The organism is Streptomyces sp. NPDC003635, assembly GCF_053587635.1.
In genome coordinates this window covers 57,146-113,168 of record NZ_JBSFOK010000021.1, presented here as the reverse complement: position 1 = coordinate 113,168, position 56,023 = coordinate 57,146, and the positions used below count along the sequence as shown (strand labels likewise).

The window sequence follows — 56,023 nt, the reverse complement described above, 5'->3', positions numbered from 1 at the left end:
GGGGTCCTTCCGAGGGCTCGGACTCACTACGCGCGTACCGGCCCCTCTCCCACACACAGGGACACAAATCCCAGGTCAGGGATGGTCTGGTCGTCTGTGCTCGGGCGAGGGCATGCCCCTGGTGACGGGCAGGGGACAGCTAACAGGCAGCGCAAAGGGTCAGTGTAGCCACTTGGCACACTGATGTCCAGTGCGGGTATTTCTCAACCCTCTTAGCGACCCTCGTCGTCCTCAACGCCCTCGGCATTCCCGCCCTCGATGCACGTTGATACTGCCCTCTTCGTCGTCGATCCATGCCTCGGATTCGGACCGTTGTGACGACGCGTCCTGAGAATTGCGCGCTGCGTGCGGTTCGTCAAGGCCCCCCTTGGCAGAACCGGGGCGGCCGGAGACACGACGAAGATCACCATACCCCTCGTGACCTGAGGCGCAAGGCAACCGCGGCCCTGCCCCCGGGAACGCCGAAGAGCGACCACCCAGATGGATGATCGCTCTTCGGTGCGCTCGCGTTACAGCCCTACGGGGCCGCAATCAGCTCGCTCGGGTCCGCGGCGGACCGTGAGGTCTTACTTGACCTCGACGGAGGCGCCGGCGCCCTTGAGGGACTCGGCGGCCTTCTCGGCGGCGTCCTTGGCGACCTTCTCGAGGACGGGCTTCGGGGCGCCGTCCACCAGGTCCTTGGCCTCCTTCAGGCCGAGGGAGGTCAGCTCACGCACGACCTTGATGACCTGGATCTTCTTGTCGCCCGCACCGGTGAGGATGACGTCGAACTCGTCCTTCTCCTCCTCGGCGGCGGCGGCCGGGGCACCCGGGGCACCGGCGGCGGCAACGGCGACCGGGGCGGCAGCGGTGACGTCGAACTTCTCCTCGAACGCCGAGACGAACTCGGCGAGCTGGATGAGGGTCATGTTCTCGAACTCGGCGAGCAGTTCTTCCTGGGTGAGAGCCATGATGGCTTTCCTTCCACTAATTCGGCTGGTGCCGGATGTACATGACTGGCGGGCGTACGTTCGGCCCGCTACGACCACCGCGTCAGGCGGCGGTCATGATGCGAGCCGAATTACTCGGCACCGCCCTGCTCGGCCTGCTTGGCGCGAAGCGCGTCCACGGTGCGGACGAGCTTCGACGGGAGCGCCTGGAAGAGCGCGGCAGCCTGGGACTGCTTGCCCTTCATGGCACCCGCCAGCTTGGCGAGCAGAACCTCGCGGGACTCGAGGTCCGCAAGCTTCTTGATCTCATCGGCGGACAGCGCCTTGCCGTCAAGGACACCGCCCTTGATGATGAGGTTCGGGTTGTCCTTGGCGAAGTCACGAAGACCCTTCGCCGACTCCACCGGGTCTCCGGTGACGAAGGCGACGGCCGTCGGACCAGCGAAGAGCTGGTCGTCCAGCGTGATCCCGGCCTCGTTGGCCGCAATCTTGGTCAGCGTGTTCTTCACCACGGCGTACTGGGCGTTCTCACCGAGCGAACGACGCAGCGTCTTGAGCTGCGCCACGGTGAGACCGCGGTACTCGGTCAGCACGGCGGCGTTGGAGCTGCGGAACTTGTCCGTCAGCTCGGCAACCGCGGCAGCCTTGTCGGGCCTCGCCATAGAGCCTCGGCCTCCTTCCGGGTGATTCGGACCGCGCGGACCCGAAGGAGGACTGGGGAAAACGAAACGCCCCGGCGCAGGCGCACGGGGCGTAGCTCAACCGGAGCAATTCCGCGAGAACGGAACCGGACCAGGAGCACTTCCACAGTCACCTGCGCGGGTCGTCCGCAGTTCAGCGGATCCTTCGGCCACCGGACCCTCTTCCGAGAGCACGGCAACGACCAGCGGTCTTTGGCTTCTGCAAGAGAGTACGTGACCGGATCGCCCCGGGGCAAATCCGGTCCTACGACCCTCAGCTCTCGCCGAGTTCCGCCATCATCTCCGCCAGGTCCACGGTGTCCCTGGCGGGCGGAGCCTTGACCGTCACCGGCTTGTTGATGTCGAGGAAGGTGATGGTGATGTCCAGCGGGCCCTTGTCGGCGTCGCCCCGCATCCGGAACTGCTTGGTGTGGTCCTCGCCGTCGACCCACATGTCCATCGTGAGCTTGTCGACGCCCATCTCCTCGTACTGCTGGACGCTCTTCTCACGCTTCTCGCGCGTCTTCTTGTCCTCGTCCTTGAAGGAGGCGCGGAGCTCGTCGAGCGTGAGGGTGCCCTGGTAGTGGGTCGTCTCGACGCCCTCGACCTTCTCCGTGCCGACCTTCTCGACATCCTCGGCACCGGTCAGGAAGGTGGACTCGGCCGCCGGGTTCTGCTCGGCCTGGCCGGCGCCCCCGGCCGGGCTCCCGCCGAGCGCGTCGCCCATCGCGGACAGGTCGAACTTCATCCAGCTCTTGCCGTCCATCTCCTTGGCCAGCTCGGGGTTGCCGCCCATGTACATGGCCTTGTCGACGAGGCGGATCTCCATGGTGCCGTCCGCGCCCTCGTCGAGCGCCGTCATCTTCATGGACATCGCGATCTCGGGCTCCATCCGCATGGAGGCCTCGGCCTTGACCCGGCCGGTCTCCGGGACCTTGCCCGTCATGCGGTAGCGCAGGGACGTGATGTCGTCCGAGTTCTTCGCCGCTGCCGCCACGGCCGCCGCGGGCGTCATCTTCGGCGAGTCGCCCCCGGCCTCCCCCTTGCCCTTGGAGTCGCCCCCGGAGCAGCTCACCGCACCCGCGGCGAGGGCCACGGCGGCGAGCCCGGCGCCGATCGTCCGAGTGCGCGCGGAACGTCGTACGGAAAGCCCCATCGATTCCCCCCAAGGAACACATGGCCGATACACAAACAGGGTGGCGAGCCTAGCTGATCGACGCGGAACCGGTCGCGCCAATTCCGAGCGGCACGGCGGCAGTTCCCTGGGGCACAGCCGCGGTTCCCCTGGGGCAAAGGGAAACGGGCCCCGCACCTCGAAGGTGCGGGGCCCGTTCGCCGACTTCAGCGAGCCGTCAGGCTCAGACCGCGGCCGGGTCCTCCTCGACGAGGAGGTTGCGGGTGCGGTTCGGGTCGAGCTGGATGCCGGGGCCCATCGTGGTGCTGATGGCGGCCTTCTTGATGTAGCGACCCTTGGCGGCGGACGGCTTCAGACGGAGGATCTCCTCCAGGGCCGCGCCGTAGTTCTCCACCAGCTTGGTGTCGTCGAACGACGTCTTGCCGATGATGAAGTGCAGGTTCGAGTGCTTGTCGACGCGGAACTCGATCTTGCCGCCCTTGATGTCGTTGACAGCCTTGGCGACGTCCGGCGTCACGGTGCCGGTCTTCGGGTTCGGCATCAGACCACGCGGACCGAGCACGCGGCCGAGGCGGCCGACCTTGCCCATGAGGTCCGGGGTGGCGACGACGGCGTCGAAGTCCAGACGGCCCTTCGACACCTCGTCGATGAGCTCGTCGGCGCCGACGATGTCGGCGCCCGCGGCACGAGCGGCCTCGGCACGGTCACCGGTCGCGAAGACCAGGACCCGGGCGGTCTTACCGGTGCCGTGCGGGAGGTTCACGGTGCCACGGACCATCTGGTCGGCCTTGCGCGGGTCGACACCCAGACGGAAGGCGACCTCGACGGTGCCGTCGAACTTGGTCGTGGAGGTCTCCTTGGCGAGACGGACGGCCTCGAGCGGGGCGTAGAGCTTCTCCCGGTCGATCTTGGCGTCCGCAGCGCGGAGAGACTTGCTGCGCTTGCTCACTACTGCTCCTGGGGTTCTCTTAGGAGTCGTGGTCCGGGCCGAGCAGGCCCTGCCACTACTGCAGGGGGTTTGGGGATCAGCCCTCGACCGTGATGCCCATGGAACGGGCGGTGCCGGCGATGATCTTGGACGCGGCGTCCAGGTCATTGGCGTTGAGGTCGGGCATCTTGGTGGTGGCGATCTCGCGGACCTGCGCCTCGGTGATCTTGGCGACCTTGGTCTTGTGCGGCTCGCCGGAGCCCTTCTCGACACCAGCGGCCTTGAGGATCATCTTCGCGGCCGGCGGGGTCTTGGTGATGAAGGTGAAGGAGCGGTCCTCGTAGACCGTGATCTCCACCGGGATGACCCAACCGCGCTGCGACTCGGTCGCGGCGTTGTAGGCCTTGCAGAACTCCATGATGTTCACGCCGTGCTGACCCAGCGCGGGGCCGACCGGCGGGGCCGGGTTGGCGGCACCGGCCTGGATCTGGAGCTTGATGAGCCCCGTGACCTTCTTCTTCTTGGGAGGCATAGCTCTCCGGGTCCTTTCAATCGGGTCCATGCCCGCGCGACGGGACCAACCGAACGCAGGCATACCGCACAACGATAACGGGTATAGATGCGCGGCCAAAAACCGAGCAGGTCAGGCGGGCTGATACAGCCTGCCTGACCTGGTCGGAAGCTCTTCCGGGAAGAACCTCAGTTCTTCTGAATCTGGTCGAACGACAGCTCGACCGGGGTCTCGCGACCGAAGATCTCCACCAGACCCTTGACCTTCTTGGAGTCGGGGTTGATCTCGTTGATCGTGGCCTGGAGCGTGGCGAACGGACCGTCGGTGACGGTGACCGAGTCGCCGACCTCGAAGTCCAGCACCTGGACCTCGACCTTGCGCTGCGGCGCCGGCTTGCCCTCGGCCTCGGCGGCCTCACGGGCGGCCTTCTCCTCGGCCTCCGGGGCGAGCATCTTGACGATCTCGTCCAGGGTCAGCGGGTACGGGTCGTAGGCGTTGCCCACGAAGCCGGTGACGCCGGGGGTGTTGCGGACGACGCCCCAGGACTCGTTCGTCAGGTCCATGCGCACCAGGACGTAGCCGGGAAGCTTGTTCTGGCGGATCGTCTTGCGGTCGCCGTTCTTGATCTGGACGACCTCTTCCTGCGGCACCTCGGCCTGGAAGATGTAGTCCTCGACGTTCAGCGAGACGGCGCGCTGCTCCAGGTTGGTCTTCACGCGGTTCTCGTAGCCGGCGTAGGTGTGGATGACGTACCACTCGCCGGGCAGGGTGCGCAGCTCCTCGCGCAGGGCGGCGACGGGGTCGACCGGCTCGGCGGGCTCTTCCTCGGCCTCTTCGGCTTCGGCGTCCTCGGCCTCGTCCTCGACGTGCAGGGCGGCTTCCTCGGCGGGCTCGCCGGCCTCCTCGTCGGCAGCCTCGACCTCGTCCAGGTCCTCGTCCGCGCCCTCGACGATGTCGAGCTCGTCTTCGACAGTCTCGTCGGGCTCGATGGCGTCGTTCAGGTTCTGGTCAGACACGGTGGCTGCTTCTTCCTGGATACATAGGGGTGGAACATGCGAAAAGGGGCGCCGGTAACCGCGGCGCCCTTCGCTCTTGGCTCAGCCGAAGACGTACTTGGCGGCGTGGTCGAGCCCATAGTCAATCACGGTCACCAGGCCGATCATGATGACCACGAAGACGATCACCACGGTCGTGTACGTCGTCAGCTGGCTGCGCGACGGCCAGACGACCTTGCGAAGCTCGGCGACGATCTGCCGGTAGAAGAGGGCCAGACGCTTCAGCGGACCCTTCTTGGCGCGCTTACCGCCCTTGCGGGTCTTCTTCTTGGAATCCGGCGCCTCGTCCTCGGCATCAGGCATGTCGATGGAGCCCACGGCGTCCGTCACTCGTCCTCACCTGATTCCGGGTCGTGGCCGTGCCGCGCCCGGTCTGAGCCGCACGGCGGTGCATTGCTGTACGTACATGCGCACACATCCTGGCGAAGGTGTGTGTAGCAGGGCCGGAGGGACTTGAACCCCCAACCGCTGGTTTTGGAGACCAGTGCTCTACCAATTGAGCTACGACCCTTTGTGTGTCCCCCAACGTACCGCATCCGGACGGGTGCTCGGTGTGCACCGTGCGAGTGCGGGCTGCTGAAGGCCAACGAGGTGAGAGTGTACGTGGTCTCGGGCCCCTCGTCGAACAGAAAGTGCCCGTAGGAGCCTTGGAGATGAAAGATCACCCAGCTCGAGGGGTGGATCCGGACGGTTGTTCAGCCGTTGTTCAGTCTGTGAAACCCGCGTGCCGGGGGAGTTTCCGGTCTGAAACGATGGACCCATGAGCGCTGCAACCCCTCCCACCGAGCGCCGGGTCTCCGCCCGAGTCGGCGCGATCTCCGAGTCCGCCACCCTCGCCGTGGACGCCAAGGCCAAGGCCCTCAAGGCCGCCGGGCGTCCGGTGATCGGCTTCGGCGCCGGTGAGCCCGACTTCCCGACCCCGGACTACATCGTCGAGGCCGCCATCGAGGCCTGCAAGAACCCGAAGTACCACCGCTACACGCCGGCCGGCGGTCTGCCCGAGCTGAAGGCCGCGATCGCCGCGAAGACGCTGCGCGACTCCGGCTACGAGCCCGACGTCTCCCAGATCCTCGTCACCAACGGCGGCAAGCAGGCGATCTACGAGGCCTTCGCCGCGATCCTCGACCCGGGCGACGAGGTCATCGTCCCGGCGCCGTACTGGACGACGTACCCGGAGTCGATCCGCCTCGCGGGCGGTGTCCCGGTCGAGGTCGTCGCCGACGAGACGACCGGTTACCGGGTCTCGGTCGAGCAGCTGGAGGCGGCGCGCACGGAGAAGACGAAGGTCGTCCTCTTCGTCTCCCCCTCGAACCCGACCGGCGCGGTCTACAGCGAGCGGGACACCGAGGCCATCGGCCGCTGGGCCGTGGAGCACGGCCTGTGGGTGATGACGGACGAGATCTACGAGCACCTCGTCTACGGCGACGCCTCCGCGGTCTCCCTGCCGGGGCTGCTGCCCGAGCTGCGCGACAAGTGCGTCGTGGTCAACGGCGTGGCGAAGACCTACGCCATGACGGGCTGGCGGGTCGGCTGGATCATCGGCCCGAAGGACGTGGTGAAGGCCGCGACCAACCTCCAGTCGCACGCGACGTCCAACGTCTCGAACGTGGCGCAGGTGGCCGCCCTCGCCGCCGTCTCCGGTGACCTGGACGCCGTCGCGAAGATGCGCGAGGCCTTCGACCGGCGCCGCAAGACGATCGTGCGGATGCTCAACGAGATCGACGGCGTGGTCTGCCCGGAGCCCGAGGGCGCCTTCTACGCGTACCCGTCGGTGAAGGCCGTGCTCGGCAAGGAGATCCGCGGCAAGCGCCCGCAGAGCAGCGTGGAGCTGGCCGAGCTGATCCTGGAGGAGGCCGAGGTCGCGGTCGTCCCGGGCGAGGCCTTCGGCACCCCGGGCTATCTGCGGCTGTCGTACGCGCTCGGTGACGAGGACCTCGTCGAGGGCGTCTCGCGCATCCAGAAGCTGCTGGCGGAGGCCAAGTAGCCGGTAAGCCGTCCCAGGGCGCCCACGACCTGTCGTGGGCGCCCTGTTTCTTTGTGCGAGCAAGACCACGAACGGGGAAAGCGGTACCGGCACGGCGGTTGCGTACGGCAGGATCCTGGGATGGAGCGTGTACGTGATGTCTCTGAGCTGCCGAAGGCCCATCTGCACCTGCACTTCACCGGGTCGATGCGGTCCGGCACCGTCCTGGAACTGGCCGACAAGTACGGCGTGCGCCTGCCCGAGGCGCTCACGGAAGCCCTGACGAGCGGGGAGCCGCCGAGGCTGCGGGCGACGGACGAGCGGGGCTGGTTCCGCTTCCAGCGGCTGTACGACGCGGCCCGCTCGTGCGTGCGGGAGCCCGAGGACATCCAGCGCCTGGTGCGCGAGGCCGCCGAGGAGGACGTGAAGGACGGCTCGGGCTGGCTGGAGATCCAGGTGGACCCGACGTCGTACGCGCCCCGGCTCGGCGGGCTCATCCCCGCTCTGGAGATCATCCTGGACGCGGTGGAGACGACCTCCCGGGAGACCGGTCTGGGCATGCGGATCCTGGTCGCCGCGAACCGGATGAAGCACCCGCTGGACGCCCGCACGCTGGCCCGGCTCGCGGTGCGGTACGCGGACCGGGGCGTGGTCGGCTTCGGGCTCTCCAACGACGAGCGGCGGGGCATGGCCCGGGACTTCGACCGCGCCTTTCACATCGCCCGGGACGGCGGGCTGCTGTCGGCCCCCCACGGGGGCGAGCTGACCGGTCCCGCCTCGGTCCGCGACTGCCTGGACGACCTGCACGCGAACCGGATCGGCCACGGGGTGCGCGCGGCGGAGGACCCGCGGCTGCTGAAGCGCCTGGCCGACCGGGGCGTGACGTGCGAGGTGTGCCCGGCGTCCAACGTGGCCCTGGGCGTCTACGAGAAACCGTCGGACGTCCCGCTGCGCAAGCTGTTCGAGGCCGGTGTCCCACTGGCCCTGGGCGCCGACGACCCCCTGCTCTTCGGATCCCGTCTCGCGGCCCAGTACGAGATCGCGCGCACCCACCACGCCTTCACGGACGCCGAACTGGCGGAACTGGCCCGGCAGTCGGTACGGGCGTCCGCGGCGCCGGAGGAGGTCAAGGCGCGGCTGCTGGCCGGCGTGGACGAATGGCTGACTGCCCCGGTGGCCTGAAATGGGCGTACGGCGGATAGGGCTTGAAGCAGATCAGCACCTCGACGGGGTGCCCGCCGCCGGGCGGCTGGACCAGTTGCAGTGAGGTCATCAGCACCGAGTGCCCGTCGGCGACGCGCTTCTGAAGCGGCCCGAAGCCCGCCGCGCGGGCGAAGCCGAGGGCGGCGTCGGCGAACACCTCCCGGCTGCCGAACAGGAAGAACGTCCGCGCGTGGGTGGCGTGCCGCAGGTCGTCGCGGTCCCGTCGCGCCTGCCAGGTCCTCGCGTCCCGGGCGGTCCGCGCCTCGTCGGTGCGGACGGTCAGCGGCCTGCCCGCGCGCAGGGCGCCGCGGATGCCGGGCCACCGGCTGGGGCGCAGGCCGAGCGAGTGATGGGCGAGCACGAGGTCGACCCGTTCGCCCCAGCCCTCGTCGGGCGGGACCGAGTCGCGCAGCGGGACGTGGACGATCGTGTGCCGCGAGCAGGCAGCGAAGGAGAACAGTCCGGCCAGCCGGTTCAGGCCGTCGTGGTCACCGAGCAGCAGACCGATGGGCTCGGGGGCGGTCAGCGAGGTGTGGCGCAGCGGCGTGCGCGGCTGGACCACACGGTGTTCGTACGGCCCGGTCCGGAGCCGGAACTCGGTCATCCTCAGCCGCACAGGGGTTCCCTCATGCGTTCAGGGTTCCGTCCGGCCGTCGTGCCGCGCAACGGGGATTCCGCCCTGGCGGGCCCTACAGGCTGACGCCGACCGTCACCGGCTCGTTGACCAGCGTCACGCCGAAGGCCTCGCGGACCCCGGCGACGACCTCGCGGGCGAGCGCCAGCAGGTCCTCCGTGGTCGCCGCGCCGCGGTTGGTGAGCGCGAGGGTGTGCTTGGTGGAGATGCGGGCGGGGCCGTCGCCGTAGCCCTTGGCGAAGCCCGCCTTGTCGATGAGCCAGGCGGCCGAGGTCTTGGTGCGGCCCTCCCCCGCCGGGTAGGCAGGCGGCTCCACACCGTCGCCGAGCCGTTCCCGCACGCGCGCGTGGAAGGCCGCGAACTGCTCGTCGGTGAGGATCGGGTTGGTGAAGAAGGATCCGGCGGACCAGGTGTCGTGGTCCTCGGGGTCGAGGACCATCCCCTTGCCCGCGCGGAGCTTCAGCACGGTCTCCCGCGCGGCGGCCAGCGGTACCCGGTCGCCGGCCTCCACGCCGAGGGCGCGGGCGGTCTCCGCGTACTTGATCGGCGCCGACAGCCCGTCCGCGTCCTCCAGCTCGAATCGGACCCGCAGGACGACGTAGCGCTCGGGGTCGGCCTTGAAGCGGCTGTGGCGGTAGGAGAAGTCGCACTCGGCGTTGGTGAGGGTGACGGTCTCGCCCGCGCGGCGGTCGTACGCGATCACCTCGGTGATCGTGGCGGAGACCTCCTGGCCGTACGCCCCGACGTTCTGGATCGGGGTCGCGCCCGCCGAGCCGGGGATACCGGCCAGGCATTCGATCCCGGCGAGCCCGGCCTCGACGGTACGGGCGACGGAGTCCGTCCAGACCTCGCCCGCGGCCAGTTCCAGCCGGGTGCCGACGAGCTCGAAGCCCTTCGTGGCGATGACGAGCGCGGTGCCGTCGAAGCCCTTGTCGCCGATGACCAGGTTCGATCCGCCGCCGATGAGCAGCAGGGGGGTACCGGCGGCGTCGGCCTCCCGGACGGCGGCGATCACCTCGGCGTCGGTGGTGGCGGTGACCAGCCGGGTGGCCGGTCCGCCCAGCCGGAAGGTGGTCAGCGGGGCGAGCGGGGCGTCGTGGAGTTCCTGCACGCGCTCAAGAGTACGAGAACGGCCCCGCCGGTCTGGGCGGGGCCGTTGTGTCGTACTTCATCGGGACTCGGGGTCGTGGTCGTACGACGTCCAAGGGCTCAGGTCAGTCGGCGGGCGGCCTCCGCCCAGTCGACCGGGAGTTCCTCGCTCTTCGCGGTCCAGATGACGAACTTCGCGTCCCGCATCAAAGGGGCCAGGCCCCGGGAGGTCGGGGCGTGGGTGCCGGAGCGGGCGAAGGTCTTGAGGGCTTCGGGCGACTCCCAGGCGGACAGGGTCCAGAAGGTCCGCCGCAGGGGCTGTGCCTTGAGGGCGGCCCCGTAGGCGCCCGGCGCCCGGCTGACCTGCCGCCACACGCCCGGGGTGCGGGCGAAGAACCTCAGGGCGCCCCAGAGGCTGCGGGTCTCGAACCGGGAGGCGAAGACATGCACCTCGGTGCCGTGCGGAGGGGTGTTCGGAACGGTCCAGGGGAGAGTGGGCATGGCGTGCTCCTCAGCGTCCTGCGGCGGGGTCGGCTTCCTGCGGTTTCCTCACCGTCCTGCGGTTTCCAGCACGGGCGCCTGCGTCGCCTCGGGGCTCTCCATACGCTCGGTCGCCCGTCGGCCCGGGATGCACAGAGCCGCGATTCCGGCCACGGCCACCAGCGCGGCGCCGGTCACCAGGGCGGGCTTCAGCCCGTCGACGAAGGTCTGTCCCGTCTCGTAGCCGCCCTGGGCCGCGAAGATCGACGACATGATCGCGATGCCGAGCGCGCCACCGACCTCGCGCAGGGCGTTGTTGGCGCCGGAGGCGATGCCCTGCTCCGAGGCCCGGACGCTGGACATCACCAGGGCCGAGGCCGGCGCGAAGAACAGGGCCATGCCGACGCCGCTGATGACCAGACCGGGCAGCTGGACGCCGTAGGAGGCGTCCGCGGTGATGACCGAGGCCAGGTAGCCGAGGCCCGCGGCCTGGAGGAAGAGACCGGTGGCGACGACCGGGCGGCCACCGATCCGGTCGGAGAGGATCCCGGCGATCGGCGCGACCAGCATCGGCATACCGGTCCACGGCAGCATCCGCAGGCCCGCCTCGGTGGGCGAGTAGCCGAGCACGCCCTGCATGTACTGGCTGAGCAGGAAGATCGAGCCGAACATGCCGAGGAACATCAGCATGCTGGCGGCGTTGATCCCGGAGAAGGCGCGGGAGCGGAACAGCCGCATCGGGAGCATCGGGTTCTTGGCGCGGGTGCTGTAGAGGACGAACGCGGCGAGCAGCGCGCCACCGGCGAACAGGCCGGTCAGGACCAGGGGGGCGGTCCAGCCGTCGGCCGGGCCGCGGACCAGGCCGTAGACGATGCCGAAGAGGCCGCCGCTGGCGAGGAGGGTGCCGGGGAGGTCGAGCCGGGTGCTGGTGCCGAAGGACTCGGCGAGGCGGACGCGGGCGAGCGGGAGCAGGATCAGGCCCAGCGGAACGTTCAGCCAGAAGATCCACTGCCAGGAGATGTGTTCGGTGAGGCTGCCGCCGATGAGCGGCCCGGAGGCCACGGCGAGGCCGTTGACCGCGCCCCAGATCCCGAACGCCATCCCGCGCTTGGCGGCCGGCACGGCGGCCGTCAGCAGGGTCAGCGTCAGCGGCATCATGATCGCCGCGCCCACGCCCTGCACCGCGCGGGCGGCGATCAGGGAGTCGATGCCGGGCGCCATGGCCGCGGCGGCGGACGCGCCGGTGAAGATCGTGATCCCCACGAGGAAGAGCCGTCGACGGCCGAACCGGTCGCCGAGCGCCGCGCCGAACATCAGCAGGACGGCGAAGGTGAGCGTGTAGGCGCTCACCGTCCACTCCAGGTCGTGCAGCCCTCCGCCCAGGTCCTCCCGGATGGAGGGCAGCGCGGTGGTGACGACGAGGTTGTCGAGGGCCGCCATGAATCCGGCGACGCTGGTGATGACGAGGGCCCAGACGGGTCCTCCGCGAGGTGCGGTCTGCTGTGACATCTCTCCCCCAGAGGGTGATCACGCGGTTTGGTTAGTTATTGATGACTAAGTTTCAGGGTCATGAAGAGGCGCGGGTACGCCCTTCGGCCTGTCAGTGTTCCGACTCGCTCAGTGCTCGAGCCGACCCTTCGCGCGGGCGGAGGGGTAGAGCCCCTCCCACACCCGGTGCTCGGGCGGGAATCCCATGGCCACCAGGCAGTTGACGAGCATCCCGTACGCCATGAAGGTCGTCGTCTCGTTGATGTCGGCCCCGAGCGGCAGGTGGACGCTGTCCCACAGCTCCATCCAGTTCTCGCGCACGGCGGCACCGAACTCGTGATCGCCCTCCTCCTCGGCGGCGGCCACGGCGACGTACAGCTGCATCTGCATCAGCAGCCGCTCGGGGTGTTCGGCGATGACCTTGGTGTACGCGTTCGCCATGGCGTGCAGGGCCTCTTCGCCCTCCAGTCCGGCGGAGGCCTCCCGGAAGGTGCGGATGGTGTCCTCGACACAGCGCCGCGCCGCGGCCTGGAAGATCGCCTTCTTGCCCGGGAAGAGGCGGAAGAGATACGGCTGCGAGACCCCGACCCGCTTGGCGATCGCCTCGGTCGACGTGCCGTGGTAGCCACCGCGGGCGAACTCGGCGGTCGCCGCGCGGATGACGCTCTCGCGCCGCTCTTCTGCGCTCATCCTGACCATGCGACTAAGTTAGTACTCAATCACTAACTACGTCAAGGGAGTGCCGGTCGGCCCTCGGTCTCCCCGGCCGGTGAGGCTTCGCGGGCCGCCGAAGCCTCGTGCGGGGCCGGCTCTGCGGGGGTGCCTGAGAAGGCGGGGCCGCGGCCCGCCGGCTTCCTGCCTGCGGGGTCGGGGGGGTGGAGGCAGCAGTAAGGGGCGCTCCCCCAAGGAGAACGCCCCTTACTTCGCCCTACGGTGCCGCACGCGCGCGTGGCGTCACGCCAGTCGTACGACCGCCCGCGACATCCCGAGCACCTTCTGGCTGGCGCTGGTCGCCGTCAGGTCCACCCGGACCGTGTTGTCGTCGAGCTTGGCCGCCACCTTGCCGCTGACCTCGATGGTGGCGCCCTCGTCGTCGTTCGGGACGACGACGGGCTTGGTGAAGCGGACGCCGTACTCGACGACCGCGCCCGGGTCGCCGGTCCAGTCGGTCACCACGCGGATCGCCTCGGCCATGGTGAACATGCCGTGCGCGATGACGTCCGGCAGGCCCACCTCCTTGGCGAACTTCTCGTTCCAGTGGATCGGGTTGAAGTCACCCGAGGCGCCCGCGTACTGCACGAGCGTGGCCCGGGTCACAGGGAACGTCCGCGCGGGCAGCTCGGTGCCGACCTCGACGTCGCCGTACGAAATCTTCGCCGTCATGGGGTTGTTCACGCCTCCTCTGCCGCGCGGGAGACCAGCTTCGTCCAGGCGGTCACGACGTGCTCCCCCGCCTCGTCGTGGACCTCGCCGCGGATGTCCAGGATGTCGTTGCCCGCGAGGGACTTGATCGCCTCGATGGTCGAGGTGACCGTGAGCCGGTCCCCGGCGCGAACCGGGCGGGTGTAGGCGAACTTCTGGTCGCCGTGCACCACGCGGCTGTAGTCGAGGCCGAGCTGGGGGTCGGCGATGACCTGTCCGGCCGCCTTGAAGGTGATCGCGAAGACGAAGGTCGGCGGGGCGATCACATCGGCGTGGCCGAGCGCCTTGGCGGCCTCCGCGTCCGTGTACGCCGGGTTGGCGTCTCCCACCGCCTCCGCGAACTCACGGATCTTCTCGCGGCCGACCTCGTAGGGGTCGGTGGGCGGATAGGTCCGCCCGACGAAGGACTGGTCGAGCGCCATGGGCTCGGCACCTCCTGGTGTCTGCTGTGGTTTCCCGGAGTCGGCCCGAGGGTTACCGCTCGGTTCCGGCCGACGAAACGACGCGAGGCCGCCCCCTGTGACGGGGACGGCCTCGCGTACGAGCCTGATTTATCGCGTCTCGCGGTGCGCGGTGTGCGCGTTGCAACGCGGGCAGTGCTTCTTCATCTCAAGACGGTCCGGGTTGTTACGCCGGTTCTTCTTGGTGATGTAGTTCCGCTCCTTGCACTCCACGCAGGCCAGCGTGATCTTCGGGCGGACGTCGGTGGCAGCCACGTGAGTGCTCCTTGACGAACGGATAGGACATTTAACGCAAGAAAGAGTAGCCGATCGAAGGACCGACCCCGCAATCGGCTACTGTCAGTAGCGGTGACCGGACTTGAACCGGTGACACAGCGATTATGAGCCGCTTGCTCTACCGACTGAGCTACACCGCTGTGATGCGATCGGATCCCGCCTCGCGACGGGAACCTCACACACCAGAGCCCCAAAACGGAATCGAACCGTTGACCTTCTCCTTACCATGGAGACGCTCTGCCGACTGAGCTATTGGGGCGAGCGATGAAGACATTACACGGTCCGCCGCCGTTCACCCAAATCCGTTTCGCGGCCCCCGCGGCGCCCCGATCCGGCGGGCTTCCCGGGCGCCTCACAGGTCACCGCCGCGGCCCCTCCGCACGGCTGCCGCACGACGGACCACACCGGTACGACTATTGCGCTCCTCCCGGCCGCGAGCTGATCACCGCCCTAGGCTCGACTCACTCTGCGTGATCTTGCGTCCCCGCGCGGTTCCGCGCGGTCCTTCGCTGTCCTTCGCGCAGTTCCGAGCACCGAGCACCTGGAGCGCGATGCCCGACAGCCAGCCCCAGCCGCCCCACTCGTCCTCGTCCCACGAGTCGTCGGTGCCGTCCGATCCGGCCGCGCTGCTGTTGTGCGGGGCCCGCCTCACCGACGGCCGCGCCGTGGACGTCCGGCTGGGCGGCGGGCGCATCGAGGCGGTGGGCACGGCGGGGAGCCTGGCGGCGGGCGGCACGCGCGCGGGTGGCGCGCGCGTGGACCTCACCGGCTATCTCCTCCTCCCGGCCCCCGCCGAACCGCACGCCCACGCCGACACCGCGCTCTCGGCCGACGCCGACGGCCCGGTCTCGTACGACCCCCAGGACGTCCAGCGCCGGGCGACGGAGGCCGCCCTGCTCCAGCTCGGCCACGGGGCGACCGCGCTGCGGGCACACGTACGCGTGGGCGACGTCCAGGGCCTCGGCGCCCTCGCCGCCGTCCTGCGGGCCCGGCGCTCACTGCGCGGGCTCACCGAGCTGACCGCGGTGGCGATGCCCCGCCTGCTGACGGGGGTGGCCGGGGCGGACGGGCTGGCGATACTGCGGGACGCCCTGAAGATGGGCGCCTCGGTGGTGGGTGGCTGTCCCGACCTGGACCCCGACCCCACGGGGTACGTGGAGGCGGTCCTGGAACTGGCCTCCGAGCACGGCTGCCCCGTCGACCTGCACACCGACGCCGACGACCCGGCCCGGCTGTCCCGGCTCGCGACGATGGCGGGCGGACTGCGCCCCGGCGTGACACTCGGCCCCTGCGGCGGACTCGGCCGCCTGCCGGCCGACGCGGCGGCCCGCACGGCGGACCAACTCGCCGCGGCCGGCGTGACGGTGGTGTGTCTGCCGCAGGGCGGCTGCGGGGGCGTGGACCGCCGGGGCACGGCACCGGTACGACTGCTGCGCGCGGCCGGAGTTCGCGTGGCGGCCGGGAGCGGGGCACTGCGGGACGTGTCCAACCCGGTGGGGCGCGGCGACCCGTTGGAGGCGGCGTACCTGCTGGCTTCCCAGTACGGGCTGAGCCCCGACGCCGCCTACGGCACGGTGAGTTCGGCGGCGCGGACGGTCCTGGGCCTGCCCGAGGTCCGCGTCGAGGCGGGCTTCCCCGCCGACCTGCTGGCGGTGCGCGGGGAGCGGCTGGCGGGGGCGCTGTCGCTGGCGTACAGCCGGATCGTGGTGCACCGGGGGCGCGTGGTGGCCCGGACGAGCGCGGTGCGGGAGTACTGCAACTCCGCCGCGGCCGTGGAGTTGGGGCTGCCTCGGCAGGGGCGGGGGGAGGTCTCCTGAGGGCGGGGGTGGGGCGGTGACGGGCGGGCCGAGGGGACGGACGCAAGTCGTGTCGTCGGGGTTCGGGCGCGTGTCGGAGCGCGTCCGCCGGGCCTGTCGACGAGGCGTCCTGGGTCGCGGCGCGGACCGTGGGAACTCGTGCGGCGGATGCGGCCGTCCGGGCGTACGGTCGAAGACATGCGCATTGTCATCGCTGGTGGTCATGGTCAGATCGCGCTGCGGCTGGAGCGGCTGCTCTCCGCGCGCGGGGACGAGGTCGCGGGCATCATCCGCCGCGCCGAACAGGGCGACGATCTGCGGGAGGCGGGCGCCGAACCGGTGCTGCTGAACCTGGAGTCGGCGACGGTGGAAGAGGTCGCGGCGCATCTTCAGGGCGCGGACGCGGCGGTCTTCGCGGCGGGCGCGGGGCCGGGCAGCGGGGCGGCCCGCAAGGAGACGGTGGACAAGGACGCGGCGATCCTGTTCGCGGACGCGGCCGTGCGGGCGGGCGTACGCCGGTACGTGGTCGTGTCGTCGATGGGCGCGAACGCCAAACAGGAGGGCAGCGAGGTCTTCGACGTCTATCTGCGGGCGAAGGGCGAGGCGGACGAGCACATCCGCGGCCTGGACGCCCTGGACTGGACGATCCTGCGCCCCGGCATGCTGACGGACGACGCGGGCACCGGCCTGGTCCGCCTGGAGGCCCACACGGGCCGCGGCCCGATCCCCCGCGACGACGTGGCCGCCGTACTGGCGGAGCTGATCGACACCCCTGCCACGGCCGGCCTGACCCTGGAACTGATCAGCGGCTCCGCACCGGTGACGGTGGCGGTGAAGTCGGTGGCGGGCAACTGAGCAGACGCCTTCAGAACGGCGGCGACCGACGGGGAAGCCGGCGCCGTCAGAACAGCAGCAACTGACCGAAAAGCCGCCGTCTCGGAACAGTGGCAAGTGTCCGAAAAACCCGACACCTCAGAACAGCGGCAACTGACCGGGGAACTCGGGCACGACATACCCGTCCAACGACGGCTGCGCGGCCCCCAGTTCAGCCGTCCGTCGCGACCCGGGACACGACACGAGTTCCCCACTCCCCCGCGCACCGGGCGGATCGTGCCGCGCGAACCGCCCGGCCACCACGGCGATCTCACGACGACACTCGGGGCAACTCCTGCGGCGGGTGGTCATGGCCTCAGTGTGCCCGCCCCCTCTGACATCCCCGAGGTCACCGCACACGAAGAGACCCCCTGCGTACTGTGTCTCCACAGTCCGCAGGGGGTCTTCCCCAAAGTGGCGGCGCCAGGATTCGAACCTGGGAAGGCGAAGCCGGCAGATTTACAGTCTGCTCCCTTTGGCCGCTCGGGCACACCGCCGGGGTTTGCTGCCATTCGAACAACCTTTCGGCTGCGCTCCCTGGCAACGACGTAAACAATACCCGATGCGGAGGGGTGCTTCGCCACCTGATTGTTCGCGGCCCCGGGGACCGGGGATGGCTAGGCTTATCCGGATGCGGCCCGGGACCTTTGCCGGGCTCGGCGGTCGCCCCCACGTACGCCGACACGCACCAGACACGCACCCCGATACAAGGAGCCACAGGACATGGCCGACTCCAGTTTCGACATCGTCTCGAAGGTCGAGCGGCAGGAGGTCGACAACGCCCTCAACCAGGCCGCCAAGGAGATCTCGCAGCGCTACGACTTCAAGGGCGTCGGCGCCTCGATCTCGTGGTCCGGCGAGAAGATCCTCATGGAGGCGAACTCCGAGGACCGGGTGAACGCAGTCCTCGACGTCTTCCAGTCCAAGCTGATCAAGCGCGGCATCTCGCTGAAGGCGCTGGACGCGGGCGAGCCGCAGCTCTCCGGCAAGGAGTACAAGATCTTCGCGTCGATCGAGGAGGGCATCTCCCAGGAGAACGCCAAGAAGGTCGCGAAGATCATCCGTGACGAGGGCCCCAAGGGCGTGAAGGCCCAGGTGCAGGGCGACGAGCTCCGCGTCAGCTCCAAGAGCCGCGACGACCTCCAGGCCGTCATCGCCCTCCTGAAGGGCAAGGACTTCGACTTCGCGCTCCAGTTCGTCAACTACCGCTGACCACGTGAGCGGAAGCGCGGCGCGCCCGAGACAGGGCGGGCACCTGGCTGGTGCCCGCCCTTCCCGCCTGCTGGCTGCGGTCCGGGGAGATGGTCAGTCGCGCGAGTTGCCGAACAGGATGCGGTAGGCGACCAGGAGAACCAGCGAGCCGCCTATCGCGGCCGCCCAGGTGGCGCCGTCGTAGAAGTCCTTGCTGATGGGGTGGTCCAGCCAACGGGCCGAGATCCAGCCGCCGATGAAGGCGCCGGTGACGCCGATGACGGTCGTACCGATGAGGCCGCCCGGGTCACGGCCCGGCAGCAGGAACTTGGCGATGGCGCCGGCCAGCAGCCCCAGGATGATCCAGCTGATGATGCCCATGCCGTGAACCTGCCCTTCCGTGCTGTGCTCGCACTGGCCGGACACTGTGATCTTCGTCCGGTTCGGAGGGTGCGCGTCCGTCGTGCGCCGACCGCGCTCGCGTGTTCCCGCCTTCGCGCTCTGTTCGCCGTGTGTTGATGACCAGGACGCCGGCACCGCACTCCACGGTTGCGGCGATCAGTAGGGTTCTGGCCATGACACAGTCCGCCGCCGGGCTACGGCGCACCCTCGGTGTAGGCGACGCCGTGGTCATCGGGCTCGGCTCGATGATCGGGGCCGGAATCTTCGCCGCCCTGGCGCCCGCGGCCCGCGCCGCCGGCTCCGGGCTGCTGATCGGCCTCGCTGTCGCCGCCGTGGTCGCGTACTGCAACGCCACGTCCTCGGCCCGGCTGGCCGCCCTCTATCCGGCCTCCGGCGGCACCTATGTGTACGGCCGCGAGCGGCTCGGGGAGTTCTGGGGATACCTCGCGGGCTGGGCGTTCGTGATCGGGAAGACGGCCTCCTGTGCGGCGATGGCGCTCACCGTGGGCGCGTACGTCTGGCCGGACCAGGCGCACGCGGTGGCGGTCGCCGCCGTGGTGGCGCTGACCGCGGTGAACTACGGCGGCGTCCAGAAGTCCGCCTGGCTGACGCGGGTGATCGTGGCGGTGGTGCTGGCGGTCCTCGCTTCCGTCGTGGTCGTGTGTCTGACGTCCGGTGACGCCGATGCCGGGCGGCTGGACATCGGCGCCTCCGGCGGTCTGGACGGGGTGCTCCAGGCGGCCGGCCTGCTGTTCTTCGCGTTCGCCGGATACGCGCGCATCGCGACCCTCGGCGAGGAGGTACGGGATCCGGCCCGCACCATCCCCCGTGCCATCCCGATCGCCCTCGGTATCGCGCTGGTGGTGTACGCGTGCGTGGCGGTGGCGGTGCTGTCCGTGCTGGGGGCCGGTGGTCTCGCGAACGCGGAGGCGCCACTGGCCGACGCGGTCCGGGCGGCAGGCGTGCCGGGTCTGGTTCCGGTCGTCCGGATCGGCGCCGCGGTGGCCGCGCTGGGTTCGCTGCTCGCCCTGATCCTGGGCGTCTCGCGGACGACACTCGCCATGGCGCGGGACCGCCATCTGCCCGGCGCGCTGGCGGCCGTGCACCCGCGTTTCCAGGTGCCGCACCGGGCGGAGCTCGCCGTGGGCGCGGTGGTGGCGGTGCTGGCCGCGACCGTGGATGTGCGCGGCGCCATCGGTTTCTCCTCCTTCGGTGTGCTGGCGTACTACGCGGTGGCGAACGCCTCGGCCTGGACGCTCGGTTCCAGCCTGTCGGCGCGCGCGGTGCCGGCGGTGGGTCTCCTCGGGTGCCTGGTGCTGGCGTTCGCGCTGCCCTGGGTCTCGGTGGCCGTGGGCGCGGGGGTGCTGGCGGTGGGGGTCGTCGCGTACGGCGTACGGCGGTGGCGGGCGGCTCGGTAGCCGGTGCGGCCCGCCCGCATCCGTCCCCGAGGGCTCAGGAAGCCCGCGCCGTGCGGATGCGGAAGTCGGTCCATGGGGCCATGTCCATGCCGTCGTTCGTCTCCTCGTACCAGCCCGTGCCCTCCACCCACGTGCGCAGCCAGTGTTCGAGGCTGGGCGCGTCCACGTACCAGGCCTGATCGCTGATGTCGGCGTTCGGCTCGAAGAGCAGGACCGGTGCCTCCGGGGCGAGACAGTCCACGCAGGCGTACATCGCGCAGCCCCAGTGGGATATCGGCAGGACTCCCTCGGGCCAGGGCCAGTCGGGGTCCTTGCGGCCGCTCTCACGGTTGGCGAGGTACTGCACGACGGCGGCGGGCTCGCCGGACGGAGGGCTGTCGAGCAGGGGCAACAGGCCGTACTCCGGACCGAATCCGCCATCGCCTATGCGCAGGTACAGCTCGGCGAGCAGCGGTGGCAGGGGAAAGCCGAGCGCGGCCTCGGCCCGGGCCGGGGCGGCCTCGTCCACAGGCGCGGGGAGGGAAGTCCAGCCCCACGGGCGGGTGTTGCGGGCCTTGTCCGCCACCCGCGCCAGCAACTGCTCGATCTCGGTCATGCGTTCATGATGCAAGCCGCCACTGACAATCGAGCCGAGCCTGTGGACAACCGACGGCTTGTGGAAAACCTCTGCGACCAGACCCCCGCGACGGCTACCAGCTCGTCGAGGCGAACGCCTGGTCCGTGCGCACGATTTCGCGGCCCAGCGGCAGCAGCGACACCGGGATGAGCTTGAAGTTGGCGATGCCGAGCGGAATGCCGATGATCGTGACGCACAGGACGAGACCGGTGGCGATATGGCCGAGGGCCAGCCACCAGCCCGCCAGGACCAGCCACAGGACGTTGCCGACACAGGAGGGCGCTCCCGCGTCACGGCGCTCGACCGTGGTGTACCCGAAGGGCCACAGGGCGTAGACGCCGATTCTGAAGGCGGCGACCCCGAACGGGATCGCCTCCGTACGTTCCCGATCACGCTACAAACGCTCTCCGCTTCCGCTTGCAGGCGTGACCTGCCGATACTGGTGGTAGCAGGAAAACACCGAAGGACCCACCTGGAGAGGTGTCGATCATGAAGCTGTTCAACCTGCTGCTGAACATCATCTGGCTCGTCTTCTGCGGCATCTGGATGGCGATCGGCTACCTCATCGCAGCGCTGATCTGCTTCGTCTTGATCATCACCATCCCGTTTGGCATCGCGTCCCTACGTATTGCTGGCTTCGTCCTCTGGCCGTTCGGTCGCACCACAGAGGAGCGGCCAAGCGCCGGAGCCGGCTCGCTCGTCGGAAACGTGATCTGGGTGATCTTCGCGGGATGGTGGCTGGCACTCGCTCACCTAGCCACGAGCATCCCGCTATTCCTGTCCATCATTGGCATCCCGTTCGGCTGGGCCAACCTGAAACTCATCCCGATTTCCCTGATGCCGCTGGGTCGCGAAGTCGTTCCAACAGATCAGGAATTTGGCGGGCGTCGCGGGTACTAACAGATCTCGATATAGCGAGGATCACCCTGGGATGTGCCCCTGAAGAAATGAAAGGTCTACATTCCCGTCTCCGCCGACGAAGATTTGCCCTCCACGCCCCCTTCGCCGCCTTGCCAAAAAGAACCCCTCCCATGGCTCCGACTGGCCCGCTATACGTGACTCCAGGGTTGCAAGCAAGCAATACATCAACTCGAAATCCTGCGCGAGGCTTTCATACGTCTCCGAACTTGCCCTCCTCGTCAAAGATGACGCACGGGGTGCTCCACCAACCCTCTGGCGAGGCCACGAGATGGATAGACGCGAACGCATTGTTCGGCCCCTCAGTTCCTGTCCGGTCACGATCGACGAAACCGAGTCGGCCAAGCTTCTGCAAATCTGAGCCGCAGAAAGGCACAGCCATCGACTGCAAAGTCTTTCCATGTCATGGATGTTGGGCTTCACAGGAGCGACTGCCGACTGCGAATAGCTCACAGCAACAGCGTACTCAAGCGCCTGAATGACTGCGCCGAGTTCGGTTCGCAGGGAAGCCGTCAGGGCAGCCGTCGCAGACGATGCCTCATCGTAGGCAAATGATCGAATTGCCTGACCTAATGATTCCGCAGCGGCGCGAACAGAGCTGAGATCAACTGCTTCGACGTGATCCCATGCTGCCACAAGATTTGCCCTGGCCTTTGATTTCGCATCACATAGTGCTGCCAAGCGTTCGCGTGTCAGCAATAGAGCAACCTCAAGTCCTGCATCCTCAAGTACATGTTGTCCGGCAGCGGATCCCGAAAAGATTGTAGCGCGAGCATCAGCGTCAAGCTGCGCGTGAAGGATGGCTGGATCCGGGTTGAATTCCGATACCGGGTAGAAAGACACAACGCCCGTTGTCAGGCTCTTCACCGTAACTACGCCCACACCAATGAAGTTGAGTTTGGCCGCTAGCTCAGCATTTCGTATCTGATCGACGTCAAGCAGATCGTAGCTCCATTGATCACTATAAGTCCGCTCCACCCATTCACAAAAGGCTTGGGCTTCAGCGGGACGGACTCCCATTACTGGACTTGATTCGGCTCCGCTAGGATAAACACGGTCGGTCCAATGATCGGGGATTGACGATTCCAGGCGCCCACTTTCGTCAATATAGAGTTGATACTCCAGGCAAGTAATTGGGGTGACGCTAACATACTCGTCCTCCGCAAAGCGTAGAAAACCCCTACTACGCTGAAATAGCCGAACCGCCCCTGCTGCCTTCCTCCTATTTGGCTCCATTCGCACTTCGCCTGCAACAAATTCGCTAAGGGCACGTCGGGCACTAAGGCTAACCTCACGTCCCTCTTCGCTGCACTGAACCGCCAGACTCAGAGATGCCAAATCATCTGCTTCCCGAAGGCATGCTTCGACAATTTCTGTGGCATCGCTCTGGGATGCATAAAGCAGGGTGGTTTCTCTCCACCAGGAGTCACGCAGGTTGGCAACCAAAATCCCTTCCATTCGTTCTTCACGAATATAGTTTGCCGCCAAGAACTCCTGAAAGGTCAAGTGCGCGAAGGCGTACGCATCACGCTCCTGTTCAAGTAGCAGTCCACTCGATTGCTCAACGTGCTTCAAAAATTCAGTGGGAGGGACGTCAGGAGCCACCCGTGATAGGGGTTCCGAAATAAGTGAGCATGCCTCATATCGCCCAATGTCTCTGACTCGATGCTCCATCATTCTGAAAGCCAGAAACTGCAACACGCTTTGCTTTTGAAGCGCGGAAATCTCCAGATCTGTCTCGACGCCACGCGCCTGATGCCGCTTACCAAGTAGAACTTCACAAATTTCTTTATAGAGTTCGATCCTTGTACCAGGAAGCGCACCTCGGTAGTGGTGAACGGTGGCTATCATCGTGAGAAGAAGCGGATTCACAGTGAGGCTGAGCAAAGCAGAAGATTCATACAGACGGTCAAGTAGCTCACGACTAGAGCTTTGCGCATATAGCTCGGCGGCCCCTCTATCACCCGCATAACTTCGCATAGCTGTAGAGCTATACCAACGCTCGATGAAATCGCCTACCTGACGCTCCGTAAAAGGCTGCACCTGCACAACGGTGGCCGAATTCAAGGGAGCACTTTGGTACCCGAATGGCCGACTCGTTACGATGAAGTCGACATCAGGGTATGTCACCCTCTGCCGCTCAACCCAGTCTGAGACGTTCAGTCTCACTTCCCCGGTCGCCACCTCGTCGAGGCCGTCGAGCATAACAATCATTCGACCCTTTTCAAGCTGAGCCTCAATCCAGTTGGGCGGCTCTCTGCGCTGCAGATCGCCTATTGATGATCGAATTATGTCGGGCAGCAAAGGCGCCCAATCCCTGTCGGCAAATTTATCCTTGTGATGCCGCAGCTCAATCAAGACAGGAATCTTTTGCGACCCAATCGCACTTCTTGCGGCCCGCTTCCAAATCGCCATCGTAATGGCGACATGCTTCAACAGGGTTGTCTTCCCGCTACCTGGAGGCCCGACAATGACGAGCACGCTATTTGAATTCCTAGACGTCCTCAACCATCCCCAAATACTCTTGGGGGCATAGAAAGAAACGTCGCTACCATCAAGAAAAGCAAGCGTGGCTTGATTTACGGCCCCTTTTCGCCAACCGCGTGGGGACTTTATCAACCTGCCAGTCACACGGCCCGCCAATTGAAAAGTGTAGGATAGGGCGCCAAGTGGTGTTAGCGATGCTGCCCTTTCATCCATAATGGACTGCCAAAATTGCGGACCATCGCCCCCATAGTCGACAATATTCGAGCTGAGACTATGCAAGGAATTGGGGTCGAGAGAAAGGGGGACAAACACTTCATTGACAGAAAGGGCATAGTCACCGCGAGTTGTCAAGCCCTTTAGGTCCATATGTGCATGCGCATTACGGACAAAACGAAGATAGAGCCTTCGATGTCTCGATGTGGCCTGCTGTAGCCTGATGTCCAGAAATGCGACTATTCGAGCCAGCCATATGTCTAGAAGCTTACTCCAGATTTTCCCAGTTATACCTACCAGGGCGGCAATTAAATAATAGGCGAGAAGGATAAAGGCGGCCGCCACAGGATGTTCTTGCAGGAATCCTGTGGCCACAGCGACATATGGGCCCGCGGCAGCAACTACGGCGCCAATCATCACCTTGCGGAAAGTGCTCAAATTTGAACTCATCTTGTCACTTCCGATGCGTTTTGATCATCCGTTGGCGCTTACGCAGGCAACCTCACTCATAGCTTAAAGGTCGGACGTTGTTACCGCTCGCGTAACGTTGAACCACTAGTTGCCAGCTATCCGTCCAACCCTCTCCGGCACGCGAGCGCTGCCTCGAACGCATACTCTAGACTCGACTCAAAAGGGCAGAGCAGGCCTGGCAGAGCGTCGCTTGATTGCCGTGACCTGCTCGTGGAAGTCGCGTGTTGCCGTTTCACGGGGGTACCGAGCACGCAGTTCCTTGTCCAACTCATCTGCGACTAACAGCAAGGACGGCAGGGACTTGCGGTCGGCTCGTAGAGCCGTGGTACCCATGCCGATTGCTTCTTCTATCTCGCCCATGCGGGCAGCGGCAACCCCGAGCGTGAGCCTGGCTTCTGCCGCGCGCATGGGTGAGATCTCGGTTCCGCCTTGGCCCGCGCTAATGCTGATTACAGAGCGGGCATGGGTGGCGGCGCGTTCGTCGTCGCCGAGGAGACGGTAGGCGTCCATCTCGTAGAAGTCCCACTTGTCGGGGTCGATGATGAAGTGGTGTTCGGGGTGGTCGGGCCGTGGGAGTCGGTCCAGGCGGGCTCGGCCGGCGTCGAGGGAGTCTCGGACGAGGCGGCCGTCGCCCATGCGGGCTGCGGCGCGGGCCTTGTGGGCGTAGAGCTGGACGCCGACGGAGTGTGTCTGGTCGGCCATGTGTCCGGCCTCGACGGCGGCGAGCATGTCTTGCCAGCGGCGCTGGGTGAGGGCGAACCAGGCCTCGATCTCCCATGCCCAGGCCTTGATCTCGCCGTGTCCGGCTTCCTCGCCGATGCGGAGTGCGGCGGCTTTGCTGAGGTTGGCGGCCTCGCGCTGGCCTCGGTCGTACTGGACGCACGCGTTGAGCAGGAAGAGCCATCCGGCGTCCACGAGTAGTTCGCGGTGCTGGCGGAGGGTCATTCGGCCTTCGAGCTGCTTGGTGACGTATTGCAGGCCGTTGCGGGTGCGGTCGTGGAGATAGTCGGCGTCGGCGTACGGGTAGGCGCGCGCCAGTTGGTCAATGCCCTGCTCGATCGACTCCAGGGCAGCGCTGTTGATGCTGGACATCTCAGTGCGCCGGAGCATCTCAGCGACGTCCCAGAGTCCGGCCCCGCCCTGGGCGATCAGGGTGCTCGGGTCGTCGGGCGTGGATGTGGCCGCGGGTCGACTCTGTTCCCATGGGCGTGGCGCGAGTCCCGCGAGGTGACCCGGGATCCGTAGGCCGTCCACCACTTCGAGGATCTTGGCGTACTGGGTGATCCGGGGTCGTACGCCCTTGCCCTCGGATTCAGGGCGGGCCATCTTCCCGATGTGCTCGCGCTTGTAGTTGACCGCTTCGGCGATCTTGGCGTAGCTGATGTGCCCGTGGATCTTTGCGAGTCGGAAGACCTCGCCGAAGTCGTGGCTGGCGATTGCGGATCGCACGTCTGCGCGCTCCAGCACGTGCGGCGGTAGGGCTGCCGGTGTGGGTGCAGCTTCGGCCATCTCACGTCCCCATTGTGATTGACCTGCGTGTTTTGTTTTCGACCGTGCCTTGTGCCTCTCGCGAGTGTACCCACGAGGGGGGTCCCCAAGAGGGGGGAGCGACGGGCGGGACACTGCGTGCACTCTCGGGTCACCCTGCCGGGAGGGGCTCGGCAGGCGTGACCAGAGACGGTGATCCGTGTCATGAACGCGAGAGAAGCGCGACGACATGAACGGGTGATGAGTGACTTAGATGCGTTCACTCACTGGTTCGCAGCGTCGGATCCGACGGCGGGTGGGCGCTGCGCCACCCTGACGCTCTACGCGGAGCTTCCGGATACCGCGCACATTGCCCGTGACATGACGGTTCAGCTCCTCCGGGACTCAGGTGCGGCGGAGATCGTCGACGACGCTGAGCTGGCCGTGTCCGAACTGGTGGGCAACGTGGTGAACCACGCTGTGCCGGAACCGTGCCTGAGTCGTCCCGGCGGCAGTCGGCGCATCCATGTGACGTTCAAGATCTGGCCGAAGTGGGTGTTCATCGGCGTCACGGATGAGGACTCGACTCCTCCCGTGCTACCCCTCGGCGACACCTTCTCACCTGGCCTCATGGGCGAGTTGGCGGAGGCAGTTGTACCCGACAGCGGCCGTGGGCTGTTCATCGTCCAGCGGGTTGCTGCGGCGGTCTGGTGCACGCCGGAAGACCAGGGCGGCAAGACCGTGTGGTGCCGCTTCGACCTCGACAGCAGTGGTGGGGACGCTAGGCCCTGATGATCTTCGGGCTGTCGCCTCCTCGTTGCTCTCTGGGGAGCGGGTGACAGGCCGGGGCCGGAGGTTGAGTCCTCTGGTGATCGGGGCGTGGCTCCCCGGGGCTGCCCGTCGGGCTCCCCACCCGGCCCCCTTGGGGGCCATGCTTCACAACCTCATACCGAGACCGGACCACCCCCGCGCCTGGCAGCAACCGGGGTGGTCCGGCAGGGGACACTGCGATCCCCGGTGCCTGATGGTACCGGGGTCGTTGTGCTGTGCATTCGCCCTGGGCCAAAGAGAGTTGACGATCTGTTACCTCGATGGGAGCGGCAAGGTGACTGGCGCGGGTGCGGAGTGGCACGGCGACGGGCTGGACGTCACGGGCGCGGATTCCGGCCTGTGGGTGAGCGGCGTCGATTATGTGGCTGGCTGGCGTGAGGCTCGGGAGGCTGCTGATCACGTGAACCTGGCCTTCCTCGGAGCGGAGTTCGAGCCCTCCGAGTTACGGGCCGTGGCTGCGACGGCCGACGACGGGCGGGGGCTTGTCCGTTTGGTCGGCACGCCCGGCGCGGTGATGCGGCTCGCCGGGCTCCTGGAGGAGCACCCGCCGTATGGCGGCGATGCAGCGTGAGCGGCTTCGCTGGTGAGCGGTGCGCGTGGGCACGTCGCCGGCCGGAGGGACTTTGGGCGGGAGCTGCCATGGGGCGAGTGAACAGGGGGCCCTACGCTGGCCCGGCGAATCGGGCAGGCACTGGTGCTGCCCGCGTATGTGCCCGATGGGCCCCCTGTTCTTCGAGGCTCGCCCCATGGCGGCTGCCTAAAGTCCCGGAGGCCGTCGACCCCCAGCCCCGCGGGCCCCTGCTCCCGGCGGCCGGTCGATGCTTCGACTCCTCGGGTGTGCTGCGGGCGCCGGGCGACCGGACGGGACCGGCGTCCACGCCGCACGCCCGGCCGGGGCGGCCGGGCGACCCGGCGCGCCGCAGGCGCGCCCTTGAGGAAGTGGAGACTGTTTCGACCGATGCCCGCTCGGGGTCAGGTGCGGGTGCGCCGTGCGGGCTGCTTGTCGGCGGTGATCCGGTAGGCGAGTTCGGCACGGTCGGCGCCGATGCGGAGCTCTTCGAGAACCAGCGGGCTGTCGTCGGCGCCGTGCGCGACGCGGGACACGTGCAGGACCGGGGTCGCGTCCGGCAGGCGGAGGGTGGTGCGCTCGTCCGGCAATGGCAGGTGCGCGCGAACCGTCTCCGTCCAGGACAACTTGTGCCCGGCCTCGGTGAGCAGTCCGTAGAGAGCTGTCGGGTGCTCGGACGGCTCCTCGGCAAGGCCGGGGACGGCCTCGGCTACCTCGAAGGGGATCAGCGTGCGGTGCATGGCGCGCGTGCCGGTGCCAGGGTCGATGAGCAGGCGGTCACAGCCGAACAGTGCCTCTTCCTCCCTGAGTTGGAGGCTTCGGCCGGTGTCCTTGGTGGTGTGTGTGCGGTAGGTGGTCGGCTCCTCGACCTCTTGCCAGACGTCGCCGCCCGGCATGACGAACGTGCCCCCGGTGGTACGGCTGATGCGGCGCTCAACGGTGAGCACGGGGTGTCCGCTGGCGCGTACGAAGCTGCCCTTGCCGTGACGGACGTCGATCAGGCCTTCCGCGCGCAGTGCCGCGACTGCGTGGCGGACGGTGGGGCGGGAGACGCCGTAGCGGGCCATGAGCTGCGCTTCGGATGGCAACAGGGCGTCGGGTGCGAACTCGCCGGTGAGGATGGCCTCGCGAATGGCGGCGGCCACCTGCTGGTAGAGGGCTCCGGGGCGCTGGATCTCTGACATCTCGGCATCTCCGGGTGAGGTCGTAGGCACGTCGCACGCGCGACATCACTCGTCAGCATAAGTAGTTGCAACGTCGCCGTACAGGACTTCATAGTCGTAACTCGTAAGGACAAGTGACGTCGGCATATGAGTCGGCGTCCTGACTGGCCAGGGAGGCCAACGAAATGCAGTCCATTCCCGTGGACACGGCGCGGCTCGGCGTATTGCGGTGCGCCATCGCGCCCGAAGTGAAGATCAGTAACCACGAGACACAGGAGGTGAAGAAGGACCGCGACGGCAACGCCGTCTACACCGTGGCCGTGACCGTGCGGCAGGACGGGCGGCGGATCTCCGTGATCGAGATCGCCGTGAGCGGTGAACCCAAGGGCATCCAAGAGGGCCAGATCGTCAAGGTCACCGGCCTGACCGCGTTCGCCTGGTCGCTGGGCGACCGGCACGGGCTCAGCTTCCGCGCGGACGCGATCACGCCCGTGCATGGAACGCCCTTACAGGGCAAGGGCGGTGAGTCGTAATGGGTCCGATCCTCCTCGCGCTCGTCCTCGCCGCTCTGGCCTGGGTGCTCGTCGTCGGTGACCTCGTGCGCCGGCACCGTCCTGCCTGGCACTGGTACCTCGTCGGCTACCCCGTCGCCGCGTGCCGGGTGGTGTTCACCTGGCGCAAGGTGGCCATCCTCAACGACCTGTCGGTGTCCCGGCGTCCGCCCCGCGGGCTCCTCGGGGACCTGATGGTCAAGGGTGATCCGCTGCGGCCGGTGGCTCCCCGGATCTCCTTCCCGCGCGCCACGCGGATGGGGCTGACCGTGACGGCGCGCCTGCATGCGGGGCAGACTCCGGCGGCGTACATGCAGGCGGCCGATGCGCTGGTGCACGCGTGGAAGGTCCACGCCGTGCGCGTCACCTCCCCGGAACGCGGGTTGGTGCTGCTGACCGCGACCGCTACCGACCCGTTGGAGCGGCCCGGCTTAGCCACGGCCCCGGCGGAACTCCTCTGCGCGCTGATCGGCGTGCTGGAGTCGGGCGGTGCCTGGGTCATGAACCTGCGCCTGGTGCCGCACTGGCTCATCGCCGGGGCCACCCGCTCAGGCAAGTCCACACTCCTTGCCCGGCTGATCACCCAGCTCTCGACACAGCCCGTCGCCCTGGTCGGCATCGACTGCAAGGGCGGCATGGAACTGGGCCTGTTCGCCGGTCGGCTGAGCGCGCTGGCCACGTGCAGGCGTGAGGCGGTTGCCGTGCTGTCCGCGCTGGTCGTCGACATGCAGGGCCGGATGAGTACGTGCCGGTCGGCAGGGGTGCGCTCGATCTGGGAGCTCCCGGAGAAGCTGCGGCCGGTGCCGGTCGTCGTGATCGTCGACGAGATCGCGGAGCTGTATCTGTCCGACGGTACGAGGGAGGGCAAGGCGGAGGCCGAGCAGTGCTCCACGCTCCTACTCCGCCTCGCGCAGCTCGGGGCCGCGCTCGGGCTGCACCTGGTGGTGGCCGGACAGCGGGTCGGCTCCGACCTCGGCCCCGGCGTCACCGCACTACGCGCCCAGCTCGGCGGCCGGATCTGCCACCGCATCAACGACCCTGCCACCGCCGAAATGACCCTCGGCGACCTCAACAAGGACGCCGTGGCCGTCGCCCAGTCGATCACCGCGCAGGAACGGGGCGTGGCCGTATGCACTGGCCCGGACGGCGGCTGGAGCCGTGCCCGCTCCCACCTCACCCCCACCGAGGAAGCGGTGTCTACGGCGCGGAAATACGCCGCGATGGCACCCGACCTGCCCGCCATTGACCGCGCCCTCGCGGTGCTGGAAGGAGACGTCAAGTGATCAGCACCGGCAGCGCGGTCTCACTGGTCGTGATCTTCGGGATCATCACCGCCCTCCTCGTCCGCTCCCACAGCGTCCGCGCCTGGGAAGCCATCTGCATCGCCCTGTTCGGCATATACCTGGGCCAGACCCCGGCCAGCCTCACGGTCGACGGCTTCGTGACCTGGTTCCTCACCGGCTTCAGCAACTTCTGACCAGGAAGGGCCACCACTCATGCCCATGCCTCGCGTGAGGTGCCCGCACTGCAAGGGAGACGGGGCCCGCAGGACCTGGACCGGACGGCGTCGGCGCTGCCGCGTCTGCCGGGGCACCGGCACCATCCGCTGAACCCACCCCGCCCGACCACACAACGGAGTGATCCACATGGCCAACAGCGCACCACCCACTACTCACCCCGCCGCTTCGGCGGCCCACCCCGGAAGGGCACCACCATCACCCCGGAGTTCACCCCGGCTGACAGGCGCGCCGTTCTCGACCGCGCGGCGCGCCTGCGGCAACTTCCCGAAGCAGACCGCGATGCGATACGCCTCGCCCAGGACCCTCAGTTCCCGCGCTGGCTGGAGCAGATCACCGCCACAGGCGGCTGCTCCCACCCCATCCACCTCTCTGGCTCCACCACCACCCTGGACGGCACAACCGGCGAGATCCTCCACCACTACGACACCCGCACCGAACCCGGCGAACGCCTCCTCGTCCGCTGCCGCAACCGACGCGCCACCATCTGCCCGCCCTGCTCCCGCCTCCACGCCGGAGACACCTACCACCTCGTCCGCGCAGGCCTGATCGGCGGCAAGAACGTCCCGACGTCGGTACGCAACCGGCCCCGCCTCTTCGTCACCCTCACCGCCCCCTCGTTCGGCCCGGTCCACCGCGCCGGGGACGTGTGCCATCCCCGCCGCGACGGCGGCACCTGCGAGCACGGCCGCCCCCTCGGCTGCGGCACCGTCCACGCACCCGACGCTCCGGCCGTCGGCCAACCACTCTGCCCCGACTGCTACGACTACACCGCCCACGTGCTCTGGCACGCCCACGCCTCCAAGCTCTGGGACCGGTTCGTCATCGACGTACGGCGCCGCCTCGCCACCTCCGCCGGACTCGTACAATCCCACTTCGCCCAGCACGCCCGGCTCTCCTTCGCCCGCGTTGCCGAGTATCAGAAGCGGGCGGCCGTCCACGTGCACGCCGTAGTCCGTCTCGACGGCCCGGCAGGGTCTGGCGACGAACCCCCGCCCTGGGCCACCACTGACAGGCTCACCAACGCCGTACGAGTCTCCGCCAGCCGGGTCCTCGTCCGCACCCCGTACACCCCCGCCGTGGGGGAACTCGACCTCCGTTGGGGTGCACAGCTCGACGCCCGGCCCCTGCTCGCCAATGGCGACGGCCCCGACGATGACGCCGTAGCCGCGTATGTCGCTAAGTACGTCACCAAGGGAGCAAGTGAGGCGGGCGCCGGCACTGACTACCCGCTCACCAACTGGTCAGACATCGAGTCGGCGACCGCCAGCGAACACGTCCGCGCCCTGATACGCACCTGCTGGCGCCTTGGCGGCATCCCCGCATACGCGCCCCTCCGCCTACGCGCCTGGGCCCACACCCTGGGCTACCGCGGCCACATACTCACCAAATCCCGGGCCTACTCAACTACGTACGCAGCACTCCGCGCCGAACGCGCTGACCACATGGGGCATTCCGAAACGCCTGACGCGCTCGCTGAGAGGGACTGGCGCTACATCGGCTCCGGCCACACCCCCGGCGCCGCACTCATCGCGGCCGGAATCGCCGATGACCTGACATTGAACCGCGAGATGAGTCGAGAGGCATTAGCTCACCCGGATGGAGGTGGGCGTAGTGGCTGACACCAAGGTCATCTGGACGTCCGACAAAACGCTCTCCCCCGCCGAACGTCTGCTTCTTCTGCGGATCCTGTTCGGTCCCCAGGCGCGACTCCGACGGTTCGCCGATTCACCCGACGAGGTGTCATATCGGGGGGCTACCTTGGAGGTTAAGACCAACGCCCCGGCAGCGGCTGGCACCGCCCCGGGGCTGGCCGACTGATTGGGAGTCGACGTGTCCAATGAAAGCACAGCCCTGCCCTCAGCCATCGAGACTGCTGCTCAGGTAGTCGGCACAAGCACACTGCGTGCAGTCGACTACCTACGCGTCTCGACCGAGGAACAGAAGAAGGGCTACGGCGTAGCCCGACAGAGCCGCAAGACCACTCGGCACATCGCGCTCAAGAAATGGGCGCACGTCGGTACCTACAAGGACGAGGGGGTCTCAGGCTCCCTGGAAGCTGCTGATCGTGGCGACCTGAAGCGCCTCATGAATGATGCTCAGCAGACTCCGCGCCCCTTCGACATCGTGGTCGTGCCGGACGGCCGTGTGATCGGCCGTAAGGGCCGCGCCTTCTGGCGTTGGGTCTGGGCCCTCGAAGACATCGGGGTATTCGTCGCCGTCGTGGCAGATGACTACGACAACACCACGACCGAGGGGCGCAAGAAGATGCGCCGCGATGCCGACTACGCCGAGACCGAGTGGGAGACGATCCGGGACCGCACTCAGGGCCGGTTACAGGAGAAGGCAGAGCTGACGCCATCCGCGCACATCGGCGGCCGCCCTCCCTACGGCTACCGCATCGCCAACAAGGGGACGCCGGGCTCGTACTTGGTGATCGACGAGGACGAAGCCAAGGTCATCCGGCACGTGTACGACCTGGTCGTGGGCGAGGGTCTCAACCTGCGTAAGGCCACGATCCACCTCAACGCCGAGGGGATTACGGCACGTTCAGGCAAGGCCTGGACTCGTGACAATCTCCGTGACCGTGTGATGTCGACGCCCGTCCTCGATGCTGTGCTCGTCTTTCGTGGCAAGCACGCGAAGCTCGGCGAGAACGGCAACCCTATCTGGGGCGATTCCATCAGGATCGGCCTTCCTCGGATTCTGACCGAGGAGCAGAGCACTGAGCTACGGCGCAAGGTCGCTGAGACCGCGAAGCACAGCAGTGGGCAACGTTCGTTCTATCCGCTGAGTGGCCGGGTTGTGAGTCTCTGCGGCAAGAAGTACTCCGGAATCAGCTTCGCATCGGAACGGGAATGCGCCCGGTTCTACCGGTGCGCCGGTAACACGCCCAGGAACCCTGGCCAGAAGTCTTGCGGCTGCTCCCGCATCGATGCTGACGCGCTTGAGAAGCACGTCTGGACACACGTCACCGAGATCGCAAGCGACAGCGAGAAGCTTCAGGTGCTGGCTGCCGAGTGGATCGGCATGGCGGAAGGAGACACCACCGCCCTCGTTGATCGGATCGCTGACCTTGACCAGCAGATCGAGGGAATGAACTCCTCGATCGCCGCCGTCATCGTGGCCACTGCCAAGCAAAGCAAGTCGGCAGACGCCATCGAGACGGCCACAGCTCTCCTGAACGACGAACTCCAACAGCTTCAAAACCTGCGCGACCAGGCCGCTGAATGGCTGGCAGAAATGCAGGAGTCTGACCAGCGCGCCCGTGATCTCATCGCGCTGGCGGCCATGGCGAAGAAGTCGTTCCCGGACATGCCCCCGGAGCAGCAAGCCGCCATCTTGTCCATGCTGGAACTGAAGGTCACGATCACCGGCCCTGTGCCCGACGATCGACGCGGAGGGGTTCCGTGCACCGTGCGAGCCTGGTACGCCGCTGCTGGTCTCGGCGTCCCCGCTGGCGTGCTCTCCGACGAGGAGTGGGCCAGGGTCGCTCCCCTACTGCCCAAGGGGCGCAAGGGCACCGTCCGCAGGTCTGTGGACGCCATCTTCTACAAGGCTCGCACTGGAAAGTCGTGGCCCGAGGTCATCAGCGAGACTGGCGCCACGATCCAAGCCTCGAAACACTTCAATGCGTGGTCGTCCGACGACACCTGGAGCCGCGTGAACGCTGCCCTGGAGGGCGTGGAACAGGTGCCCCTGCCGAAGCTTCAACTACTGCCCTCGATGGTCATCGAAGGGCGAGTCGACCCGAGCGCGATGCTGAACGCAGAAGGACGACCCCGAACGGGATGCCGATGATGGTGATGCAGAGCAGCACGCCCGCGACCAGGTAGGCGAGGAACAGCCAGAAGCCGCTGAGGACGAGCCAGATGACGTTCAGGATTGTCTTCACTGGTGGGGACCTGCCATCTTCTCGAGCCGTGCGATCCGCTCGGCCATCGGCGGGTGTGTGGAGAACATCTTCGACAGCCCCTGTCCCGGACGGAAAGGGTTCGCGATCATCATGTGGCTCGCCGTCTCGATACGGGGCTCAGGGGGCAGCGGCAGCTGCTTGGTGCCCGTCTCCAGCTTGCGCAGGGCGCTGGCGAGGGCCAGCGGGTCACCGGTGAGCTGGGCCCCGGAGGCATCCGCCTCGTACTCCCTGGAACGGCTGATGGCGAGCTGGATGAGGCTGGCGGCGAGCGGGCCCAGGATCATGATCAGCAGCATGCCGAGGATGCCGGGACCGTCGTCGTCGTCCGAGCGGCCGATCGGGATCAGCCAGGCGAAGTTGACCAGGAACATGATCACGGAGGCGAGGGCGCCGGCGACCGACGAGATCAATATGTCCCGGTTGTAGACATGACTGAGCTCGTGGCCGATGACGCCCCGCAGTTCGCGCTCGTCCAGCAGACGCAGGATGCCCTCGGTGCAGCACACCGCGGCGTTGCGCGGGTTGCGGCCGGTCGCGAAGGCGTTCGGGGCCTCCGTCGGCGAGATGTACAGGCGCGGCATGGGCTGACGGGCCTGGGTGGAGAGCTCGCGGACCATGCGGTACAGCGCCGGGGCCTCGAACTCGCTGACCGGCCGGGCACGCATCGCGCGGAGGGCGAGTTTGTCGCTGTTCCAGTACGCGTACGCGTTCGTCCCCAGCGCGATCACGAGGGCGACGATGAGCCCCATGCGGCCGAAGAAGCTGCCGATGACGATGATGAGCGCCGACAGCCCCCCGAGGAGAACTGCGGTCCTGAGCCCGTTGTGCCGGCGGTGCACGGTACGCCCTCCAAGTGGTGCGGCAGGGGAACCCTTTGCTGGTCGATCTCCTGTGCCACTGGTGTCGTGGTGACACGTCCAGTGGACCCTCCCGTACTGGTCAACGCCAGGCGAGGGTCTGGGGTTCCCTGGTGCGCGCGGCCCCGTGCGTGGGCCGGACGAGTGACGCGGCCGGCGCCTCGGACGAGGACCCGCCGCCTCAGAAGAGGCCGGTGTCGGCGAAGCGCAGGACCAGCTGGGGTGCTCCGGACAGGGCGACGCCGAGGACGGCGGTGACGGCGATGGCCGCGGTGACGGGGGCGGGGCCGATGTGCCGGACGGGCTCGCCCTCGGGGGCGCGGAACAGCAGGGCCGTCCACTGGAGGTAGTAGAAGAGCGCGATCACCACGTTGACCGCCATGACCACGGCCAGCCAGCCCAGGCCCGCGTCGACGGCCGCCGAGAAGACGGTGACCTTCGCGAACAGGCCGATGATGCCCGGCGGCAGTCCGGCGAGGCAGAGCAGGAAGAAGGCCAGGACCAGGGCGGAGAGGGGGTTCTTCGCGTACAGGCCCCGGTAGTCGCTGAGCCGGTTCAGGGAGTGCGTACGGCCCACCAGGGCGGCCACGGCGAACGCGCCGAGGTTCACGGCGCCGTACATGAGGGCGTACGCGAGCGTGGAGCCGATGGAGCGCTCGGCGTCGTCGGAGTACGCGGCGGCGGCGATCGGTACGAGGAGGTAGCCGGCCTGGCCGACCGAGGACCAGGCGAGCAGGCGTACCGCGCTGTACGCGCGCGTGGCCTGCTGGCGCAGGGCGCCGACGTTGCCGATGGTCATGGTGAGGGCGGCCAATGCGGCGAGGGCGGGGCCCCAGACGTCGGCGTACGACGGGAGGGCGATGACCGTGACCAGGATCAGGCCGGAGAAGCCGACGGCCTTGCCGACGACCGACAGGTACGCGGCCACGGGAAGCGGGGCTCCCACATAGGTGTCCGGAACCCAGAAGTGGAACGGGACGGCGGCCGTCTTGAAGGCGAAGCCGACGAGGGTGAGGACGACGCCGGTCTGGGCGAGGGTGTCGAACTGGCCGTCGACGTTCTGGATCCGGTCGGCGATCTGGGTGAGGTAGAGGGTGCCGGTGGAGGCGTAGACGAAGCTGATGCCCATCAGGCTGACCGCGGTCGCCGTGACCGAGGACAGGAAGAACTTCAGGGCGGCCTCGGAGGACTTGCGGTCGCCGTGCCGCAGCCCGACGAGGGCGAAGGCGGGCAGCGAGGCGACCTCCAGGGCGACGATGAGCGTCGCGAGGTCGCGGGAGGCGGGCAGGAGGGCGGCGCCAGCGGCGGAGGAGAGCAGCAGGAACCAGAACTCCCCTTCGGGGAGCCTCTTGTTGTCGTCCTTGAGGGCGGTGACCGACAGCAGGGCGGCCAGGAGCGCTCCGCCGAGGACGAGGAGCTGGAGGACGAGCGTGAAGCGGTCCGCGGTGTAGCTGCACGTGTCGGGGGCGCCGGTCAGGCAGAAGGTGGACCGGTCGCCGTCCAGGAGCGGCAGCAGCATGGCCGTGGAGGCGGCGAGGCCGGCGACCGACGTCCAGCCGAGCAGCGCCTTCCTGTCCTCCCCGACGAAGAGGTCGGCGACGAGGACCACGAGTCCGACGACCGCCGCGATGGTGGGCGGCGCGATAGCGAGCCAGTCGACGTCCTGGACGACGGACGCGGCCAGCGGCTGGGCCAGGGAGCTCATCGGGTGCCTCCTGCGAGAAGCTGCTGCACGGCCGGGTCGGTCAGGCCGAGGAGGGTCTTCGGCCAGAGTCCGGCGACGACGGTGAGGGCGACGAGCGGGGTCCAGGCCGCAAATTCGTACATCTGTACGTCGGCGAGCTTCGGCGCCTGCTGCGGTACGGCGCCCATGCAGACCCGGCGGACCACGATCAGCAGGTAGGCGGCGGTGAGCAGGGTGCCGAACGCGCCGATCGTCATGAAGGTGAGGAACGCCGGGCGGCTCAGCCCCTCGGCGGGGTCGAACGCGCCGAACAGGGCGAGCATCTCGCCCCAGAACCCGGCGAGGCCGGGCAGCCCGAGCGAGGCGACCGCGGCGAAGGCGAGCAGGCCGCCGAGGCGCGGGGCCTTGCCGTAGAGGGCGGCGCCGGTCTGCTCGGCCAGGGCGTCGAGGTCGGTCGTGCCCGTGCGGTCCTTCAGGGCGCCGACCAGGAAGAAGAGCAGGCCGGTGATGAGACCGTGGGCGATGTTGGCGAACAGGGCGCCGTTCACGCCGGTCGGGGTCATCGTCGCGATGCCGAGCAGGACGAAGCCCATGTGGCCGACGGAGGAGTAGGCGATGAGGCGCTTGAGGTCGCCCTTCGCGCCCTGCTTGGCGAGGGCCAGGCATGCCAGGGATCCGTAGATGATCCCGACCACGGCGAATGCCGCGAGATAGGGCGCGAAGTCGGCGAAGCCGTCGGGGGTGATCGGGAGAAGAATCCGGACGAACCCGTATGTACCCATCTTCAGCAGGACACCGGCCAGCAGCACCGAACCGACGGTCGGGGCGGCGGTGTGGGCGTCGGGCAGCCAGCTGTGCAGCGGCCACATCGGGGTCTTGACCGCGAGCCCGAGACCGATCGCCAGAACGGCGATGACCTGCACGGACGCGGTCAGCGACCGGCCGTTGTCAGTGGCGAGTGCCACCATGTCGAATGTGCCCGCCTCGATCCCGATCAGGAGCAGGCCGAGCAGCATGACGACCGAACCGAGCAGCGTGTAGAGGATGAACTTCCAGGCGGCCTGGGTCCGCCCCTCGCCGCCCCAGCGGGCGATGAGGAAGTACATCGGGATCAGGACCATCTCGAAGGCGAGGAAGAACAGCAGCAGGTCGAGGACGGCGAAGGTGGCGAGGGTGCCGGACTCCAGGACGAGCAGCAGGGCGACGAACGCCTTCGGGGTCGGGCCCGCGGGCATCTTGAAGTACGAGTAGAGCGCGCACAGGAAGGTCAGCAGCGCCGTCAGGACCAGAAGGGGGAGGGAGATGCCGTCGATGCCGAGATGGATACGCACATCGAGTGCGGGGATCCAGCTGATGTCGGTCGTGGCCTGCATCTTCGACGGCTGGTCGTGGTCGAAGCCGAGCGCGAGGACGATCGCGGCCACCAGGATCACGCCGGTGACCGTCACGCCGTGCCGCAGCACCGCCTGCTCGGGCGACTTCCCCTTCAGCCCGGGCGGGGCCGGCAGAAGCGCGGCGGCCGCGCCGAGGAGCGGGCCGACGACGACCAACGCCAGAAGAACCTGCATCACGGACTCGTTGATATCGATCACGCCTGCTCACGCTCCCGTGGCGACGAGGACGGCGGCGACCGCCAGGACGACGGTTCCGGCGAGCAGCGCGCTCACATAGGTCTGCACATTGCCGGTCTGGGCACGCCGTACGGCGATGCCGAGCCAGCGGGGCAGCGCGCCCGCGCCACGTACGTAGGTGTCGACGACCTCGCGGTCGAGGAACCGGACGAGACTCGCGCCGGCCTGGACCGGGCGGACGAAGAGGGCCGCGTACACGGCGTCCAGGTGGAAGCCGACGGCCGCGTGGCGGTGCAGCGGACCGAGCAGGAGGCGGCCCGGGTCCGCCGGGTCGGGTGCCGACGCCACGTCTCCGTAGGCGGGCGCGTGACTCGCGATGGCCTCGGCCTCCACCAGTCCGGCGTCGCCCTCGGGATGGGCCGCGACCGCACCCAGCGGGACACGGGCCGCGAGGGCGGTGGTGTGGCGCCAGGCCGCGTAGGTGACGATGCCGCCGACCAGGGCCACGCCGGTGCCGAGGACCGAGGTGGTCAGGGTCGGGGCGAGGTCGTGGCCGTCGAACCAGTCGGGCAGCGTGCCGTAGGCGAACCCGCCGAAGGCGAGCGAGGGCACGGCCAGCACCCACAGCACCACGGTCATGGTGAGGGGCTGCCGTCCGTGGTCCGGGGCCTCGGCTCCGCGTCCGCGGAAGGCCAGCAGCCACAGGCGGGTCGCGTAGGCCGCGGTGAGCAGCGCCGTGAACAGGGCGGCGACGAGGACGACCCAGCCCGCTGCGCCGGGAGCGTGCTCGGTGTGGCCGGTGGAGACGTGCTCGGCGGCACCGAGGACGGACTCCTTGGAGAAGAAGCCGCTGAAGGGCGGGATCGCGGCGAGCGCGAGGAGCGCCACGCTCATCGTCCAGTAGGCGTCGGGGACCCGGGCGCGCAGGTTCTTCATCCGGGACATGGCGGCCAGCGAATTGGTGCCCGCGGCGTGAATGATGACGCCGGCCGCGAGGAACAGCAGCGCCTTGAAGGCGCCGTGCGACAGGAGGTGGAAGACGGCGGCACCGCGGTCGGCCACGGCGAGAGCGCCGGTCATGTAGCCGAGCTGGCCGATCGTCGAGTAGGCGAGGACCCGCTTGATGTCGTCCTGGGCCAGGGCGGCGAGACCGGATCCGACCATCGTGACCGCGGCCATCACGGCGAGGACGACCATCGCGGCCTGGGAGGCCTCGAAGACCGGAAGGAGACGGGCGACGAAGTAGACACCGGCGGCGACCATCGTCGCGGCGTGGATCAGCGCGGAGACGGGGGTCGGGCCCGCCATCGCGTCGGGGAGCCAGGTGTGCAGCGGGAACTGCGCCGACTTGCCGGCCACGCCCGCGAGGAGCAGCAGGGCGATCAGCGTGGGGTGGTCGAGGCCGCCGCTCGCGACGGTGCCGAGGATCTTCGTGATGCTGAAGGACCCGGCGTCCGTGGCCAGGGCGAACAGACCGATCAGGAAGGGGACGTCACCGAGCTTGGTCACCAGGAAGGCCTTGAGGGAGGCGGCGCGGGCCTCGGGGGTCTCCCAGTAGTGGCCGACCAGGAAGTACGAGCAGATGCCCATGATCTCCCAGCCCACCAGCAGCACCATCAGGTCGCCGGAGTAGACGACGAGCAGCATGGCGGAGGTGAACAGGGACACGAGCGCGGCGTACGACGCGTAGCGCGGGTCGTCGCGCAGATAGCCCGTGGAGTAGATCTGCACGCAGGAGGCGACGAGGCCGACCAGTACGGCCACGAGGGCGGCGAAGCCGTCGATGTACAGGGCGAGTTCGATCGGGACCGAGCCGGTGGGGGTGAGCTCGGTGGCGGCGTTCACCGCCTCGTGGCCGCCCTGGTCGACGGCCACCAGTACGGCGAGGACCAGGGAGGTGAGCGTCGGCAGGACGGCCAGCGGGCGGACGTAGCCGGGTGCCGTCCGGCCCAGGAGCAGTCCGGCGGCCGCGCCGAGGAACGGAAGGAGGGGGACGAGGACGGCGAGGGTGGTCGTGGTCACGCGGTGGCCTCAGCCTTCTCCTCGGCGGATGCCTGGACGTCCAGGGCCTCGCTCTCGTGGCCCTCGGCGGTGTCGCGGAGCTTGTCGATGTCCGAGGTGCCGCGGTTGCGGTGGACGGCGAGGACGATCGCCAGACCGATGCCGATCTCGGCGGCTGCGATGGCGATGGTGAACAGGGTGAGGGCCTGGCCGGAGTGCAGGGTCTCCTCCGCGGCCCGGCTGAGCCAGACGTCGAAGGCGACCAGGTTGAGGTTGACGGCGTTGAGCATCAGCTCGACCGACATCAGGACCAGGATCGCGTTGCGGCGGGCGAGGACGCCGTAGAGGCCCGTGCAGAACAGGAGGGCGGAGAGCACGGCGGGATAGGCGAGGTGCATCAGCGGGCGCCTTCCTTGTCGGCCTTGGCGGCTCCCCCGCCGTCCGTCCCGGCGGTTCCGCCGCCGGTCGGGGCGGCGGTTCCCCCGCCGGCCGCGGGCGTCGTGTCGGCCTTCGCCTTGCGGGACAGGACGATCGCGCCGACCAGGGCGGCGAGGAGGAGGACGGAGAGGGCCTCGAAGGGGAGGACCCAGTTCTGGAAGAGGGCCTTGCCGGTGACGTCGGTGGAGCCGGCCGGGGCGCCGTCGAGGTCGATCCAGGTGGTGCGGAAGGCGTCGACGACCACCCAGATCAGGGCGGCCGCGGCGGCGACGGCCACCGCCAGGGCGACCCAGCGGTTGCCGGAGTCGGCATCCGGGGAGCGGCCGATCGGGGCCCGCGTGAGCATCAGGCCGAACAGGAGGAGGACGACGACGGAACCGACGTAGATGAGGACCTGCACCCAGGCGATGAACTCGGCGGTGAGCAGGAGGTACTCGACGGCGAGGCCGCCGAGGGCGACCACCAGCCACAGGGCGGCGTGCACCAGCTGGCGGGTGGTGACGGTGATCAGGGCCGCGCCGAGGGTGACCAGGCCGACGAGGAGGAAGGTGATCTCGACGCCGGTCGGGGAGAGGAAGCCATGGCTGTCCGCGGCGAACGTCACGACTCTCCCTCCTCGGGCTCGGCCTGGGCGGCGGCGAGCTTCTCCGCCGTCTTGCGGGCCGCGGCGAGCTCCTTGGGCTCCTCCGCGCCGGGGTCGAGGGCGGGCGGCTCGGGGACCGTCCACATCCACTCGCGGAGCTTGTCCCGCTCGTGGGTGAGTTCCCGGATGTCGGTCTCGGCGTACTCGAACTCCGGGGACCAGAACAGGGCGTCGAAAGGACAGACCTCGATGCAGATACCGCAGTACATGCACAGGGAGAAGTCGATGGCGAAGCGGTCGAGGACGTTGCGGCTGCGCTCACGGCCACCGGGGGCCGCCGCCGGGACGGTCTCCTTGTGGGAGTCGATGTAGATGCACCAGTCGGGGCACTCACGGGCGCACAGCATGCAGACCGTGCAGTTCTCCTCGAACAGGCCGATCACACCGCGGGTGCGGGGCGGGAGGTGGGGCTGGGCGTCCGGGTACTGCGCGGTGACGGACTTCCTCGTCATCGTGCGAAGGGTGACGGCCAGGCCCTTGGCGAGGCCGGAGCCGGGGATGGGGGCCATTACTCGATCACCACCTTGACGATGCCGGTGAGGGCGATCTGGGCGAGGGCGAGGGGGACGAGGAGCGTCCACGAGAGCTTCTGGAGCTGGTCCTCGCGCAACCGGGGATAGGTCACGCGCAGCCAGATCACGACGAAGGCGAGCAGGGCGGTCTTGAGCAGCGTCCAGACCCAGCCGAGGCCGTCGGCGCCCCAGGGGCCGTGCCAGCCGCCCAGGAAGAGCACGGTGGTCAGGCCGCACAGGACGACGATTCCGGCGTACTCGGCGAGGAGGAAGAGTGCGAAACGCAGGCCCGTGTACTCGGTGTACGCGCCGAAGATGATCTCCGAGTCGGCGACCGGCATGTCGAAGGGTGGGCGCTGCAGTTCGGCGAGCCCGGCCACGAAGAACACGATTGCGCCGACGATCTGCCAGGGCAGCCACCACCACTCGAAGGCGTCGAGGATGCCGGGCAGGGAGACCGTGCCGGCCGCCATCGCGACGGAGGCGGCGGCGAGGAGCATCGGGAGTTCGTAGGCCAGGAGCTGGGCGGCGGTGCGCAGGCCGCCGAGCAGGGAGAACTTGTTGGCGGAGGCCCAGCCGGCCATGAGCGCGCCGAGGACGCCGACGCCCATGACGGCCAGGACGAAGAAGACGCCCGCGTCGATGACCTCGCCGACGGCACCCTCACCGGGGCCGATCGGGATGGCGAGGAGTACGAGGAGGTACGGGAGCAGGGCCACGGCGGGGGCGAGCTGGAAGATACGGCGGTCCGCGCCGGCCGGGACCACGTCCTCCTTCTGCGCGAACTTCACCCCGTCGGCGACGAGCTGGGCCCAGCCGTGGAAGCCGCCCGCGTACATGGGGCCGAGGCGGCCCTGCATGTGGGCCATCACCTTGTGCTCGGTCTGACCGATCAGCAGGGGGAACGTGAGGAAGACGACGAAGACGACGAGGAGTCGCAGGGTGACGTCGAGCGCGTCGTTCACTGCGGGCCTCCTGGGGGGTTCGGACGGTCTTCGGCGGGGTCTTCGTTCGGGGCTTCGGCGGGGGCGGGGGGCTTGGGCGCCTGCTCCTGCTCCGGCTCCGTTTCTTGCTCGGGCTCCTGCTTCCGCTCCGGCTCCGTCTCTTGCTCGGGCTCCTGCTTCCGCTCCGGCTGCGCCTCCTGCTTTCGCTCCGCCTCCGGCTCCTGCCGGGGCTCCTGCGTCGGCTCCTTCGAAGTTGGTTCCTCGAAGGCCGGACGGGCGTGGTGCCAGGGGGCGTCCGTGCTGCGGGGCGTCCTGGGCGCCGTGGGCGGGGTGCCCTCGGGCGCCGTGGGCTCGGTGCGCTGGGAGGCGGAGCCCTCGCTCACGCTGCGGGAGCGGCGCGGGGCGGCAGCGGCTCCCGTACCGGTGCCGGTGCCGGTGCCGCTCGCAGCCGCCGTACCCGCCTGCTGACTCGCGGAGCCCTCGCTCGCACTGCGCGCACGGCGGGGCGGAGCCGCCGCGGGGGCGCCCTCCGCCGGAGGCGTCGCCGCGTCTGCCGCCCCGGCCGCCGGCGCCGCGGCCTGGCTCGCCGAGCCCTCCGAAACGGACCGGCTCCGGCGTGCGGGACGTTCCCCCGCCGCCGCGGCACGGGCCGGACGCTCCCCCGCCGCTCGGCCCGCACCCCGCGCCGGACGTGCCGGGGCAGCGGGGAGCTGGCCCTTGAGCGGGCCCCACTCGTTGGGGTCGGGGACGCCGGGCGGAAGCATCTGGCGGCGCTTGGGGCCACCGTGTTCGGACTCGCCCGGTTCCTTCGCGCCCGGCCAGGCCTTGGCGACGCGGGCGGCCAGGACGAAGTCCTTGCGCAGGGGGTGGCCCTCGAAGGTCTCCGGGAGCAGGAGGTGGTCCAGCGCCGGGTGGCCTTCGAAGGAGACTCCGAACATCTCGTGCGTCTCGCGTTCGTGCCAGGCCGCGCCCGCGTAGACCGTGATCGCGGACTCCAGCACGGGAGCCTCGTGCGGGACCGTCGTGCGCAGCAGCAGGCGGCGCACCGGGGCCAGGGCGGCCACGTGGGCGGCGACGCGGAAGCCCGTGCCCGGTTCGTCGACCGCGCTCAGCCAGTCGAAGTACGTGCAGCCCAACTCGTCGCGTGCCGTGCGCAGCGCCGAGGTCCAGGAGGTGGGCGGGACGTCGACGGTGAGGACCTCGTAGGACTCCTCGCCGGTGGCCTCGGAACCGAAGAGCTCCTCGACGGGTGCGGGCAGCCAGCCGACCGTGCTCATCGCTCCTCCCCCGAGTCGGAAGCCGAACGGGAATCCGCCGCCGACCGGGAACTCCCGCCCGCGGCCGATCCGTTCACCGATGGAGAGCCCGCCGAAGAGCCGGAACCCGACTCGGACTCCGCACCCGATGCGGACTGCGGACCCGACCCGGACCGCGGATCGGCGGCGGCCTGCGAACCCGACTCGCCAGAACCCGATCCAGAATCCCCCGCCGACCGGGAACTCGACCCCCCAGCCGATCCGTTGAGCGAGTCAGAAGCCGTCACCGGACCCGAACCAGGGACAGAAGAATCAGGGGAACCCGAACCAGCTCCACCCCCCGCCCCGTTCGCCGCAGCAGCCGACCCCGGCCCGGACCCGACGTCCGGCCCCTTGACCAACCCACTCTGCAAAGCCGCGGCAGAAGGACGGGCCACCCCGTACCGCTCCCCCAGCGATTCCCGGGCGATCTTCTCCTGGAGTTTCAGGATGCCCTGGAGCAGCGCCTCCGGGCGGGGCGGACAGCCCGGTACGTAGACGTCCACCGGGATGATCTGGTCGACACCCTTGGTCACCGAGTACGAGTCCCAGTAGGGACCGCCGCAGTTGGAGCACGCCCCGAAGGAGATGACGTACTTCGGCTCGGGCATCTGCTCGTACAGCCGCTTCACGGCGGGAGCCATCTTGTCGGTGACCGTGCCGGAGACGACCATCAGGTCGGCCTGGCGCGGGCCCGGTGCGAAAGGGATCACCCCGAGGCGGATGAAGTCGTGGCGGGCCATGGACGCCGCGATGAACTCGATCGCGCAGCAGGCGAGGCCGAAGTTGAAGACCCAGAGCGAGTAGCGGCGGCCCCAGTTCAGGACCACCTTCATCGGCTCGGGCGCGAGGCGGGCGAGCGCGCCCAGCCGCTTCGGCTCCGGCAGCAGCACGGGCTCGGAAGGGGAGGGAGTCACGTCCATTCCAGGACGCCCTTCTTGTAGGCGTACAGCAGACCGACGGCCAGGAAGCCGAGGAAGATGAACATCTCGACGAGGGTGGTGGCACCGTAGCCGGGGGCGGCGAAGACCGTCGCCCAGGGGAACAGGAAGATCGAGTCCACAGCGAAGATCACGTAAAGGAAGGCATAGACGTAATACCGGACCTGGGTGTGCGCCCAGCCCTCGCCGACGGGGTCGACGCCGCACTCGTACGTCAGAAGTTTCTCGGGCGTCGGGACCACGGGCCGCAGCAGGCGCCCGGCCCCGAAGGCGACCGCGACGAACAGCACGCCGACCACGGCGAGCAGTCCGACGACCGAGTAGGACTGGAAGTAATCCGCCGAGACGACGACACCCTTGTCCGCCGCGACGACGACGGTCGTTTCCGGCACGTCCGTCCCTCGCTCCCTGACCTCACTGAACACAGCCGTTCGACATGAAATTCGACATCTAGTTCGACGATGCAGATCGACGATCTATACGCACGGGAGTCTAGGCCCTGCTAAAGCGAGCGTAAGCGGCCTGTCATGGCTTGTGGGGCGCAGGTGGGGTTTTCCCCAGGGGAGCGCGGCGGTCCGCCTCATGGCGCGAGCGCCGCTCGACCGGCACGCTAGCCCATATGACCGAACGCCATCCGTCCCCCCAGCGCGCCCCGAGGGCCGACCGAGTCGGCCGAGCCGACCGCAGCGACCGGAGCGACTGGAATGAGCCGCTGCCGCCGGCTCGTTTCGCCTACGACCGGCACACCTGGAAGGAGATCGCGCACCTTCTGGCGAACCTTCCGATGTCGTTGTTCGGCTTCGTCTACGTGGTGACGATGCTGTTCGTGGGAGCCGGGCTGACGGTCACCGTGGTCGGCTTCCCGATGCTGGCGGCCGGGCTGATGGGTGCGAGGCAGCTGGGCAAGCTGGAGCGGAAGCGGGCGCGGGCGCTGCTCGGGGTGCGGGTGGACGAGCCGAGCCCGTTGCGGCTGCGCGGGGGGCGGAACGGCTTCTTCGCGCAACTGTGGCAGCTGCTGAAGGACCCGGTGGGCTGGCGGACGGTGCTGTACGACTTCATCCGGCTGCCGTGGGGCATCCTCACCTTCACCATCACGCTGACCTCGCTGTTCGTGCTGTGGCCGGTGCTGCCGTTCATCGCGCGGGGCCTGGCCAACGCGGACCGGGCGATGGTGCGCGGGCTGCTGTCGCCCTCGGACGAGCTGGAGCGTCGTATCGCCGAACTGGAGTCCGACCGGGGGGTGGTGGTCGACACGGCCGCCGCCGATCTGCGGCGGATCGAGCGGGATCTGCACGACGGCGCGCAGGCGCGGCTGGTGAATCTCGCGATGGGGCTCGGCCTGGCGAAGGAGAAGCTCCTGGAGGATCCCGACTACGCCGCCGCGATGGTCGAGGAGGCGCACGGCGAGGTGAAGCTCGCGCTTCAGGAGCTGCGGGACCTGGCCCGCGGGATCCATCCGGCCGTCCTGACCGACCGCGGCCTCGACGCGGCGCTGTCGTCGGTCGCCTCGCGGTGCACGGTGCCGGTGAAGGTGACGGTGGATCTGGGTTCGCGGCCGGCCGCGGCCATCGAGGGGATCGCCTACTTCACGGTCTCGGAGCTGCTGCAGAACATCAGCAAGCACAGCGGGGCGCGGTCGGCGTCCGTGGAGGTGTGGCGGGCGGAGGACCGGCTGCTGCTGCAGGTGTGGGACGACGGTCGCGGGGGTGCGCGGCTGGACGGCGGTACGGGGATGCGAGGGCTGGCCGACCGGCTCGGCGCCGTGGACGGACTGTTCGTGATCGACTCCCCGCAGGGCGGCCCGACCACGGTGACGGCGGAACTGCCGTGGCGCGACCGGGTCCCGGAGCAGGGGTAGGGAAAACCCCCCGTTCAAGACGCCGACGGACTCCATGGCTCGCGGACCTGCGGCGGAGGAGGGTGGAGGTACGGCACACACCCAGAGGCACGAGCAGAAACGGACGACGCCGATGGCCATGGAGTACGGGCAGGGATACGGACTCGACGTCCCGGAGAGGCACCGGCTGCCGGCCGGGCTGCGGGCACCGTTCGAGGCGCGGCACTGGCGGGAGCTGGGCTATGTCCTGCTGAGCCTGCCGATCAGCGTCCTGTTCTTCACCTACGCGATCACCATGGTGTCGCTCGGCTTCGGACTGCTGGTCACCTTCCTCGGCATCCCGGTGCTGGCGGCGGGCCTGGCCGGCTGCCGCGGTCTCGGGGCGATGGAGCGGGCCCGAGCGCGGGGGCTACTGGACCTCGAGGTCGCGGAGCCGGAGCCGCTGCGGATGCGCAGGCAGGGGTTCCTGGCGTGGATGGGCGCCGTGCTGAAGAGCGGCACCTCCTGGCGCTCACTGCTGTACGCGGTGCTCCAGTTGCCGTGGGCGACCTTCTCCTTCGTCGTCGCGGTGAACTTCTGGGCCATCGGCTGGAGCCTGCTGACCTACCCGCTGTGGTTCTGGCTCTTCCCGCTGTACGGCGGCCAGGGCGGTATCCAGCTCTACGGCGACGAGACGCACCAGGTCTACCTCGACAACGCGTTCGAGATCACCGTGACCGCGCTGGTGGGACTGCTCTTCACGCTGGCGACGCCGTGGATCGTGCGGGCGCTGACGATGGTGGACCGGCTGATGGTGCACGGGCTGCTCGGCCCGTCGCGGCTGGCCACGCGCGTGGTGGAGCTGGAGTCGGACCGCGGCATCGTGGTCGACACCGCCGCCGCCGATCTGCGCCGCATCGAGCGCGACCTGCACGACGGCGCGCAGGCCCGTCTGGTGGCGCTGGCCATGGATCTGGGCCTGGCGAAGGAGAAGCTGGCGGAGGATCCGCAGGCCGCGGCGCGCATGGTGGACGAGGCGCACGGCGAGGTGAAGACGGCCCTGCAGGAGCTGCGCGACCTGGCCCGCGGGATCCATCCGGCCGTGCTGACCGACCGCGGTCTGGACGCCGCGCTCTCCTCGGTCGCCTCGCGCTGCACGGTCCCGGTCGAGGTGCAGGTCGACCTGACCGCGCGGCCGGTCCCGGCGATCGAGGGCATCGCCTACTTCACCGTCTCGGAACTGCTGCAGAACATCAGCAAGCACGCGCGGGCCACCTGGGCGGGCGTGGACGTCTGGCGGGTGGAGAACCGGCTGATGCTCCAGGTCGTCGACAACGGCGTCGGCGGCGCCGACACCACCGCCGGGTCGGGCCTGGCCGGGCTCGCCGAACGCCTGGACGCCGTGGACGGGATCCTGGTCGTGGACTCGCCGGTGGGTGGTCCGACGCGGATCACGGCGGAGCTTCCCTGGCGTGCCGTGTAGGGACCCGCGCGACCGCTTTTCAGGTCCGCCTCCTCTGCCGGAGGCGGACCTCGCACGTGCGGCGCGGCCGGAATCCGCCCCCCTGCCCGCCCGCGCAGCCCCCGCGGCGGGCCAGGTTATCCACAGGCCCGGTGCGAACCGGCCGATCGCGCGATACTGAGGAGCCGTGGGACCGGGCCGGAAGACAGCCGGCCGGACGCAACACAGGCTCGGGGGGCCGGAAGTCGTGGAGGACAGGGTGCGGGTGGTCATCGCCGAGGATTCAGTGCTGCTCAGGGAGGGCCTGACCCGGTTGCTGACCGACCGCGGGCACGAGGTCGTCGCCGGCGTGGGCGACGGAGAAGCACTGATCAAGACCATCACGGAGCTCGACGCGCAGGGCACGCTGCCGGACGTCGTGGTCGCGGACGTACGGATGCCGCCGACCCATACCGACGAGGGTGTGCGGGCCGCCGTACAGCTGCGCAAGGCGCATCCGGGACTCGGTGTGCTGGTGCTGTCACAGTATGTGGAGGAGCGCTACGCCACCGAACTGCTGGCCGGTTCCAGTCGCGGGGTCGGGTACCTGCTGAAGGACCGGGTGGCGGAAGTGCGGGAGTTCGTGGACGCGGTGGTGCGGGTGGCCGAGGGGGGCACGGCCCTGGACCCGGAGGTGGTCGCGCAGCTGCTCGGGCGCAGCCGTAAGCAGGACGTGCTGGCGGGGCTCACCCCGCGGGAGCGGGAGGTCCTGGGGCTGATGGCCGAGGGGCGGACCAACTCCGCCATCGCCCGGCAGCTCGTGGTGAGCGACGGGGCCGTGGAGAAGCACGTCAGCAACATCTTCCTGAAGCTGGGGCTGTCCCAGAGTGACGGGGATCACCGGCGCGTTCTCGCGGTCCTGACCTACCTGAACTCCTGACGAACTGACACTGTGTCAGCCAAGCCCGGGCGCGGCGACGCCGGCCTGAAGAAACACAGAGGGGGGACTCAGAACCACACAGCGAGCGGGGAGCGTCTTCGGAGGAAGCGCCCGGGGGGCGGGAAAATCATGACAAGTCAGGGTGGCGAAGCGTCTCAAAACCGTGTCCATCATGCGAATGGCCCGGGGAAGGCGACCTTTGCGGACGTAGGGTTGATCCTGTGGGAGGGCCTGCGGGAAGGCCGCTCCCCGACAGCCGCCTCGAAGGAGGTCCAGTTCAGTGACCAGCCAGGTCAGTAGCCCAGCGGAGCAGGCCGACGAAGCACTAGTGGGAGAGCAGCGCAAACCGGCGACGGCGAAAGACGTACGCCGGCTGGACCGGGTGATCATCCGGTTCGCGGGGGACTCGGGTGACGGTATGCAGCTCACCGGTGACCGCTTCACCTCGGAAACGGCGTCCTTCGGCAACGACCTGTCGACGCTGCCGAACTTCCCTGCCGAGATCCGCGCCCCCGCCGGGACCCTCCCCGGTGTCTCCTCCTTCCAGCTGCACTTCGCCGACCACGACATCCTGACGCCGGGCGACGCGCCGAACGTGCTGGTCGCGATGAATCCGGCGGCGCTGAAGGCGAATGTGCAGGACCTTCCGCGCGGCGCGGAGATCATCGTCAACACGGACGAGTTCACCAAACGGGCCATGCAGAAGGTGGGCTACGACTCCTCGCCGCTGGAGGACGGCTCACTGGACGGCTACCACCTGCATCCGGTGCCGCTGACGACACTGACAGTGGAAGCCCTCAAAGAGTTCGATCTGTCCCGCAAAGAGGCCGAGCGCAGCAAGAACATGTTCGCGCTCGGCCTCTTGTCGTGGATGTACCACCGGCCGACGGAGGGCACGGAGAAGTTCCTGACGTCGAAGTTCGCGAAGAAGCCGCAGATCGCGGCGGCGAACATCGCCGCCTTCCGGGCCGGCTGGAACTTCGGCGAGACGACGGAGGACTTCGCGGTCTCCTACGAGGTCGCGCCGGCCGCCAGGGCCTTCCCCGTCGGCACCTACCGGAACATCTCCGGGAACCTGGCCCTGTCCTACGGTCTGGTGGCGGCGGGCAGGCAGGCGGACCTGCCGCTGTTCCTGGGCTCCTACCCGATCACGCCGGCCTCCGACATCCTGCACGAGCTGAGCAAGCACAAGAACTTCGGCGTGCGGACCTTCCAGGCGGAGGACGAGATCGCCGGGATCGGGGCGGCGCTCGGGGCGGCGTTCGGCGGCTCGCTCGCGGTGACGACGACCTCGGGTCCGGGTGTGGCGCTGAAGTCGGAGACCATCGGTCTCGCCGTCTCGCTGGAACTGCCGCTGCTGGTGGTGGACATCCAGCGCGGCGGGCCGTCGACCGGTCTGCCGACCAAGACCGAGCAGGCGGACCTGCTGCAGGCGATGTTCGGCAGGAACGGCGAGGCGCCGGTGCCGGTCATCGCGCCGAGGACGCCGGCCGACTGCTTCGACGCGGCGCTGGAGGCGGCGCGGATCGCGCTGACGTACCGCACTCCGGTGTTCCTGCTCTCCGACGGCTACCTGGCCAACGGCAGCGAGCCGTGGCGGATCCCGGAGCTGGACGAACTCCCGGATCTGCGGGTGCAGTTCGCGCAGGGCCCGAACCACACCCTGGAGGACGGCTCGGAGGTCTTCTGGCCGTACAAGCGCGATCCGCAGACCCTCGCCCGGCCGTGGGCCGTACCCGGCACCCCCGGACTCGAGCACCGCATCGGCGGGATCGAGAAGGAGGACGGCACCGGCAACATCTCCTACGCCCCCGCCAACCACGACTTCATGGTCCGCACCCGGCAGGCGAAGATCGACGGTATCGACGTGCCGGAGCTGGAGGTCGACGATCCGGACGGCGCCACGACACTGGTCCTGGGCTGGGGTTCGACCTACGGCCCGATCACCGCGGCCGTGCGCCGGCTCCGCACCGCCGGACAGCAGATCGCACAGGCGCACCTGCGGCACCTCAACCCCTTCCCGCGCAACCTCGGTGACGTCCTGAAGCGGTACGACCGTGTTGTCGTCCCCGAGATGAACCTCGGTCAGCTCGCCACGCTGATCCGGGCGAAGTACCTGGTGGACGCCCACTCGTACAACCAGGTCAACGGCATGCCGTTCAAGGCCGAACAGCTCGCCACGGCTCTCAAGGAGGCCATCGATGCCTGAGACGTCCAGGGAAGGCACGGGCACGATCGAGGCGCTCTCGCTCGTTCCCAAGGCCGAGGCCAGGCAATCCATGAAGGACTTCAAGTCCGATCAGGAGGTGCGCTGGTGCCCCGGGTGCGGTGACTACGCGATCCTGGCCGCGGTGCAGGGCTTCATGCCCGAGCTGGGGCTGGCGCGGGAGAACATCGTGTTCGTCTCGGGCATCGGCTGCTCCTCGCGGTTCCCGTACTACATGAACACGTACGGGATGCACTCGATCCACGGCCGTGCCCCGGCGATCGCCACGGGCCTGGCCGCCAGCAGGCGTGACCTGTCCGTCTGGGTGGTGACCGGCGACGGCGACGCGCTGTCGATCGGCGGCAACCACCTGATCCACGCCCTGCGTCGCAATGTGAACCTCAAGATCCTGCTGTTCAACAACCGGATCTACGGCCTGACGAAGGGTCAGTACAGCCCTACGAGCGAGGTCGGGAAGATCACCAAGTCGACGCCGATGGGTTCGCTGGACGCGCCCTTCAACCCGGTGTCGCTGGCGATCGGCGCGGAGGCGTCCTTCGTGGCGCGGACGGTGGACTCCGACCGCAAGCACCTCACCGAGGTGCTGCGCCAGGCGGCCGCCCACCCCGGGACCGCGCTGGTGGAGATCTACCAGAACTGCAACATCTTCAACGACGGCGCCTTCGAGGTGCTGAAGGACAAGCAGCAGGCGGAGGAGGCGGTGATCCGGCTGGAGCACGGGCAGCCGATCCGCTTCGGCACGGACGGGACGCGGGGCGTGGTCCGCGACCGGGTGACGGGAGACCTGAAGGTCGTCGCGGTGACCCCGGAGAACGAGGCCGAGATCGTCGTCCACGACGCCCACGCGGCGTCCCCCACCACGGCCTTCGCCCTCTCCCGCCTGGCCGACCCCGACACGCTCCACCACACCCCGATCGGCGTCTTCCGCAGCGTCGAACGCCCGGTCTACGACACCCAGATGTCCGAGCAACTGGACACCGCGATCGAACAGCACGGCAAGGGCGACCTGGCCGCACTACTGGCGGGCGGCGACACCTGGACGGTCGTCGGCTGACGGCGACGTAACTCACGGAGGGCCCGGACGCTGTACGGCGTCCGGGCCCTCCGTGTCATGCGTCGGGGATGTCCCGCTTGGCTCTGAGGAGGGTGTCACGGGTGATGACGACGATGCGCTCGTAGTCGGCCCGGGCCGCGTCGGCGGGGAGCAGGGCGTCCAGTTCATCGGTCCGGTCCGTACCGATGACAGCGAAGCTTCCGTCGCTCAGTTCGAAGAGGTCCGGACATGTCTCGAAGGTCGTACTCCCGCGCTCCCGCGGTGAGTCACCGAGACGGCGGAGGATGCTGAGGGCAGGAAGATCACTGTGCACTGGCACAGTATCTGCCCCCAAGTCATGCAGATTCAAACGAAGTTAGACCTCTGGAGTGAACGAATCAAGGTGTGCCCACCACCCACCACTCCTCGGGATCGTCACGAAGCCCCTCCACGATCAGGTCGACCGCCCTGCCCACGCGCGCCTCGAGTGATTCGCCGGGCAGGCTCCGCCGGTGCTCCCGGGTCATGTCCCAGTAAGCGTCGAAAACTGGGGCCCGGCACAACACCCTCAAAGCGCCGATCAGTTCGTCCCACTCCATGGCGCCGACACGATGGTGGAGCACGTTCGCGGTGTACTGAGCGTTGACAAAGATCATCTGACGGCGCTCGTGCTCCGAGAGGCCCGACAAGGTGCTCACCGCCTCCGCCAGTGCCGGGTCCGCTATCGCCCGCTCCATCTGCGCCGCCATGATCCGATGAAGTTGGATCTGGTTCGAGTGCCGGATCTCCTGGGCGAGGAAGGTGAGTTGATGGAGCAGGCCCTCCGCCAGCTTCTCCTGGCGACGACGGCGGGACACGCGTCGAAAGCGGGTGCGTGCCCAGCCGGGCCCTGCCCCCGCTGCTGAATCGTTCCCTCGCGCATCTGGATTCTGTGTGGCCAAGGCGAACCCCCGGGTCAGGCATCCGGCTGCCGGCCGAGGCTCTCGTGAGCGGCACGAGGACCGGCACGCGGGTGGGCACAGCGCCCCGCCTCCAGCATGCCTGGCGGCTCAAGTCGGCGCAGGAGGCGGAAAAGGGGCGCATGGAAGGACGTACCGCTCATGTCCACCATGGCCTTGACATGTATGTGCCCGGCGAGCGCCTGCGCCATACGTTTCACAGACCCTGAGCGTCGACGTCAGCCCAGCTCAGCAGCCCTCTTTCGTGCGTCATACCTCTCGCGCGCCTCCTGCACCGCGTCCATCCGCCGCTCAGTCCACCCGGCGAGGTCGCGGACCCGTTCCGCCGCCTCGTGGCCCAGTTCGGTGAGGGAGTAGTCGACGCGGGGCGGGATCACCGGTTTGGCGTCCCTGAGGACCATGCCGTCGCGCTCCAGGGTCTGGAGGGTCTGGGTGAGCATCTTCTCGCTGACCGGGCGGACCTCGCTGATCGCTCGGCGGAGTTCGCTGAAGCGGTGGGGGCGGTCGAGGAGGTTGATCAGGACCAGGACGCCCCAGCGGCTGGTGACGTGTTCCAGCACCAGGCGGTACGGGCACATCGTCTCGCCGTCCGGTTGCCAGTCCCTGTTCACGGTACTTACTGCCATACCCGTACCTTACTTCAAAGTGGGTACTTTCCAATAGTTAGCGGAACTCCTAGGGTCGATCCCAGATCACCCCACAAGGAGTCACAAGAATGAGCATCGTCGTCACCGGAGCCACCGGACACCTGGGCCGTCACGTCGTGCGGCAGCTGCTGGAGAAGGTGCCGGCGGAGCAGGTCACCGCCGTCGTCCGCACCCCGGAGAAGGCCGCCGACCTCGCCGAGCGCGGCGTGCGGATCGCGGTCGCCGACTACAACGCCCCCGAGACCTTCAACGGCCTGTTCGCCGCCGGCGACAAGGTCCTGCTGGTCTCCGGCAACGAGTTCGACAAGGGCCGGGTCGCCCAGCACCGCGTCGTCATCGAGGCCGCGAAGGCCGCCGGTGTCGCCCTGCTCGCCTACACCAGCGCACCCGGCGGCCTCACCGCCGCCCTCGGCGACGACCACCGCGGCACCGAGGAGGCCCTGCTCGCCTCGGGCCTGCCGTACACGCTGCTGCGCAACAGCTGGTACCACGAGAACTACACCGAGAACCTCGCCCCGGTGCTGGAGCACGGCGCGGTCGTGGCGGCCGCCGGTGACGGGCGGGTCTCCTCGGCCTCGCGGGCGGACTACGCGGCCGCCGCCGTCGCCGTACTGACCGGCGAGGGGCACGAGAACCGGACGTACGAACTGGGCGGCGACGAGGCGTGGAGCTTCGCCGAGTACGCGGCCGAGCTCAGCCGCCAGACCGGCAGGGAGATCGGCTACCACGCGGTCGACGGTGAGGCCATGAAGGGGATCCTCGGCGGCACCGGCATGCCCGCGCCGTTCGTCGACATCCTCGTCGGCGTCGACGCCTCCATAGCCAAGGGCGAGCTGGTCGTCTCCTCCGGCGATCTGTCCCGGCTCACCGGGCGGCCGACCACGCCGTTCGCCGAGGCCATCGCCGCCGGGCTCAAGGGCTGAGACGCACCTCCGGGCTGTCATGACCGTATGGCGATACGGGCATGACAGCCCCGGGTGATCGGCGCTACCTTCTTCCAGGCGAGTACGACCAGGAGGAGGGCCCGTGAGCAAGAAGCCGAGGGGCGAGCGGCACATAGGACTGCTGAACGGCTTCGCGGCTTACGGGATGTGGGGGTTGTTCCCCCTGTTCTTCCCGCTGCTGAAGCCCGCGAGCCCCTTCGAGGTGCTGGCCCACCGGATGGTGTGGTCCCTCGCCGCGGTCGCCGTGGCCCTTCTCGTGATCCGGCGCTGGCGATGGGTCGGCGAGCTGCTGCGCCAGCCGCGCCGGATCGCGCTCATCGCGGTCGCCTCGGCCGTCATCGCCGTCAACTGGGGCGTCTACATCTGGGCCGTGAACAACGACCGGGTCGTCGAGGCCTCGCTCGGGTACTTCATCAATCCCCTGGTCACCATCGCGATGGGCGTGCTGCTGCTGAAGGAGCGGCTGCGGCCCGTGCAG

Annotated in this window: 55 protein-coding genes, 4 tRNA genes and 3 pseudogenes (1 of these 62 only partly in view); 21 read left to right on the top strand and 41 right to left on the bottom strand. The window is 68.6% G+C overall.

Annotated elements, in window-relative coordinates; translation table 11 throughout:
- Positions 1-566 precede the first annotated feature (566 nt).
- The 8 genes from rplL to ACWDRW_RS21120 form a co-directional block, all read right to left on the bottom strand.
- Positions 567-953, bottom strand: a complete 387-nt coding sequence (gene rplL / locus ACWDRW_RS21155; protein ID WP_451725285.1) for a 50S ribosomal protein L7/L12 — start codon at positions 951-953, stop codon at positions 567-569.
- A 107-nt stretch (positions 954-1,060) separates the two neighbouring features.
- Positions 1,061-1,591 carry a 50S ribosomal protein L10 gene (gene rplJ / locus ACWDRW_RS21150; RefSeq protein WP_451725261.1) on the bottom strand — a complete coding sequence of 177 codons (531 nt, stop codon included), beginning with the start codon at positions 1,589-1,591 and terminating at the stop codon, positions 1,061-1,063.
- Between the two features lie 292 nt (positions 1,592-1,883).
- Positions 1,884-2,765 (bottom strand): DUF1396 domain-containing protein, encoded by an 882-nt coding sequence (locus ACWDRW_RS21145; protein WP_451725259.1) that lies wholly within the window; start codon positions 2,763-2,765, stop codon positions 1,884-1,886.
- 202 nt (positions 2,766-2,967) lie between these two features.
- Positions 2,968-3,693 carry a 50S ribosomal protein L1 gene (gene rplA / locus ACWDRW_RS21140; protein WP_186281125.1) on the bottom strand — a complete coding sequence of 242 codons (726 nt, stop codon included), beginning with the start codon at positions 3,691-3,693 and terminating at the stop codon, positions 2,968-2,970.
- A gap of 76 nt (positions 3,694-3,769) precedes the next feature.
- Positions 3,770-4,204 (bottom strand): 50S ribosomal protein L11, encoded by a 435-nt coding sequence (rplK, locus tag ACWDRW_RS21135; protein ID WP_016645192.1) that lies wholly within the window; start codon positions 4,202-4,204, stop codon positions 3,770-3,772.
- A 167-nt stretch (positions 4,205-4,371) separates the two neighbouring features.
- Positions 4,372-5,199 (bottom strand): transcription termination/antitermination protein NusG, encoded by an 828-nt coding sequence (gene nusG / locus ACWDRW_RS21130; RefSeq protein ID WP_451725257.1) that lies wholly within the window; start codon positions 5,197-5,199, stop codon positions 4,372-4,374.
- Positions 5,200-5,280: 81 nt separating this feature from the next.
- Positions 5,281-5,568, bottom strand: coding sequence for a preprotein translocase subunit SecE (secE, locus tag ACWDRW_RS21125; RefSeq protein ID WP_269661052.1), 288 nt, complete (start codon positions 5,566-5,568; stop codon positions 5,281-5,283).
- A gap of 108 nt (positions 5,569-5,676) precedes the next feature.
- Positions 5,677-5,749, bottom strand: a tRNA-Trp gene (locus tag ACWDRW_RS21120).
- A 249-nt stretch (positions 5,750-5,998) separates the two neighbouring features.
- Here ACWDRW_RS21120 and ACWDRW_RS21115 point away from each other — a divergent pair.
- Entirely contained in the window at positions 5,999-7,222 is a 1,224-nt protein-coding gene (locus ACWDRW_RS21115) for a pyridoxal phosphate-dependent aminotransferase (protein ID WP_451725255.1), read from the top strand.
- Between the two features lie 120 nt (positions 7,223-7,342).
- Entirely contained in the window at positions 7,343-8,383 is a 1,041-nt protein-coding gene (locus tag ACWDRW_RS21110; protein ID WP_451725253.1) for an adenosine deaminase, read from the top strand.
- On the opposite strand, the gene ACWDRW_RS21105 is transcribed toward ACWDRW_RS21110, so the two are convergent.
- The 10 genes and pseudogenes from ACWDRW_RS21105 to ACWDRW_RS21060 all read right to left on the bottom strand — a co-directional run bounded on the left by ACWDRW_RS21105 (position 8,328) and on the right by ACWDRW_RS21060 (position 14,513).
- Complete coding sequence (locus ACWDRW_RS21105) at positions 8,328-9,020, bottom strand: hypothetical protein (RefSeq protein WP_451725252.1); 693 nt, start codon at positions 9,018-9,020, stop codon at positions 8,328-8,330. The genes ACWDRW_RS21110 and ACWDRW_RS21105 overlap by 56 nt on opposite strands.
- Before the next feature lie 73 nt (positions 9,021-9,093).
- A pseudogene (locus ACWDRW_RS21100) lies at positions 9,094-10,185 on the bottom strand (UDP-N-acetylmuramate dehydrogenase); the annotation flags it as partial.
- Between the two features lie 62 nt (positions 10,186-10,247).
- Positions 10,248-10,628, bottom strand: a complete 381-nt coding sequence (locus tag ACWDRW_RS21095) for a DUF3291 domain-containing protein (protein WP_451725251.1) — start codon at positions 10,626-10,628, stop codon at positions 10,248-10,250.
- A 48-nt stretch (positions 10,629-10,676) separates the two neighbouring features.
- Positions 10,677-12,116, bottom strand: a complete 1,440-nt coding sequence (locus ACWDRW_RS21090; RefSeq protein WP_451725249.1) for a DHA2 family efflux MFS transporter permease subunit — start codon at positions 12,114-12,116, stop codon at positions 10,677-10,679.
- A gap of 108 nt (positions 12,117-12,224) precedes the next feature.
- On the bottom strand, positions 12,225-12,794 hold the full coding sequence (locus ACWDRW_RS21085; RefSeq protein WP_451725248.1) for a TetR/AcrR family transcriptional regulator: 570 nt from the start codon (positions 12,792-12,794) through the stop codon (positions 12,225-12,227).
- A gap of 255 nt (positions 12,795-13,049) precedes the next feature.
- The gene (locus ACWDRW_RS21080; protein WP_451725247.1) at positions 13,050-13,478 is read right to left on the bottom strand and encodes a MaoC family dehydratase; all 429 of its coding nucleotides are present in this window, start codon (positions 13,476-13,478) and stop codon (positions 13,050-13,052) included.
- 8 nt (positions 13,479-13,486) lie between these two features.
- Complete coding sequence (locus ACWDRW_RS21075; protein WP_451725246.1) at positions 13,487-13,939, bottom strand: FAS1-like dehydratase domain-containing protein; 453 nt, start codon at positions 13,937-13,939, stop codon at positions 13,487-13,489.
- A 129-nt stretch (positions 13,940-14,068) separates the two neighbouring features.
- Positions 14,069-14,233, bottom strand: coding sequence for a 50S ribosomal protein L33 (gene rpmG, locus ACWDRW_RS21070; protein WP_003948671.1), 165 nt, complete (start codon positions 14,231-14,233; stop codon positions 14,069-14,071).
- 88 nt (positions 14,234-14,321) lie between these two features.
- Positions 14,322-14,394: transfer RNA gene (locus tag ACWDRW_RS21065), tRNA-Met, on the bottom strand.
- A gap of 46 nt (positions 14,395-14,440) precedes the next feature.
- A tRNA-Thr gene (locus ACWDRW_RS21060) sits at positions 14,441-14,513 on the bottom strand.
- 292 nt (positions 14,514-14,805) lie between these two features.
- On the opposite strand from ACWDRW_RS21060, the gene ACWDRW_RS21055 reads away from it, so the two are divergent.
- A complete protein-coding gene (locus ACWDRW_RS21055) occupies positions 14,806-16,071 on the top strand; it encodes an amidohydrolase family protein (protein ID WP_451725245.1) in 1,266 nt (421 codons plus the stop codon).
- Between the two features lie 177 nt (positions 16,072-16,248).
- Positions 16,249-16,905: an SDR family oxidoreductase gene (locus ACWDRW_RS21050; RefSeq protein ID WP_451725243.1), complete on the top strand. Its 657-nt coding sequence runs from the start codon at positions 16,249-16,251 to the stop codon at positions 16,903-16,905.
- A 117-nt stretch (positions 16,906-17,022) separates the two neighbouring features.
- Here ACWDRW_RS21050 and ACWDRW_RS21045 read toward each other — a convergent pair whose 3' ends face one another.
- Both ACWDRW_RS21045 and ACWDRW_RS21040 read right to left on the bottom strand, forming a co-directional pair.
- A complete protein-coding gene (locus tag ACWDRW_RS21045; protein ID WP_451725242.1) occupies positions 17,023-17,235 on the bottom strand; it encodes a hypothetical protein in 213 nt (70 codons plus the stop codon).
- A 103-nt stretch (positions 17,236-17,338) separates the two neighbouring features.
- Positions 17,339-17,420: transfer RNA gene (locus ACWDRW_RS21040), tRNA-Tyr, on the bottom strand.
- Positions 17,421-17,646: 226 nt separating this feature from the next.
- Between ACWDRW_RS21040 and ACWDRW_RS21035 the strand changes: the two genes are divergently transcribed.
- Positions 17,647-18,135, top strand: a complete 489-nt coding sequence (locus ACWDRW_RS21035) for a YajQ family cyclic di-GMP-binding protein (RefSeq protein ID WP_128433077.1) — start codon at positions 17,647-17,649, stop codon at positions 18,133-18,135.
- Between the two features lie 93 nt (positions 18,136-18,228).
- Here ACWDRW_RS21035 and ACWDRW_RS21030 read toward each other — a convergent pair whose 3' ends face one another.
- Positions 18,229-18,495 carry a GlsB/YeaQ/YmgE family stress response membrane protein gene (locus tag ACWDRW_RS21030; RefSeq protein WP_451725240.1) on the bottom strand — a complete coding sequence of 89 codons (267 nt, stop codon included), beginning with the start codon at positions 18,493-18,495 and terminating at the stop codon, positions 18,229-18,231.
- Between the two features lie 194 nt (positions 18,496-18,689).
- Between ACWDRW_RS21030 and ACWDRW_RS21025 the strand changes: the two genes are divergently transcribed.
- Positions 18,690-19,934, top strand: a complete 1,245-nt coding sequence (locus tag ACWDRW_RS21025) for an APC family permease (RefSeq protein WP_451725238.1) — start codon at positions 18,690-18,692, stop codon at positions 19,932-19,934.
- A 34-nt stretch (positions 19,935-19,968) separates the two neighbouring features.
- Here the strand turns inward: ACWDRW_RS21025 and ACWDRW_RS21020 are convergent, their stop codons facing one another.
- Positions 19,969-20,529, bottom strand: a complete 561-nt coding sequence (locus ACWDRW_RS21020; RefSeq protein ID WP_451725236.1) for an SMI1/KNR4 family protein — start codon at positions 20,527-20,529, stop codon at positions 19,969-19,971.
- Positions 20,530-20,623: 94 nt separating this feature from the next.
- Entirely contained in the window at positions 20,624-20,920 is a 297-nt protein-coding gene (locus tag ACWDRW_RS21015) for a YccF domain-containing protein (RefSeq protein WP_451725284.1), read from the bottom strand.
- Between the two features lie 119 nt (positions 20,921-21,039).
- Between ACWDRW_RS21015 and ACWDRW_RS21010 the strand changes: the two genes are divergently transcribed.
- Complete coding sequence (locus ACWDRW_RS21010) at positions 21,040-21,450, top strand: YccF domain-containing protein (protein WP_451725235.1); 411 nt, start codon at positions 21,040-21,042, stop codon at positions 21,448-21,450.
- Positions 21,451-21,471: 21 nt separating this feature from the next.
- Here the strand turns inward: ACWDRW_RS21010 and ACWDRW_RS21005 are convergent, their stop codons facing one another.
- Positions 21,472-24,606: an NACHT domain-containing protein gene (locus ACWDRW_RS21005; RefSeq protein ID WP_451725233.1), complete on the bottom strand. Its 3,135-nt coding sequence runs from the start codon at positions 24,604-24,606 to the stop codon at positions 21,472-21,474.
- A 189-nt stretch (positions 24,607-24,795) separates the two neighbouring features.
- Entirely contained in the window at positions 24,796-26,148 is a 1,353-nt protein-coding gene (locus tag ACWDRW_RS21000) for a tetratricopeptide repeat protein (RefSeq protein WP_451725232.1), read from the bottom strand.
- A 183-nt stretch (positions 26,149-26,331) separates the two neighbouring features.
- Between ACWDRW_RS21000 and ACWDRW_RS20995 the strand changes: the two genes are divergently transcribed.
- Both ACWDRW_RS20995 and ACWDRW_RS20990 read left to right on the top strand, forming a co-directional pair.
- A complete protein-coding gene (locus ACWDRW_RS20995; RefSeq protein WP_451725231.1) occupies positions 26,332-26,898 on the top strand; it encodes an ATP-binding protein in 567 nt (188 codons plus the stop codon).
- 280 nt (positions 26,899-27,178) lie between these two features.
- On the top strand, positions 27,179-27,508 hold the full coding sequence (locus ACWDRW_RS20990; protein ID WP_451725230.1) for a hypothetical protein: 330 nt from the start codon (positions 27,179-27,181) through the stop codon (positions 27,506-27,508).
- A gap of 401 nt (positions 27,509-27,909) precedes the next feature.
- Here the strand turns inward: ACWDRW_RS20990 and ACWDRW_RS20985 are convergent, their stop codons facing one another.
- Positions 27,910-28,689: a GntR family transcriptional regulator gene (locus ACWDRW_RS20985; protein WP_451725228.1), complete on the bottom strand. Its 780-nt coding sequence runs from the start codon at positions 28,687-28,689 to the stop codon at positions 27,910-27,912.
- 164 nt (positions 28,690-28,853) lie between these two features.
- On the opposite strand from ACWDRW_RS20985, the gene ACWDRW_RS20980 reads away from it, so the two are divergent.
- The 5 genes from ACWDRW_RS20980 to ACWDRW_RS20960 all read left to right on the top strand — a co-directional run bounded on the left by ACWDRW_RS20980 (position 28,854) and on the right by ACWDRW_RS20960 (position 34,537).
- Positions 28,854-29,201, top strand: a complete 348-nt coding sequence (locus ACWDRW_RS20980; protein WP_451725227.1) for an SCO3933 family regulatory protein — start codon at positions 28,854-28,856, stop codon at positions 29,199-29,201.
- A complete protein-coding gene (locus ACWDRW_RS20975; RefSeq protein ID WP_451725225.1) occupies positions 29,201-30,502 on the top strand; it encodes an FtsK/SpoIIIE domain-containing protein in 1,302 nt (433 codons plus the stop codon). Before ACWDRW_RS20980 ends, ACWDRW_RS20975 begins: the two co-directional genes overlap by 1 nt.
- Entirely contained in the window at positions 30,499-30,696 is a 198-nt protein-coding gene (locus ACWDRW_RS20970) for a hypothetical protein (RefSeq protein WP_451725224.1), read from the top strand. Before ACWDRW_RS20975 ends, ACWDRW_RS20970 begins: the two co-directional genes overlap by 4 nt.
- Before the next feature lie 294 nt (positions 30,697-30,990).
- A complete protein-coding gene (locus tag ACWDRW_RS20965) occupies positions 30,991-32,358 on the top strand; it encodes a replication initiator (RefSeq protein ID WP_451725283.1) in 1,368 nt (455 codons plus the stop codon).
- A 211-nt stretch (positions 32,359-32,569) separates the two neighbouring features.
- Entirely contained in the window at positions 32,570-34,537 is a 1,968-nt protein-coding gene (locus ACWDRW_RS20960) for a recombinase family protein (protein WP_451725223.1), read from the top strand.
- On the opposite strand, the pseudogene ACWDRW_RS20955 reads toward ACWDRW_RS20960, so the two are convergent.
- The 12 genes and pseudogenes from ACWDRW_RS20955 to ACWDRW_RS20900 form a co-directional block, all read right to left on the bottom strand.
- Positions 34,503-34,631, bottom strand: a pseudogene (locus tag ACWDRW_RS20955) (YccF domain-containing protein); the annotation flags it as partial. The gene ACWDRW_RS20960 and the pseudogene ACWDRW_RS20955 overlap by 35 nt on opposite strands.
- Positions 34,628-35,491, bottom strand: a complete 864-nt coding sequence (gene htpX / locus ACWDRW_RS20950; RefSeq protein ID WP_451725222.1) for a zinc metalloprotease HtpX — start codon at positions 35,489-35,491, stop codon at positions 34,628-34,630. The gene htpX and the pseudogene ACWDRW_RS20955, both read right to left, overlap by 4 nt.
- Positions 35,492-35,690: 199 nt before the next feature.
- Entirely contained in the window at positions 35,691-37,214 is a 1,524-nt protein-coding gene (locus ACWDRW_RS20945) for an NADH-quinone oxidoreductase subunit N (RefSeq protein WP_451725221.1), read from the bottom strand.
- Positions 37,211-38,785 (bottom strand): complex I subunit 4 family protein, encoded by a 1,575-nt coding sequence (locus tag ACWDRW_RS20940; RefSeq protein ID WP_451725220.1) that lies wholly within the window; start codon positions 38,783-38,785, stop codon positions 37,211-37,213. Before ACWDRW_RS20940 ends, ACWDRW_RS20945 begins: the two co-directional genes overlap by 4 nt.
- Positions 38,786-38,791: 6 nt before the next feature.
- Positions 38,792-40,786 (bottom strand): NADH-quinone oxidoreductase subunit 5 family protein, encoded by a 1,995-nt coding sequence (locus ACWDRW_RS20935; RefSeq protein ID WP_451725219.1) that lies wholly within the window; start codon positions 40,784-40,786, stop codon positions 38,792-38,794.
- Positions 40,783-41,163: an NADH-quinone oxidoreductase subunit NuoK gene (nuoK, locus tag ACWDRW_RS20930; protein ID WP_451725217.1), complete on the bottom strand. Its 381-nt coding sequence runs from the start codon at positions 41,161-41,163 to the stop codon at positions 40,783-40,785. The genes ACWDRW_RS20935 and nuoK overlap by 4 nt, the downstream gene beginning before the upstream one ends.
- Positions 41,163-41,807, bottom strand: a complete 645-nt coding sequence (locus tag ACWDRW_RS20925) for an NADH-quinone oxidoreductase subunit J family protein (protein ID WP_451725216.1) — start codon at positions 41,805-41,807, stop codon at positions 41,163-41,165. The genes nuoK and ACWDRW_RS20925 overlap by 1 nt, the downstream gene beginning before the upstream one ends.
- The gene (locus tag ACWDRW_RS20920) at positions 41,804-42,355 is read right to left on the bottom strand and encodes a NuoI/complex I 23 kDa subunit family protein (protein WP_451725214.1); all 552 of its coding nucleotides are present in this window, start codon (positions 42,353-42,355) and stop codon (positions 41,804-41,806) included. Before ACWDRW_RS20920 ends, ACWDRW_RS20925 begins: the two co-directional genes overlap by 4 nt.
- Entirely contained in the window at positions 42,355-43,323 is a 969-nt protein-coding gene (locus ACWDRW_RS20915) for a complex I subunit 1/NuoH family protein (RefSeq protein WP_315886121.1), read from the bottom strand. Before ACWDRW_RS20915 ends, ACWDRW_RS20920 begins: the two co-directional genes overlap by 1 nt.
- Entirely contained in the window at positions 43,320-44,579 is a 1,260-nt protein-coding gene (locus ACWDRW_RS20910; RefSeq protein WP_451725211.1) for an NADH-quinone oxidoreductase subunit C, read from the bottom strand. The genes ACWDRW_RS20915 and ACWDRW_RS20910 overlap by 4 nt, the downstream gene beginning before the upstream one ends.
- A 269-nt stretch (positions 44,580-44,848) precedes the next feature.
- Positions 44,849-45,520: pseudogene (locus ACWDRW_RS20905) on the bottom strand (NADH-quinone oxidoreductase subunit B); the annotation flags it as partial.
- Positions 45,511-45,930 (bottom strand): NADH-quinone oxidoreductase subunit A, encoded by a 420-nt coding sequence (locus ACWDRW_RS20900; protein WP_451725209.1) that lies wholly within the window; start codon positions 45,928-45,930, stop codon positions 45,511-45,513. The gene ACWDRW_RS20900 and the pseudogene ACWDRW_RS20905, both read right to left, overlap by 10 nt.
- Positions 45,931-46,157: 227 nt before the next feature.
- Between ACWDRW_RS20900 and ACWDRW_RS20895 the strand changes: the two genes are divergently transcribed.
- The 5 genes from ACWDRW_RS20895 (at position 46,158) to ACWDRW_RS20875 (ending at position 53,016) form a co-directional block, all read left to right on the top strand.
- A complete protein-coding gene (locus ACWDRW_RS20895) occupies positions 46,158-47,396 on the top strand; it encodes a sensor histidine kinase (protein ID WP_451725207.1) in 1,239 nt (412 codons plus the stop codon).
- 112 nt (positions 47,397-47,508) lie between these two features.
- The gene (locus ACWDRW_RS20890; protein WP_451725205.1) at positions 47,509-48,837 is read left to right on the top strand and encodes a sensor histidine kinase; all 1,329 of its coding nucleotides are present in this window, start codon (positions 47,509-47,511) and stop codon (positions 48,835-48,837) included.
- 238 nt (positions 48,838-49,075) lie between these two features.
- Complete coding sequence (locus ACWDRW_RS20885) at positions 49,076-49,735, top strand: LuxR C-terminal-related transcriptional regulator (protein WP_451725282.1); 660 nt, start codon at positions 49,076-49,078, stop codon at positions 49,733-49,735.
- Positions 49,736-50,015: 280 nt separating this feature from the next.
- Positions 50,016-51,944 carry a 2-oxoacid:acceptor oxidoreductase subunit alpha gene (locus ACWDRW_RS20880; RefSeq protein ID WP_451725204.1) on the top strand — a complete coding sequence of 643 codons (1,929 nt, stop codon included), beginning with the start codon at positions 50,016-50,018 and terminating at the stop codon, positions 51,942-51,944.
- Entirely contained in the window at positions 51,937-53,016 is a 1,080-nt protein-coding gene (locus ACWDRW_RS20875) for a 2-oxoacid:ferredoxin oxidoreductase subunit beta (protein ID WP_451725202.1), read from the top strand. The genes ACWDRW_RS20880 and ACWDRW_RS20875 overlap by 8 nt, the downstream gene beginning before the upstream one ends.
- A gap of 55 nt (positions 53,017-53,071) precedes the next feature.
- Here ACWDRW_RS20875 and ACWDRW_RS20870 read toward each other — a convergent pair whose 3' ends face one another.
- The 3 genes from ACWDRW_RS20870 to ACWDRW_RS20860 form a co-directional block, all read right to left on the bottom strand.
- Positions 53,072-53,329: a hypothetical protein gene (locus ACWDRW_RS20870; protein WP_451725201.1), complete on the bottom strand. Its 258-nt coding sequence runs from the start codon at positions 53,327-53,329 to the stop codon at positions 53,072-53,074.
- Between the two features lie 64 nt (positions 53,330-53,393).
- Positions 53,394-53,852 (bottom strand): DUF6082 family protein, encoded by a 459-nt coding sequence (locus ACWDRW_RS20865; protein ID WP_451725199.1) that lies wholly within the window; start codon positions 53,850-53,852, stop codon positions 53,394-53,396.
- A 320-nt stretch (positions 53,853-54,172) separates the two neighbouring features.
- A complete protein-coding gene (locus tag ACWDRW_RS20860) occupies positions 54,173-54,580 on the bottom strand; it encodes a winged helix-turn-helix transcriptional regulator (protein WP_451725198.1) in 408 nt (135 codons plus the stop codon).
- An 89-nt stretch (positions 54,581-54,669) separates the two neighbouring features.
- On the opposite strand from ACWDRW_RS20860, the gene ACWDRW_RS20855 reads away from it, so the two are divergent.
- Both ACWDRW_RS20855 and rarD read left to right on the top strand, forming a co-directional pair.
- The gene (locus ACWDRW_RS20855; protein ID WP_451725196.1) at positions 54,670-55,524 is read left to right on the top strand and encodes an SDR family oxidoreductase; all 855 of its coding nucleotides are present in this window, start codon (positions 54,670-54,672) and stop codon (positions 55,522-55,524) included.
- Between the two features lie 166 nt (positions 55,525-55,690).
- Positions 55,691-56,023: the start of an EamA family transporter RarD gene (gene rarD, locus ACWDRW_RS20850; RefSeq protein WP_451725281.1), read on the top strand. 624 nt of this gene lie beyond the right edge of the window; 333 of the gene's 957 nt are visible here — the first part of the coding sequence; its start codon is at positions 55,691-55,693; its stop codon lies beyond the right edge, outside the window.

Excerpts from the sequence above, each read along its gene's own strand:
- rplJ (WP_451725261.1), bottom strand. The coding sequence starts at position 1,591 with ATGGCGAGGCCCGACAAGGCTGCCGCGGTTGCCGAGCTGACGGACAAG.
- ACWDRW_RS21145 (WP_451725259.1), bottom strand. The coding sequence starts at position 2,765 with ATGGGGCTTTCCGTACGACGTTCCGCGCGCACTCGGACGATCGGCGCC.
- rplK (WP_016645192.1), bottom strand. The coding sequence starts at position 4,204 with ATGCCTCCCAAGAAGAAGAAGGTCACGGGGCTCATCAAGCTCCAGATC.
- ACWDRW_RS21115 (WP_451725255.1), top strand. The coding sequence starts at position 5,999 with ATGAGCGCTGCAACCCCTCCCACCGAGCGCCGGGTCTCCGCCCGAGTC.
- ACWDRW_RS21110 (WP_451725253.1), top strand. The coding sequence starts at position 7,343 with ATGGAGCGTGTACGTGATGTCTCTGAGCTGCCGAAGGCCCATCTGCAC.
- ACWDRW_RS21095 (WP_451725251.1), bottom strand. The coding sequence starts at position 10,628 with ATGCCCACTCTCCCCTGGACCGTTCCGAACACCCCTCCGCACGGCACC.
- ACWDRW_RS21090 (WP_451725249.1), bottom strand. The coding sequence starts at position 12,116 with ATGTCACAGCAGACCGCACCTCGCGGAGGACCCGTCTGGGCCCTCGTC.
- ACWDRW_RS21085 (WP_451725248.1), bottom strand. The coding sequence starts at position 12,794 with ATGGTCAGGATGAGCGCAGAAGAGCGGCGCGAGAGCGTCATCCGCGCG.
- ACWDRW_RS21080 (WP_451725247.1), bottom strand. The coding sequence starts at position 13,478 with ATGACGGCGAAGATTTCGTACGGCGACGTCGAGGTCGGCACCGAGCTG.
- ACWDRW_RS21075 (WP_451725246.1), bottom strand. The coding sequence starts at position 13,939 with ATGGCGCTCGACCAGTCCTTCGTCGGGCGGACCTATCCGCCCACCGAC.
- ACWDRW_RS21055 (WP_451725245.1), top strand. The coding sequence starts at position 14,806 with ATGCCCGACAGCCAGCCCCAGCCGCCCCACTCGTCCTCGTCCCACGAG.
- ACWDRW_RS21050 (WP_451725243.1), top strand. The coding sequence starts at position 16,249 with ATGCGCATTGTCATCGCTGGTGGTCATGGTCAGATCGCGCTGCGGCTG.
- ACWDRW_RS21045 (WP_451725242.1), bottom strand. The coding sequence starts at position 17,235 with ATGACCACCCGCCGCAGGAGTTGCCCCGAGTGTCGTCGTGAGATCGCC.
- ACWDRW_RS21035 (WP_128433077.1), top strand. The coding sequence starts at position 17,647 with ATGGCCGACTCCAGTTTCGACATCGTCTCGAAGGTCGAGCGGCAGGAG.
- ACWDRW_RS21030 (WP_451725240.1), bottom strand. The coding sequence starts at position 18,495 with ATGGGCATCATCAGCTGGATCATCCTGGGGCTGCTGGCCGGCGCCATC.
- ACWDRW_RS21025 (WP_451725238.1), top strand. The coding sequence starts at position 18,690 with ATGACACAGTCCGCCGCCGGGCTACGGCGCACCCTCGGTGTAGGCGAC.
- ACWDRW_RS21020 (WP_451725236.1), bottom strand. The coding sequence starts at position 20,529 with ATGACCGAGATCGAGCAGTTGCTGGCGCGGGTGGCGGACAAGGCCCGC.
- ACWDRW_RS21010 (WP_451725235.1), top strand. The coding sequence starts at position 21,040 with ATGAAGCTGTTCAACCTGCTGCTGAACATCATCTGGCTCGTCTTCTGC.
- ACWDRW_RS21000 (WP_451725232.1), bottom strand. The coding sequence starts at position 26,148 with ATGGCCGAAGCTGCACCCACACCGGCAGCCCTACCGCCGCACGTGCTG.
- ACWDRW_RS20995 (WP_451725231.1), top strand. The coding sequence starts at position 26,332 with ATGAACGCGAGAGAAGCGCGACGACATGAACGGGTGATGAGTGACTTA.
- ACWDRW_RS20985 (WP_451725228.1), bottom strand. The coding sequence starts at position 28,689 with ATGTCAGAGATCCAGCGCCCCGGAGCCCTCTACCAGCAGGTGGCCGCC.
- ACWDRW_RS20980 (WP_451725227.1), top strand. The coding sequence starts at position 28,854 with ATGCAGTCCATTCCCGTGGACACGGCGCGGCTCGGCGTATTGCGGTGC.
- ACWDRW_RS20975 (WP_451725225.1), top strand. The coding sequence starts at position 29,201 with ATGGGTCCGATCCTCCTCGCGCTCGTCCTCGCCGCTCTGGCCTGGGTG.
- ACWDRW_RS20945 (WP_451725221.1), bottom strand. The coding sequence starts at position 37,214 with ATGAGCTCCCTGGCCCAGCCGCTGGCCGCGTCCGTCGTCCAGGACGTC.
- nuoK (WP_451725217.1), bottom strand. The coding sequence starts at position 41,163 with ATGCACCTCGCCTATCCCGCCGTGCTCTCCGCCCTCCTGTTCTGCACG.
- ACWDRW_RS20920 (WP_451725214.1), bottom strand. The coding sequence starts at position 42,355 with ATGGCCCCCATCCCCGGCTCCGGCCTCGCCAAGGGCCTGGCCGTCACC.
- ACWDRW_RS20910 (WP_451725211.1), bottom strand. The coding sequence starts at position 44,579 with ATGAGCACGGTCGGCTGGCTGCCCGCACCCGTCGAGGAGCTCTTCGGT.
- ACWDRW_RS20895 (WP_451725207.1), top strand. The coding sequence starts at position 46,158 with ATGACCGAACGCCATCCGTCCCCCCAGCGCGCCCCGAGGGCCGACCGA.
- ACWDRW_RS20890 (WP_451725205.1), top strand. The coding sequence starts at position 47,509 with ATGGCCATGGAGTACGGGCAGGGATACGGACTCGACGTCCCGGAGAGG.
- ACWDRW_RS20875 (WP_451725202.1), top strand. The coding sequence starts at position 51,937 with ATGCCTGAGACGTCCAGGGAAGGCACGGGCACGATCGAGGCGCTCTCG.
- ACWDRW_RS20860 (WP_451725198.1), bottom strand. The coding sequence starts at position 54,580 with ATGGCAGTAAGTACCGTGAACAGGGACTGGCAACCGGACGGCGAGACG.
- ACWDRW_RS20855 (WP_451725196.1), top strand. The coding sequence starts at position 54,670 with ATGAGCATCGTCGTCACCGGAGCCACCGGACACCTGGGCCGTCACGTC.